General features: G+C 51.6%; 52 protein-coding genes, 1 tRNA gene and 1 riboswitch (1 of these 54 running past the window's edge). Of the genes, 40 read left to right on the top strand and 13 right to left on the bottom strand.

Annotation, left to right across the window (positions count from 1 at the left end; all coding sequences use genetic code 11):
• The 4 genes from metH to ABD949_RS22175 all read right to left on the bottom strand — a co-directional run.
• Nucleotides 1-1,840 carry the start of a methionine synthase gene (gene metH, locus ABD949_RS22190; protein ID WP_345247162.1) on the bottom strand. The gene continues 1,955 nt to the left of window position 1, outside the view, so only the first 1,840 of its 3,795 coding nucleotides appear in the window; the start codon lies at nt 1,838-1,840; its stop codon lies off the left edge, out of view.
• Between the two features lie 105 nt (nt 1,841-1,945).
• A riboswitch (SAM riboswitch) is annotated at nt 1,946-2,050 on the bottom strand.
• 69 nt (nt 2,051-2,119) lie between these two features.
• Nucleotides 2,120-2,506, bottom strand: a complete 387-nt coding sequence (locus tag ABD949_RS22185; RefSeq protein ID WP_345247160.1) for an SxtJ family membrane protein — start codon at nt 2,504-2,506, stop codon at nt 2,120-2,122.
• A 3-nt stretch (nt 2,507-2,509) separates the two neighbouring features.
• Entirely contained in the window at nt 2,510-2,659 is a 150-nt protein-coding gene (locus ABD949_RS22180) for a DUF5989 family protein (RefSeq protein ID WP_345247158.1), read from the bottom strand.
• A 44-nt stretch (nt 2,660-2,703) separates the two neighbouring features.
• On the bottom strand, nt 2,704-4,566 hold the full coding sequence (locus ABD949_RS22175; protein WP_345247156.1) for a carbamoyltransferase family protein: 1,863 nt from the start codon (nt 4,564-4,566) through the stop codon (nt 2,704-2,706).
• A gap of 202 nt (nt 4,567-4,768) precedes the next feature.
• Here ABD949_RS22175 and ABD949_RS22170 point away from each other — a divergent pair, with 202 nt between their 5' ends.
• The 3 genes from ABD949_RS22170 to ABD949_RS22160 all read left to right on the top strand — a co-directional run bounded on the left by ABD949_RS22170 (nt 4,769) and on the right by ABD949_RS22160 (nt 7,113).
• On the top strand, nt 4,769-5,656 hold the full coding sequence (locus ABD949_RS22170) for a Ppx/GppA phosphatase family protein (protein ID WP_345247154.1): 888 nt from the start codon (nt 4,769-4,771) through the stop codon (nt 5,654-5,656).
• A gap of 78 nt (nt 5,657-5,734) precedes the next feature.
• Complete coding sequence (locus ABD949_RS22165) at nt 5,735-6,133, top strand: sugar 3,4-ketoisomerase (RefSeq protein ID WP_345247152.1); 399 nt, start codon at nt 5,735-5,737, stop codon at nt 6,131-6,133.
• 5 nt (nt 6,134-6,138) lie between these two features.
• Nucleotides 6,139-7,113 (top strand): hypothetical protein, encoded by a 975-nt coding sequence (locus ABD949_RS22160; RefSeq protein ID WP_345247150.1) that lies wholly within the window; start codon nt 6,139-6,141, stop codon nt 7,111-7,113.
• 47 nt (nt 7,114-7,160) lie between these two features.
• Here the strand turns inward: ABD949_RS22160 and ABD949_RS22155 are convergent, their stop codons facing one another.
• Nucleotides 7,161-7,985, bottom strand: coding sequence for a hypothetical protein (locus tag ABD949_RS22155; RefSeq protein ID WP_345247148.1), 825 nt, complete (start codon nt 7,983-7,985; stop codon nt 7,161-7,163).
• Nucleotides 7,986-8,311: 326 nt separating this feature from the next.
• Here ABD949_RS22155 and ABD949_RS22150 point away from each other — a divergent pair, with 326 nt between their 5' ends.
• The 21 genes from ABD949_RS22150 (at nt 8,312) to ABD949_RS22050 (ending at nt 32,297) form a co-directional block, all read left to right on the top strand.
• Nucleotides 8,312-11,539 (top strand): SusC/RagA family TonB-linked outer membrane protein, encoded by a 3,228-nt coding sequence (locus ABD949_RS22150; RefSeq protein ID WP_345247146.1) that lies wholly within the window; start codon nt 8,312-8,314, stop codon nt 11,537-11,539.
• A gap of 14 nt (nt 11,540-11,553) precedes the next feature.
• Nucleotides 11,554-13,041: a RagB/SusD family nutrient uptake outer membrane protein gene (locus ABD949_RS22145; protein WP_345247144.1), complete on the top strand. Its 1,488-nt coding sequence runs from the start codon at nt 11,554-11,556 to the stop codon at nt 13,039-13,041.
• A gap of 17 nt (nt 13,042-13,058) precedes the next feature.
• Nucleotides 13,059-14,129 (top strand): hypothetical protein, encoded by a 1,071-nt coding sequence (locus tag ABD949_RS22140; RefSeq protein WP_345247142.1) that lies wholly within the window; start codon nt 13,059-13,061, stop codon nt 14,127-14,129.
• A 60-nt stretch (nt 14,130-14,189) separates the two neighbouring features.
• Nucleotides 14,190-15,392: a sialidase family protein gene (locus ABD949_RS22135; RefSeq protein WP_345247140.1), complete on the top strand. Its 1,203-nt coding sequence runs from the start codon at nt 14,190-14,192 to the stop codon at nt 15,390-15,392.
• A gap of 51 nt (nt 15,393-15,443) precedes the next feature.
• Nucleotides 15,444-16,205, top strand: coding sequence for a phytanoyl-CoA dioxygenase family protein (locus tag ABD949_RS22130; protein ID WP_345247138.1), 762 nt, complete (start codon nt 15,444-15,446; stop codon nt 16,203-16,205).
• A 36-nt stretch (nt 16,206-16,241) separates the two neighbouring features.
• On the top strand, nt 16,242-17,474 hold the full coding sequence (locus tag ABD949_RS22125) for a sialidase family protein (protein ID WP_345247136.1): 1,233 nt from the start codon (nt 16,242-16,244) through the stop codon (nt 17,472-17,474).
• A gap of 6 nt (nt 17,475-17,480) precedes the next feature.
• Nucleotides 17,481-18,413, top strand: a complete 933-nt coding sequence (locus ABD949_RS22120; protein ID WP_345247133.1) for a dihydrodipicolinate synthase family protein — start codon at nt 17,481-17,483, stop codon at nt 18,411-18,413.
• 73 nt (nt 18,414-18,486) lie between these two features.
• Nucleotides 18,487-19,188, top strand: coding sequence for a GDSL-type esterase/lipase family protein (locus tag ABD949_RS22115; protein ID WP_345247131.1), 702 nt, complete (start codon nt 18,487-18,489; stop codon nt 19,186-19,188).
• Nucleotides 19,189-19,200: 12 nt separating this feature from the next.
• Entirely contained in the window at nt 19,201-20,460 is a 1,260-nt protein-coding gene (locus ABD949_RS22110) for an MFS transporter (protein ID WP_345247129.1), read from the top strand.
• Nucleotides 20,461-20,474: 14 nt separating this feature from the next.
• Entirely contained in the window at nt 20,475-21,488 is a 1,014-nt protein-coding gene (locus ABD949_RS22105) for a hypothetical protein (RefSeq protein WP_345247127.1), read from the top strand.
• A gap of 140 nt (nt 21,489-21,628) precedes the next feature.
• On the top strand, nt 21,629-22,435 hold the full coding sequence (locus ABD949_RS22100) for an HpcH/HpaI aldolase family protein (protein ID WP_345247125.1): 807 nt from the start codon (nt 21,629-21,631) through the stop codon (nt 22,433-22,435).
• Between the two features lie 12 nt (nt 22,436-22,447).
• Complete coding sequence (locus ABD949_RS22095; protein WP_345247123.1) at nt 22,448-23,404, top strand: aldo/keto reductase; 957 nt, start codon at nt 22,448-22,450, stop codon at nt 23,402-23,404.
• A gap of 35 nt (nt 23,405-23,439) precedes the next feature.
• The gene (locus tag ABD949_RS22090; RefSeq protein ID WP_345247121.1) at nt 23,440-24,369 is read left to right on the top strand and encodes a Gfo/Idh/MocA family protein; all 930 of its coding nucleotides are present in this window, start codon (nt 23,440-23,442) and stop codon (nt 24,367-24,369) included.
• Nucleotides 24,366-25,142 (top strand): SDR family oxidoreductase, encoded by a 777-nt coding sequence (locus ABD949_RS22085; RefSeq protein WP_345247119.1) that lies wholly within the window; start codon nt 24,366-24,368, stop codon nt 25,140-25,142. The genes ABD949_RS22090 and ABD949_RS22085 overlap by 4 nt, the downstream gene beginning before the upstream one ends.
• 2 nt (nt 25,143-25,144) lie before the next feature.
• Entirely contained in the window at nt 25,145-25,936 is a 792-nt protein-coding gene (locus tag ABD949_RS22080) for an SDR family oxidoreductase (protein WP_345247117.1), read from the top strand.
• 119 nt (nt 25,937-26,055) lie between these two features.
• Nucleotides 26,056-26,439 carry a RidA family protein gene (locus ABD949_RS22075; protein WP_345247115.1) on the top strand — a complete coding sequence of 128 codons (384 nt, stop codon included), beginning with the start codon at nt 26,056-26,058 and terminating at the stop codon, nt 26,437-26,439.
• On the top strand, nt 26,432-27,436 hold the full coding sequence (locus ABD949_RS22070) for a 3-hydroxyacyl-CoA dehydrogenase family protein (protein WP_345247113.1): 1,005 nt from the start codon (nt 26,432-26,434) through the stop codon (nt 27,434-27,436). Before ABD949_RS22075 ends, ABD949_RS22070 begins: the two co-directional genes overlap by 8 nt.
• Nucleotides 27,433-28,737: an aspartate aminotransferase family protein gene (locus ABD949_RS22065; RefSeq protein ID WP_345247111.1), complete on the top strand. Its 1,305-nt coding sequence runs from the start codon at nt 27,433-27,435 to the stop codon at nt 28,735-28,737. The genes ABD949_RS22070 and ABD949_RS22065 overlap by 4 nt, the downstream gene beginning before the upstream one ends.
• 47 nt (nt 28,738-28,784) lie before the next feature.
• Complete coding sequence (locus ABD949_RS22060) at nt 28,785-29,756, top strand: 3-hydroxyacyl-CoA dehydrogenase NAD-binding domain-containing protein (RefSeq protein WP_345247109.1); 972 nt, start codon at nt 28,785-28,787, stop codon at nt 29,754-29,756.
• A gap of 7 nt (nt 29,757-29,763) precedes the next feature.
• Entirely contained in the window at nt 29,764-30,846 is a 1,083-nt protein-coding gene (locus ABD949_RS22055; protein WP_345247107.1) for a dipeptidase, read from the top strand.
• A 59-nt stretch (nt 30,847-30,905) separates the two neighbouring features.
• Nucleotides 30,906-32,297 (top strand): neutral/alkaline non-lysosomal ceramidase N-terminal domain-containing protein, encoded by a 1,392-nt coding sequence (locus ABD949_RS22050; RefSeq protein ID WP_345247105.1) that lies wholly within the window; start codon nt 30,906-30,908, stop codon nt 32,295-32,297.
• Here ABD949_RS22050 and ABD949_RS22045 read toward each other — a convergent pair whose 3' ends face one another.
• Entirely contained in the window at nt 32,298-33,164 is an 867-nt protein-coding gene (locus ABD949_RS22045; protein ID WP_345247103.1) for an AraC family transcriptional regulator, read from the bottom strand.
• A 377-nt stretch (nt 33,165-33,541) separates the two neighbouring features.
• Here ABD949_RS22045 and ABD949_RS22040 point away from each other — a divergent pair, with 377 nt between their 5' ends.
• The 12 genes from ABD949_RS22040 (at nt 33,542) to pfkA (ending at nt 45,738) form a co-directional block, all read left to right on the top strand.
• The gene (locus tag ABD949_RS22040; protein WP_345247101.1) at nt 33,542-34,528 is read left to right on the top strand and encodes an NAD-dependent 4,6-dehydratase LegB; all 987 of its coding nucleotides are present in this window, start codon (nt 33,542-33,544) and stop codon (nt 34,526-34,528) included.
• Nucleotides 34,521-35,666 carry a LegC family aminotransferase gene (locus ABD949_RS22035; RefSeq protein WP_345247099.1) on the top strand — a complete coding sequence of 382 codons (1,146 nt, stop codon included), beginning with the start codon at nt 34,521-34,523 and terminating at the stop codon, nt 35,664-35,666. The genes ABD949_RS22040 and ABD949_RS22035 overlap by 8 nt, the downstream gene beginning before the upstream one ends.
• Nucleotides 35,663-36,310, top strand: a complete 648-nt coding sequence (locus tag ABD949_RS22030; RefSeq protein ID WP_345247097.1) for an acetyltransferase — start codon at nt 35,663-35,665, stop codon at nt 36,308-36,310. The genes ABD949_RS22035 and ABD949_RS22030 overlap by 4 nt, the downstream gene beginning before the upstream one ends.
• A complete protein-coding gene (neuB, locus tag ABD949_RS22025; RefSeq protein WP_345247095.1) occupies nt 36,307-37,329 on the top strand; it encodes an N-acetylneuraminate synthase in 1,023 nt (340 codons plus the stop codon). The genes ABD949_RS22030 and neuB overlap by 4 nt, the downstream gene beginning before the upstream one ends.
• Entirely contained in the window at nt 37,326-38,438 is a 1,113-nt protein-coding gene (gene neuC, locus ABD949_RS22020) for a UDP-N-acetylglucosamine 2-epimerase (RefSeq protein ID WP_345247093.1), read from the top strand. Before neuB ends, neuC begins: the two co-directional genes overlap by 4 nt.
• A complete protein-coding gene (locus ABD949_RS22015; RefSeq protein ID WP_345247091.1) occupies nt 38,422-39,465 on the top strand; it encodes a nucleotidyltransferase family protein in 1,044 nt (347 codons plus the stop codon). Before neuC ends, ABD949_RS22015 begins: the two co-directional genes overlap by 17 nt.
• Nucleotides 39,462-40,157 (top strand): acylneuraminate cytidylyltransferase family protein, encoded by a 696-nt coding sequence (locus ABD949_RS22010; protein WP_345247090.1) that lies wholly within the window; start codon nt 39,462-39,464, stop codon nt 40,155-40,157. The genes ABD949_RS22015 and ABD949_RS22010 overlap by 4 nt, the downstream gene beginning before the upstream one ends.
• 1 nt (nt 40,158) lies before the next feature.
• Nucleotides 40,159-41,688, top strand: coding sequence for a lipopolysaccharide biosynthesis protein (locus tag ABD949_RS22005; RefSeq protein ID WP_345247088.1), 1,530 nt, complete (start codon nt 40,159-40,161; stop codon nt 41,686-41,688).
• Nucleotides 41,689-41,706: 18 nt separating this feature from the next.
• Nucleotides 41,707-42,513: an FkbM family methyltransferase gene (locus tag ABD949_RS22000; RefSeq protein ID WP_345247086.1), complete on the top strand. Its 807-nt coding sequence runs from the start codon at nt 41,707-41,709 to the stop codon at nt 42,511-42,513.
• Between the two features lie 21 nt (nt 42,514-42,534).
• The gene (locus ABD949_RS21995; RefSeq protein WP_345247084.1) at nt 42,535-43,806 is read left to right on the top strand and encodes a glycosyltransferase family 4 protein; all 1,272 of its coding nucleotides are present in this window, start codon (nt 42,535-42,537) and stop codon (nt 43,804-43,806) included.
• A 14-nt stretch (nt 43,807-43,820) separates the two neighbouring features.
• Nucleotides 43,821-44,567, top strand: a complete 747-nt coding sequence (locus ABD949_RS21990) for a glycosyltransferase family 2 protein (protein WP_345247082.1) — start codon at nt 43,821-43,823, stop codon at nt 44,565-44,567.
• Nucleotides 44,568-44,763: 196 nt separating this feature from the next.
• The gene (gene pfkA, locus ABD949_RS21985) at nt 44,764-45,738 is read left to right on the top strand and encodes a 6-phosphofructokinase (protein ID WP_345247080.1); all 975 of its coding nucleotides are present in this window, start codon (nt 44,764-44,766) and stop codon (nt 45,736-45,738) included.
• 2 nt (nt 45,739-45,740) lie between these two features.
• On the opposite strand, the gene ABD949_RS21980 is transcribed toward pfkA, so the two are convergent.
• The gene (locus ABD949_RS21980) at nt 45,741-46,631 is read right to left on the bottom strand and encodes a YdcF family protein (protein ID WP_345247078.1); all 891 of its coding nucleotides are present in this window, start codon (nt 46,629-46,631) and stop codon (nt 45,741-45,743) included.
• 7 nt (nt 46,632-46,638) lie between these two features.
• Here ABD949_RS21980 and ABD949_RS21975 point away from each other — a divergent pair, with 7 nt between their 5' ends.
• Nucleotides 46,639-48,081, top strand: a complete 1,443-nt coding sequence (locus tag ABD949_RS21975) for a thioredoxin-like domain-containing protein (protein WP_345247076.1) — start codon at nt 46,639-46,641, stop codon at nt 48,079-48,081.
• Nucleotide 48,082: 1 nt separating this feature from the next.
• Here the strand turns inward: ABD949_RS21975 and ABD949_RS21970 are convergent, their stop codons facing one another.
• Nucleotides 48,083-49,012 (bottom strand): DUF58 domain-containing protein, encoded by a 930-nt coding sequence (locus ABD949_RS21970; RefSeq protein WP_345247074.1) that lies wholly within the window; start codon nt 49,010-49,012, stop codon nt 48,083-48,085.
• A gap of 282 nt (nt 49,013-49,294) precedes the next feature.
• A complete protein-coding gene (locus ABD949_RS21965) occupies nt 49,295-49,693 on the bottom strand; it encodes a septal ring lytic transglycosylase RlpA family protein (protein WP_425576790.1) in 399 nt (132 codons plus the stop codon).
• A gap of 317 nt (nt 49,694-50,010) precedes the next feature.
• Between ABD949_RS21965 and ABD949_RS21960 the strand changes: the two genes are divergently transcribed.
• Nucleotides 50,011-50,331 carry a DUF3276 family protein gene (locus ABD949_RS21960; protein WP_345247071.1) on the top strand — a complete coding sequence of 107 codons (321 nt, stop codon included), beginning with the start codon at nt 50,011-50,013 and terminating at the stop codon, nt 50,329-50,331.
• Nucleotides 50,332-50,483: 152 nt separating this feature from the next.
• Nucleotides 50,484-51,587, top strand: a complete 1,104-nt coding sequence (gene ychF / locus ABD949_RS21955; RefSeq protein WP_345247069.1) for a redox-regulated ATPase YchF — start codon at nt 50,484-50,486, stop codon at nt 51,585-51,587.
• A gap of 63 nt (nt 51,588-51,650) precedes the next feature.
• Here the strand turns inward: ychF and ABD949_RS21950 are convergent, their stop codons facing one another.
• From ABD949_RS21950 to ABD949_RS21940, 3 genes are all read right to left on the bottom strand, one after another.
• The gene (locus tag ABD949_RS21950) at nt 51,651-52,145 is read right to left on the bottom strand and encodes a cysteine peptidase family C39 domain-containing protein (protein ID WP_345247067.1); all 495 of its coding nucleotides are present in this window, start codon (nt 52,143-52,145) and stop codon (nt 51,651-51,653) included.
• Between the two features lie 139 nt (nt 52,146-52,284).
• On the bottom strand, nt 52,285-53,088 hold the full coding sequence (locus ABD949_RS21945) for a (Fe-S)-binding protein (protein WP_345247065.1): 804 nt from the start codon (nt 53,086-53,088) through the stop codon (nt 52,285-52,287).
• A 93-nt stretch (nt 53,089-53,181) separates the two neighbouring features.
• Nucleotides 53,182-54,543, bottom strand: a complete 1,362-nt coding sequence (locus ABD949_RS21940; protein ID WP_345247063.1) for a 4Fe-4S dicluster domain-containing protein — start codon at nt 54,541-54,543, stop codon at nt 53,182-53,184.
• A gap of 134 nt (nt 54,544-54,677) precedes the next feature.
• On the opposite strand from ABD949_RS21940, the gene ABD949_RS21935 reads away from it, so the two are divergent.
• Nucleotides 54,678-54,750 (top strand) — tRNA-Phe (locus ABD949_RS21935).
• Between the two features lie 616 nt (nt 54,751-55,366).
• Here the strand turns inward: ABD949_RS21935 and ABD949_RS21930 are convergent.
• Nucleotides 55,367-57,671, bottom strand: a 2,305-nt coding sequence (locus ABD949_RS21930) for a T9SS type A sorting domain-containing protein (protein ID WP_345247061.1), incomplete at its 5' end; no start/stop codon positions are given.

Here is a 57,671-nt window from a genome sequence, read left to right as displayed (position 1 = left end):
CGACCCGTTCCAGAAAATCTTTGGGTATCTCGTCGTACACCCCTAACTGCCCTGCATTGACAATACCCATATCCAGCCCGGCCCGGATAGCATGGTACAGGAAGGCCGAGTGAATAGCCTCCCGAACAACATCGTTACCCCGGAAGCTGAACGAAACGTTCGATACCCCGCCACTTACCTTCGCCAGCGGGAGATTCTCTTTAATCCAGCGCGTGGCATTAATAAAGTCAACGGCGTAGTTGTTATGCTCCTCAATACCCGTAGCAACGGTCAGGATGTTCGGATCAAAAATGATGTCCTGGGGCGGAAACATAACCTTGTCCACCAGAATACGGTAGGCACGTTCGCAGATCTCAATGCGCCGTTCGTAGTTGTCGGCCTGCCCCTGTTCGTCAAAGGCCATCACCACCGCAGCTGCTCCGTAGCGTTTAATAAGCTGGGCCCGCTCAATGAATTTCTCCTCGCCGTCTTTCAGCGAAATGGAGTTGACGATAGCTTTCCCCTGCACACACTTCAGACCAGCTTCGATGACCTCCCACTTTGAGGAGTCGATCATAACGGGGACGCGGGCAATATCCGGTTCGGAAGCAATCAGGTTCAGGAAAGTGGTCATTACCTCCACGGAGTCGAGCATGCCCTCATCCATGTTTACGTCAATTACCTGCGCGCCGTTTTCCACCTGCTGCCGGGCTACCGACAGGGCGGCATCATAGTCACCCGCCTTGATCAGCCGCGCAAAGGCCTTCGATCCGGTGACGTTGGTCCGCTCGCCGATGTTGACAAAATTGGTCGTTTCTGTAATTTTCAGCGGTTCAAGCCCACTAAGTTTCTGGTAGGGTTCGGGCTGGGGAACCTGCCGGGGTGGGTATTTTGCGGCTGCAGCTGCAATAGCCCGGATATGGTCGGGCGTTGAGCCGCAGCAACCCCCAACGATGTTGACAAATCCATCGCGGATAAAGCCCTCTATTTGTGACGCCATGGTTTCCGGCGTCTCATCATATTCACCAAATTCATTTGGCAGACCTGCGTTAGGATATGCCGAAGTAAAGAAAGGTGCTTCTTTGGCCAGCGTCTGCACGTATGGACGCAGCAGTTCGGCACCCAGGGCGCAATTTAACCCAACGCTTAACAGCGGCAGATGGGATATCGAGTACAAAAAAGCTTCGGTTGTCTGTCCCGACAATGTTCGCCCTGAGGCATCGGTAATGGTACCGGAAATCATGATCGGTACCGGCTGTGTTCCCTTATCCGCAAAATATTTGTCGATAGCAAACAGGGCTGCCTTTGCATTGAGGGTATCGGTGATGGTTTCTACTAAAAGCAGATCCGCCCCTCCCTCAATTAAACCGGAGGCCTGGGTATAGAATGCGTCAACCAGCTGATCAAACGTAACAGACCGGTAGCCAGGATTATTTACATCTGGTGAAAGCGACGCCAGGCGGTTAGTTGGCCCCATAGCACCCGCCACAAAGCGGGGTTTCTCCGGGCTTTGGTGGTTAAACTCCTCGACTAATTCTTTGGCTATCCTGGCCGACTGGAAGTTCAGCTCATAGGCCAGTTCCTCCATATGGTAATCGGCCATCGCGATGGAGGTACTGCTGAAGGTATTGGTTTCGATGATGTCGGAGCCCGCTTCGAGGTACTGCCGGTGAATTTCTTTGATAATGTCGGGCTGCGTAATAGACAACAGGTCGTTGTTGCCTTTCAGGTCGTGCGGCCAATCCCGGAAGCGTTCGCCCCGGTAATCGGCTTCGGTTAACTTATAACGCTGAATCATCGTACCCATGGCGCCGTCGAGGACGAGGATACGCTGTTGAAGGAGGTTGGCAATCATTTTCAAGGGTACAAGCAGTTAACAGCTCGATTAATTATAATCGGTTCGTTAGTCCGAAAAGTCTACGTCAATCAGGTAATTTATCGAAGAAAGGGCAGGTGTTGACTGTCACACTTATCTTCCCCGGCTGGGGTGGAATGTGGCACCGTTTCTGCGGGGAGCAGCCGGTTGCCAAGACTTCGTCGGGTCCAATCCCTCTGTCTTTCTCGATAAGTATTACAAATATAAACAAAAAGAAGGCGCACCGCCAAACGGTGCGCCCCATAACCTCTTTAACGGTCTTTTTTACCATGTATGTTCCATATCTTCCTTTGTATAGGTATGGTTCCGCTCGGCATACATCGATTTTGCATCGCTTCGTTTCACCGCCATCGGATTCTTCGTCGTTAGCCGATAGAGAACGGCAATGGGGAACAAAAATACATAGAACAGGAGGGATAAGATAATCTTACCGTTAATGGCTCCCAGGATCTCGGCCAGTTTAAACCAGACCCTGACCAGGAAATCACCAAGAATAGGAATAGCCAGGCTTACCACACCGACGGCTACGGCAGCGTAGAGCAACCATACCGACTTGAATATAAAATACAATACCAGCAGTCCGGTAACAATGACCAATTGAGCCTTTACCTTCTCCGTGGTATTCATAGCCAGTTTTCCGATAGCATTCATGGATTAGAATAACGTATAAATGAATGGAGCTACCGCAGAACCACCGCCGATTACAATCAGAACACCGATAAGCAGCAGCAGGATAATCATGGGAGCCAGCCACCACTTTTTACGTTCCCTCAGAAATTGAAAGATGTCTTGTAAGAAATCCATAGTTGTGGATATTTTTTATTACTAATATAACACGTGAACAACAATTAATCCAATACAAATTCTTCTTTCCAGTTATCTTTCTCCTGCCACTCAGGCTGTTTCTTTTTGTCGAACAGGTAATTACCTACCACCAGATAATCCATTTCGGTTCGCATAAAACACCGATACGCATCGTCGGGCGTACAGACAATCGGCTCTCCCCGGACGTTGAAGCTCGTATTGACAATAACCCCGTACCCGGTTAGTTGCTTGAACGCGTCAATTAACTGGTAATAGCGTGGGTTAGTATCTTTATGCACTGTCTGAATTCGGGCCGAAAAGTCGATATGCGTAATCGACGGCAGGTCGGACCGCTGGTAGTATAACTTCTCCCGCAACGGGAACGAGTCGTAATTGGCTGGCAATTCGGTCCGCCGTTTTTCGACGACCGGATGCACCAGCAGCATATACGGCGACGGGCCATTGTAGTCAAAATACTCGGCGCAGTCTTCGGCCAGCACCGAGGGCGCAAACGGCCGGAACGACTCCCGATATTTGATCTTCAGGTTCAGCTTCTTCTGCATCTCAGCATTGCGCGGGTCACCCAGAATGCTACGCCCTCCCAGGGCACGAGGACCGAATTCCATACGGCCCTGCACCCAGCCAACTACATTACCGTCGGCCAGAATTTTTGCTACTTCTCTACTTAATATGTTGAAATCATCAAATGAGGTATAAGTCGCCTTATACTTACGGGCCATCAACTCCACATCAAGGTCCGAAAATGTAGGCCCCAGGTACGAGCCCCGCATGGCATCGCGTTCATAATCAATGATGCGTTCCTTGCCGTAATAGATATGGTACGCAGCCAAAGCCGCGCCTAAAGCGCCACCGGCATCACCGGCCGCCGGCTGGATAAATATTTCGTCGAATACCCCTGACTTCTGGAGCTTGCCATTGGCCACGCAATTAAGGGCAACCCCACCCGCCAGCACCAGGTTACTGGCGTTGGTCAGCCGGCGGGCTTCTTTAGCCATCTGGATTACAATATCCTCCGTCACCTGCTGAATAGCCAGCCCCAGGTTACAATGGTGCGCCTGCAGTTCATCCTCCGGATTACGCCTGGGAAAGCCAAAGAGATCGGCCCATTTCTGTTCCTGGACCATTCGCAGACCAGTAGCGTAATCAAAATAAGCCTGATTCAGCCAGATCGACCCATCTTCTTTAATATCGACCAGCTTCTCCTTGATGGTTTTCACATACCGGTCGATATCCGGCGAATGCGGGTCACCGTACGGAGCCAACCCCATCAGCTTATATTCACCCGAATTTACCTTGAAGCCTAAAAAATAGGTGAACGCCGAATAAAGAAGCCCGAGCGAATGCGGAAACCGCAACTCCTTCAGGATTGAGATATTTTTCCCTTCACCGAGGCAGATAGAAGCCGTAGCCCATTCGCCTACCCCATCAATGGTCATAATAGCCGCCCGCTCAAAAGCCGAGGGATAGAAGGCACTGGCTGCGTGAGACAAGTGGTGTTCCGGAAACAACAACTTTACTTTTTTCTTCGGATCGTAGCCCAGCTTTTCCAGCTCCTCCCGGATCAGCCGTTTCAAAAAGAGCTTTTCCTTCAGCCAGACGGGTATAGCCATCAGGAACGATGAAATTCCTTTCGGCGCAAACGTATAATATGTCTCCAGCAGCCGCTCAAACTTCAGCAGGGGTTTATCATAAAAAACAATGGCGTCCAGCTGATTCAGCGTAGTTCCACCATATTGAAGGCAATATTGAACAGCATTGGCCGGAAAGTTCGGGTCATGCTTTTTCCGGGTAAAGCGCTCTTCCTGAGCAGCCGCCACAATCCGTCCATCTTCTATCAGAGCCGCAGCCGAGTCATGATAGAACGCGGATATTCCTAAAATAGTCATGCAGGGTTGAACTGTACTAATCGGCCAAAAATAAAAGTTATTCTACCAAACAAAAATATATAGCAGGTTTTCACCTGTTTTTTCGCTTGATAGGTCTTCGTTTACCTTTGCGCTGCGTTTATTCTGATTTAGACAGGGCAAGGAGACCATCATAAAATTAGTATCTTTGACCGTTTTTGACAAGGTATCAAACGACAAGAAATTGAAAATCGCTGCTATTGATATCGGCTCCAACGCAGCCAGAATGCAGATTTCGACCGTACTTCATGATGAAGAAGTCGTTAGTTTTAAAAAGGTCGAATACGTCCGGTTCCCGCTCCGGCTCGGTCATGATGTATTTACCTTCGGTGCCCTGACGCCGGAGAGCATCGACCGTACGACCAAGCTGATGCAGGTATATAAGCTCCTGATTGAACTGCATGAGGTTGAAGCGTATATGGCCTGCGCCACTTCCGCCATGCGCGAATCCGGAAATGGCCACGAAGTCGCCGGCCACATTAAAGCGGTAACGGGCATACCCATTCATATTATCGACGGACAAAAAGAAGCCGAGCTCATTAATAATGTGGTTGTTCAGGCGCTCGACGACCGCCAGTTCCTTCATATCGACGTGGGTGGGGGTAGTACAGAACTTAACCTGTATATCAACCGGCAGAAGATTAATTCAAAGTCTTTCAAAATCGGTTCAGTACGGCTGCTGGAGGGCAAAGAGACGAAAGGGGCCTGGAAAAAAATGGAGTCCTGGATTGAGGAAAACGTAGATCAGTCCCGCGAAGTTATTGCGGTAGGAACCGGGGGTAACATCAGCAAATTGTTCAATCTGGTATCAAAATTGTCGGAGACGAGCACTACGCTGGCAGAGATCAAACGAATGAAGGAGTACATTGCCGGCTTTACGCTGGACGACCGGATCAACAAACTCCGGCTCAATGCCGACCGCGCCGATGTGATTGTACCAGCCGCAGAGATCTATATCTGCGCGATGGAATGGGCTGGAGCCCAGCAGATTGTGGTGCCTGATCTGGGACTGAAAGACGGCATTATTCAATTGGTATACGAACAACTGTGCAAACGAAAGAAGCGTAAATAGTTGATCTTAGCCTAAAAGAGTTTGTTGACGGAGTAAGTTTGCCGGCTTTTGGCATTGATTGTACCAGAATTTCCAGGGATGATTTCTTCGGAACCGCACCTTATACCTTTTCGTCTTATAGCGGATGCCACCGGTACACTGATCTCCACGCAGGATGAAAACGGATTACCGTTTGCCGTTAAACGGGTCTTCTGGGTCTTTGCCGCTGAGCCGGGAACTGAACGTGGCGGACACGCCCACCGCACCACGCAGGAATTGCTGGTCGTGTTACAGGGACGTGTGCGGGTAGAAACTGAAACCCGGCAGGGAGAACGAACCTTCCAACTGGCAGCGCCCAACCATGGACTTTTCATCCCCCCGCTCTGCTGGATTACCGTTCATCCATCATCAGATGCCATCCTGTGCTGCCTGACTTCCAATGTATTTGATGAAGCGGACTATATAAGAAACTATTCGGAGTTCAGGGAACTTAGTTAGCGGAGATGCCCGAAGGATTGGGAGATACATATGAAATCCGATGCCTGACCACGGCCACCGAGAGGAGGTCTATACCTGCCTTTTCGTTTGATGTATTCCTTTATCTGCAACCCGGGCACGTTGCCCTACAGGCCGGTCCCAATTGGCAGATGTTTGTGCTGGTGAACAGGCAAACCGGTCAGCTGGATGGCCTGGCGCATTTTTTCTTACATAATTCGTTGGCGCTTTCCCCCTGGCGGGCACCTTTTGGCGGGGTACAACTGCGTCAGAGTTTACCTGAGGCCACTGCATTGGTTTTTTTGAATCACTTCCAGTTTCATTTGCGGGCGCAGGGTATCACACAGGTACAGTGGCTGCAATGCCCGGATGCCTATACTCCTGACGTAAATACATGGTTAAGGAATGTGCTGCCTGGCTTTGGGTATTCATTAGTTTACAATCAACTAAACCACCATGTTCCCGTTACGGGGTCTCCTTTTACCGAACACCTGCACGCTTCCCATATACGAAGGCTACGAAAATGCCAGAAGGCCGGTTTTACAGTTCAGCAGGAACCGGTAACCGCCCTGCCGGAAGCGTATGCTTTTATTAAACGCTGCCGGCAGGAGAAACAAAAGCCGCTTTCTTTATCGCTGGACCAGCTGAACCGTTATTTTAACCTATTTCCGGAGCGCTACTTTCTCTTTACGGTGCGGATACAAGGGGAATTGGCTGCGGTGGGTGTGGCGGTATTGGTTACATATGGTATTCTCAATCATCTCTACCCTGCCAGTCCCCAAAGCTTCAATACCTATAGCCCCTCGGTGCTTCTGAATGCGGGCTTATACAGTTTTTGTCAGAGCCGGAATATCTCCATGCTGGACCTGGGTGTTTCGGCCCCCGTACAGGAGGAGGAAGAGAACTATAAGGGCTTATTCACGTTCAAGGAACGACTGGGCGGTCTTCAATCATGGAAGCCCACTTTTTTTATGCAGGAGTGAGTGCCCGGACCTGCCACAGGCTAGTGTTTGAAAAGACGCTGTAGGTATCAGGCTACGTCGGTTTTATAAACATCCAGCGAGTGTTGCTTGGGAAAGCAGTCGACTAACCCCTCCCGGTTCAGGTTAATGATGGGGTAGGATTTAAATTTTTCGAGGTGCTTGAACAGGTAATGATGGAAGTACAATAATTCGCCTACACTTCTGGCGTTGGTATCCCGTATTTTGGAGGGTGTGGATCCCGGCTTATCGTAAAAATGCCGGTCGATGTAATACATATCATTCTTTTCGTCCACCATCAAATTCAGAAAGTAATCATTATCGAAGCCACAGATGTAGATCTGGCTATAGCCCATGTAGCAGGCAGCCGCCAGGGCTTTGTAAGCGGTCATGGATACATAACTGCGCGGACCGGTGATGGTAATCCGGTTTAGAAACAGATTGCCCCGGTCATAATAGCCATATTTCCGACGAAAGGAGGCTGTGCGATAGTGCTCCAGCGGCACAAAACAGGTAACGTCCGTCTGACTCAGGAGGGATATGTCCCGTGTCAGCCGTTCTGTCAGGTGGGGGTATTTTTCCGGATTGAAGAAGGCCGGGTCACTCAGCAGATAATAATCAGGGGCGATTACCTGGGCCAGCGGGGAACTGATATATGAATTGACGGCAAAAACCTCAAAACCATTTTCCTGTTGTAACCGGGCAATCTTCTGAACGTCCAGCTTTCCTACAGAAGGACCATTAGCCAGCACAAGGGCCACCTTGCCTTTCTTGGTACCTTTCAGCCGGCGGGTATGTTGTAAATGCCCGAAATTCCGAATCACTACGGTTAAACGATAGTACCAGTTCCGGGCAACGGTATCTAACCAAAACAAAAGAATACGGGGTATATTCAGATCGAGGTACTTCATTACAGACTAGCAAAACAGCACACAAAGCTACTATTAATCCCAATGCGATACGCCGGACAGCAGCCGTGCGTGCTTTACACGGGGAGATCGACGGTGTGGCCGACCCAGGAAAAGCCCCTTACAGGAAACCGGAGCAGTTTAACAGTGTAAAGCCCTGACCGCCGATTACCAGATAATCTCTTCTGAAAAATAGTATTACAAAATCAAACAATAGTAGCAGACATCGGGAGCGCCCAAATCTAATTTTGGCAGTAGCTACATTCCTAAAATAGCAAAACCAAAATAATATTATGGTCAAGAGAGCTATACCCCGCCATTATCATCAGAAGGGCCTGATCCTGCTTTTACTCCTGCAGTGCTGCTGTATTGTGGCCTATGCTCAGGGCGTAAAACAGATACGAGGAAAGGTCACCGATCAGGATGCCGGTCCTTTGCCCGGCGTAAACGTTACCCTGAAAGGCACTACCACCGGGGCCATCACCAACGCAGAAGGGATTTATACGTTGAATGTGCCGATTGAGGGAGGCAGCCTGATCTTCTCCTTTATTGGCTATAAAAGCCAGGAAATACCAATTGGTAATGGCTCAGTCATTGACGTTAGCCTGAAAGCGGATGAGGCTATGTTAGACGAAGTAGTGATAGTAGGATACGGCGCTCAATCCAGAGAAACGGTAACTACTTCCATCACCAAGCTTGATAACAAGGTACTCGAGAATATTCCTTATGCCAACGCGGCTTCGGCTCTGCAAGGGGCTTTATCAGGAGTAAGGGTACAAAGTACCTCAGGGCAGCCTGGTGCCGCCCCCCGTATTATTGTTCGAGGGGGTACGTCTATTAATAACCCCAATGGCGCAAGTCCACTGTATATCATCGATGGGATTCTTCGCACCAATATGAATGATATCAGTCCGGATGATATCGAATCCCTGCAGGTACTGAAAGATGCCGCTTCTACGGCTATATACGGAGCCAGGGGATCAAATGGTGTGGTTATCATTACAACTAAAACCGGTAAGGCCGGAAAGACCCGGGTTAACTACTCGTATGACTTCACAATCTCTGAACCTGGTAAACTGTACGACCTGGCCTCTGCCCGTGACTATATTTATTTTGGCCGTCTGGGAACGGTAGCGGCAGCCCGAAAAAGTCCGGCTACCATAAACCGGCTGGGACTGCCGATAGGCTACGGAACCGGTAACAACCTGACCAACAATACTGCCTTTACAACCCAGTATCTTACGCCGGAAAATCAGCACAAACTAAACGAAGGTTGGGAAAGCATGCCTGACCCGACTGACCCTTCCAAGACCATTATCTTTAAAGACACTGACTTCCAGCGGGCAATATTCAGAACGGCCCATACACATAACCATCACGTTTCTTTGTCTGGCGGAACCGACAAAGGCAGTTTCAATGCCGGCATTGGCTACTTAAATAGCCAGGGAACAGCCATTACCACCCGCTTTGACCGGTTGACCTTTAACCTGAACGGCGATCTGAAGGTCAGGAACAACATGAGCGTTTTCGGACGTACGATGTACACCCGCTCGGGTAATAACGAGGTATTCGACCTGGCTCAGATATTCTACCGCTCGGCCAGTACCCCTCCTACCACAAAGTTTACCTTTGAAGATGGCTCACTGGCTCCTGGCCAGAGCCGGAGTATTGGTAATGCCGTTTACCACCTGAACAACGATAAGCGGAAGAACTCGCGCGAAAAACTTACTCTTTCCGTTGGAGGCCGGTGGGATATCCTGCCCGGACTATCGTTTGAGCCGCAGGTATCGTTGTATAAGGAAACCGATGACGCCTATGCCTTTATACCGGCATACTGGAATGGCACAGCCAGCAGAGTAGTTACCCGAAGTGCATCTTCTTCTTATTCAAGAATGATGCAGTGGCAGGGCGATGGGGTTTTCTCTTACTTCAAAACGGTTGGCCAAGCGCATAATTTCGACGTAAAAGCTGGTATTTCTTACTTCGGCAGACAACTGTACAGCCTGAGCGGCAGTGGACAGGGCGCAGCAACGGATCTTATTCCTACCTTGAATGCCTCACCAACGCCCGTTGCCGTAGGAGGGGCTATCAGCGATCAGGTCATACTGGGCTACTTTAGCCGGGTCAACTATGATTATAAGCAGAAATATCTGTTCTCGCTGAATGCCCGCTACGATGGAGCCTCCAACCTGGGTACGGATCATAAATGGGGCTTCTTCCCGGGGGTATCCGTAGGATGGAACCTGCACCAGGAAGAGTTCTGGAGCGCCATACCCGAAAACCTGCTGCGTATGAAGCTCAGAGCCAGCTACGGCGTGAACGGTAACATCAGTGGGCTCTCTGACTTCCAGGCTCAGGGTGAGTATGGGGTTGGCGACCGGTACATGGGCGTATCCGCTATCCAGAACACCATAATCCCAAACCCGGCGCTTAAGTGGGAGCAGTCCAAGACCTTTAATGTAGGTACAGATCTGGGATTCTTTAATGGTCGGCTGAACATCATGTTCGACTACTACCGTCGGGTTACCGAAAACCTCATCACCAGTCTTACCCTGCCTCCATCTACCGGTTTTACCAGTATTTTTACCAACCTGGGTAGCCTGGAGAACCGGGGAGCTGAGTTGGAGATAGGAGCTCAAATCCTGCCGGCAACGGCTGCGCTGCAATGGAATTTATCATTCAATGCCTCTAAAACCAACCATAAAATCCTGACACTTCCTGAGAACGGAGCGGTGAACAACCGGGTGGGAGGATACTTTTTATGGGACCCAGCTGTGGGTGATTACCGCTGGCAGGGAGGCCTTCAGGAAGGAGGTCGTATTGGTGATCTTTTTGCCTGGAAGCAAATTGGGGTGTATGCAACCGATGAAGAGGCTAAGTCAGCGCCAAAAGATATGCTGATGACCACCGCCACCGGTGACTATACCAAATACGGAGGTGACGCTATTTTCCAGGATTCGGACGGCAACAGCATCATAGACGAAAGAGATCGGGTATACATGGGGAATCCCTTCCCGGTCTGGACGGGCGGTGTTACGAATAACCTGAGTTACCGCAACATCAACCTGCTGGTCCGTCTGGATTATACCACCGGCCATACGATCTATAATTACGCCCGCATCTTCATGGATGGGAACTGGCAGGGAGATGGCAACCTGACCAGGGAGATGGTCGAGAAGTCCTGGAAGAAGCCGGGCGACAACGCTACCATGCCGGCTTATGCCTGGGGAACCGGAAATTATAGCCTGTGGAGGGGCTCTGCCAATCACCAGACTACGACCAACTCACTTTACTACGAGAAGGGCGACTTTCTTTGCGTACGTGAAGTAACCCTCAGCTTTACAATTCCCTCTACTATCTTACAGAAAGCGAAACTCAGCAACCTGAGGCTGAATGTAACAGGCAGTAACCTGTATTACCTGACCGGATACAAAGGTCTGAACCCGGAAGAGGGTGGTCTGGACACAGGTCGCTACCCCATTCCCCGGAATATCACATTCGGTGCTTCTGTTTCATTCTAACCCCATTCAGCATCATGAAATCAGCCTATAAACTACTTTCGATAACCCTGGTGACGGTAGTGCTGTCGACCTCCTCGTGTACGAACCCGCTTGACGTTGAACCAACCAGCATTATATCCAACGCGTCTTTCTGGAAAACGGAAGACGACGTAACCGGTGCCCTGGCGGGTATGTACGTAAAACTCCGAAACGAGGCCCAATTGAACCTATTTCAGCTCGGCGAAGGCCGGAGTGAGGTTATGGAGTGGGGCAAACTGGTAGGGACTCTGGACTACGACCGCCTATACCTGAATACCCTGGACGCTACGTTTGCCGGACCAAGCTGGATTGGCTTCTACTCGACGATAAATGCCGCTAACCTGGTTATCAAATATGCCCCTAACATACCGTTCCGTACCGAAGCCGCCAAAAACGCAGCCCTGGCGCAGGCGTATACCATGCGAGCCTTCGTTTACTTTGTACTGGTTAGATCGTGGGGAGATGTGCCACTCCGTACGGAGCCAACGGAAGGGTACAGCCCGGAGACCACAAATAAGGAACGGGCACCCAAGGCAGAGGTTTTCCGGCAAATTAAAGAAGATATCGATAAGGCCTTGCAGCTGTACCCCTCCAATGCGTTTTCCGCCGGCCGGAACACCTGGTCAAAAGCAGCCACCAATGCGCTGAAGGCAGACGTATATCTCTGGACGGCCAAGCAGTTGAACGGAGGACAGGCAGATTTTACGACGGCTCTGGAGGCCTGCAACGAAGTCCAGAAAGCAGATGTAGAATTGCTGCCCAACTACGCCAACGTATTCGCCTACACCAACAAAGGTAACCGGGAGATTTTGATGGCAGTGCGTTTCCAGCAGTTGGAATCTAACAACAACTATTTCGAGAATATGTATATCCCGACGTTTGTGGTACCTTCCAATACAGATCAGGCGACCAAAGATATCATCGGGATACCGGGCGGAAACATAGTGTGGACGCCATCGGCGCTGGTCCGCAGCCAATTTACGACCGATGATCAGCGTAGAAACGCTTCTTTCCTTGAGATTTATACAACAGATGCCAGCGGGAAGAAAAACTACTACGGCTCCATTGTCCTGAAAGGAAGAGGTATGGTAGAGGGTGGCGTCCGCAACTTTAAGGACGATGTAATCCTGTACCGGTACGCAGATGTACTTCTTATGAAGGCAGAGGCCAAAAATGCCCTGGGGCAGGATCCGTCCGACGAAATTAATCAGGTACGCAAAAGAGCCTACGGAACAGCTTTTGATAAGTACGCTTTCACAAAGGGGACCAAAGAACAAAATGATGAAGCCATTCTGAAAGAGCGACTTCTTGAGTTGGCCTTTGAAGGTAAGCGCTGGTGGGACCTGATCCGGTTTGGAAAGGCGTTTGACATAGTTCCCTCGCTGCAAAACCGTAAGGGCCAAGACCATCTGCTGCTGTTTCCCATATCCAGCTATATTCTGAGCCTCGAACCAAAAGTGCAGCAGAATCCGGGTTATAATTAACAGGTCTTTTCCACCAAATGATGATGTACAAGAATGTGTTTAAAATACTTTGGGTATTACTGGTTAGCGGTGCTTTTAGCCTGGCCATGGCGGGCAGTTTCCCGCCCGGCGATTCCATCGCCGTAAAAAAAATATGGGACCAGGGAAAGCATAATGCCTTTACGGATTTAATCCGATTCAACAATCAGTTTTACTGTGCATTCAGAGAAGGACTCAGCCACGTAGGCGGCAAAAACAGCGGAAAAATACGTATCCTGAAATCGAAAGAGGGCGAGCAATGGGAAAGCGTAGCGTTGCTGGAAATAGAGGATCTGGACCTGCGCGATGCAAAGCTTTCCATAACGCCCCGGAATCAGCTTATGGTAACCATGGCCGGAGCTGTATTCGAAGAAGGACTTGTCCAGCAGTTATTTCCCATGGTGTCATTTTCCGACAAGTCAGGTCAGCGTTTTTCGCAGCCCGAAAGAGCAGTGATCGACCCTGCCGTTAACCCTACCAAGGACTGGATCTGGCGTGTCACCTGGCATAAAGGTGTTGGGTATGGGATTGACTACCAACTGAAGGAAAACGGACGAGACCGCTCAAAGCTGAAAAAGGACGCCTGGCTGGTCTACCTGCTGAAAACAACAGATGGAAAGTACTTTGAGAAAGTATCCCAGCTGGAAGTTGACAGTCTGCCTAATGAAGCAACGATTCGGGTGGATGAGAAAGACAATATGTACGTATTGGTCCGTCGGGAAGCCGGAGACCGGATGGGCGTACTGGCCCACAGCAACTATCCTTACCAGCAGTGGAACTATAATAAGCTTAGCCTCAGGCTTGGCGGCCCTAACTTCCTGTTCCTGAACAAGAACGATATTGTTATGGGTACACGGCTATACGAGGATAAGACCACTACGGGTATACTGGTCACTGACCGGTCGGGCAAGGTTCGGAAAACGATCAGGCTCCCTAGTGATGGCGATACCAGCTACCCTGGCATGTTAATGTACAAGAACAAATTGTGGGTGTCGTACTATTCCAGCCACGAAGGCAAATCAAGTATTTACCTGGCTCAGATACCCATTCGGGAATTGGAGGTTAAGTAAAGTCTATAAAATCTATCCACCCATTTTTCACCCTAATCATTACTGGCTACTCCTGACTCTATGAGTGTGTTAAAAGCAAGCCATACCGCCTGGTTAATTATATTTCTGGCGGCAGTATTCGGTACCGCTCCGGCTGTAGCAGTGGGTATTACCCGGCCCGATAGTATACCCGGCGTACGCAAAGTCAAGGACCTCGTTATCTACGAGGATGCTGCGTTTCACTCGGCTTTTCCGTCTGTGGTCAAACGCAAAAACGGAGAGCTGCTGCTGGCTTTTCGGCGGGCACCGGAGCGCAAATCCTTCGGCGAAAAAAAGACCAGCCACGTAGACCCCAACAGCTACCTCGTAGCCGTACGCTCCCGTGACGGAGAAAAATGGACAAAGGAGCCCGACTTAATCTACGCCCATCCCTTTGGCGGCTCCCAGGACCCCTGTATGCTTCAGCTACGCGACGGCACGATCCTGTGTACCAGTTACGGCTGGGCTTTTCTGCGGCCCGATGGCCTTACTAACCTGAAAAAGCCTGCCTTTCAGAATGCCGAAGGGTCGGTTTTTCTGGGTGGCTATCTGGTACGCTCTACCGACGGCGGCAAATCCTGGCAGGGACCCGTTTACCCTCCGCACATCCAGCCGGAAATAAATTTTGATCCGTTCGGTCAACCGATACGCGCCTATAACCGGGGCGCTTTGTATGAAGGTAAAGACGGGCGGATATTCTGGGTAGTGGCCGCCAGCGATTTAAAAAATAGCCGTAAAACCTCTACCCACCTGCTGGTATCGCAGGATAAAGGCATGACGTGGCAGTATTCAAGTCCGGTAGCCGTGGATGATAAGGTCGCTTTTAACGAAACGTCGGTCTACGAAACGCCCAAAGGCGATGTGGTGGCTTTTCTCAGAAGTGCCTACTTGGACGATCAGGCCTGTATAGCCCGCTCTACAGATGGCGGTAAAACCTTTCAGGCCTGGCAGAAAATGGGCTTTCAGGGGCACCCGCTGCACGCCCTGCGGCTACCCGACAAACGGGTATTGCTGACGTACGGCTACCGGCATACTCCCCTGGGCATCCGGGCCCGAATTCTTAATCCCGAATGTACCGACTATGCCACGGCTCCCGAGATCATACTGCGTACCGATGGCGGCACCACCGATTTAGGATACCCCTGGGCCGTGCAACTGGACAAAAACCGGGTCCTGGTAACCTACTATTACAACCTGCCGAATGGTCCCCAGCATATAGCGGGTACTATATTGGAAATTAAGTAAGCAAAATACCCGAACTGTACTGTAGTATAATGTAACCTGACTGATAAAGTAATGGAAACGACAGAAGCCCAGACCCTGAAAGAAGCTTTTGACAAGGATGGCTACGTATACATACCCGGTTTTTTGTCGGCCGGGGCGTTCAGGGAGCTGGATCAAAAGCTGACGGATTTTATCCATGAGGTTGTTCCTGGAATGCCCGCCGAACACGCTTTTTACGAAGACCGTAACGATACTGGTTCGCTGAAACAATTATTCCATTTATCGGAATACGATCCGTTTTTTGAAAAACTCCTCCGTGGCAGCAAGTTTGAACAATTGGCCGAGTTACTGCTGGGCGAGAAAATGGCAAAAGGCGACGTGGAGTACTTTAACAAACCGGCGGGTATCGGTAAACCAACCCCACCCCACCAGGATTGCTTCTACTTTATGCTCACCCCGCCCCAGGCCATTACCTTCTGGATTCCACTGGAGGATGTTGATCACGAAAATGGCTGTCTGCGCTACGTAAAAGGCTCACATCGGTTAGGTATGCGCCCACACGGACGCAGCCAGACGCTGGGCTTTTCACAAGCCATCACGGACTTTGGTACCCCTCAGGACCAGGAAAATGAAGTGGCTGTGCCCGCCAGAACGGGTGATGTTCTGGGGCATCATGGCATGACTATTCACCGGGCAGGCGGCAACCAAAGTACAACGCGGTCAAGGAGAGTAATTGGGCTGGTGTATTTTGGCGAATCGGCCAGGGAAGATACTGTGGCCAAGGAAGCCTACCAGCAAAAGTTAAAGGAGGAACGTTCGCTGCAGGCTTCATAGAAACTGTTTTACATAATCTATTCCTACCCTTACCCTATGCATTATCATCGTCATTTGCTGCGCTGGAGTATCTGCCTGTTGGTGGGATATACCAGCGCTCTGGCAGCCGGCCCTGGAGAGCGTCCCGGTTACCTGCCCCGCACCGGGGCTCATGTTGACTCCCTACCCCATATAACGATTTCGAAAGGGGGAGATGCAGGCCATTATCAGGCCTTCTCTGATGCATGCCGTCTCAGGAACGGGGACATTCTGGTTGCCTTTTATGCAGGGGATGGCCATGTTACCTATCCCAGTGAGACGTACCCCAAAGCAGGCCGTATCTGTATGGTGCGTTCCAGGGATGAAGGCCGGACCTGGAGCAAACCCGTGACGATCTACGATGACGCATTGGACAACCGGGACTCTCATATCGCACAAATGAGTGACGGCACTGTGGTATGCACCTTTTTCTCACTTCGGTTTGAAGAGAAAATCGAGCAGGCATCCGGTCAGTCGCTGGTACATTATGGTTCGCCCCCACGTCGTTACGTAGGGGCGGGTATGCACATGATCCGGTCGTTTGACAACGGCAACACCTGGGAAAAAGAAGCGACTGTAGTTGCCACTACCAAGGCTGATTACTATTGCTCGGCCCAGGTCAGGGAGATGCCCGATAAGAGCTGGCTGTTACCCATATATCATCAGGCCCGGTCCAAAGATCAGGCCTGGGGCGGTGTCGTTATATCCAGAGACAAAGGAAAAACCTGGGCGGAAGAAATTCCGATTGGGAAAGAGTCGGGGCGCTACCTGCCGGCTGAAACCGATGTGATCCTCCTAAAAGATGGCTCTCTGTACGCAGCCCTGCGGGGCTCTATTCCGCATCAGGTAAATATGCATTATGCCACCAGCAAAGACCTGGGTAAGACCTGGTCTGCGGTTTCGGACATTGGTTTCCAGGGGCACGCACCGTCCTTTACCCGATTAAAATCTGGGGCTATACTTATGTCCTATCGGGCATTTACGGATAATAATGACTCTAAAAAAGGGTATACCGGACTCCGGATAAGCTATGACGATGCCAGAACCTGGCAAGGCCCCTACCTGGTAGACAAAACCTGGGGAGCTTATCCGGCTACCGTAGAGCTGAAAGATGGCTCGGTGCTGATCATCTATTACGAAGAAGGTAAAGATAGTGGTATCCGTGCCTTGCGGTTTACGGTTCCTCCGAAGAGTACTCAGCCAATCTCCCTGGACAGACCGGAATCTCTAAAGACGCTGTCCCTGAAATAATCCGGAATGGAGCCCCTGACCAGACATACCTTACGTGGAAGCTGGAGTACGCTGTTACTCCCAATCCAGTCAGATGACCGTATCGACTACAGTTGTCTGCAGGACGAACTTGATTATATAACCAGGGTGGGAGTAAGTGGCGTTTATACGAACGGGACCGCGGGTGAATTTTTTAACCAGACAGAAGATGAGTTTGACAAAATCAGCGCCTTAACGGCTGAGATTTGCCATAAAACGAGCATTCCCTTCCAGATCGGCGCCAGCCATATGAGTCCCATTATCTCGCTGGAACGGATAATACGTACAAAGTCATTAGGTCCGGGTGCCTATCAGATTATCCTGCCAGACTGGGTAGCCACTACCCGGCAGGAACAGTTGTCATTTCTCAACAGAATGGCCGAAGCAGCGGCACCGGTTCCCCTGGTCCTGTATAATCCGGGTCATGCCAAGGCGGTACTGAACCCGGAGGACTTCGCGCAGTTAGCGGACGCTGTACCAGCCCTTATCGGAATCAAGGTAGCTGCCGGAGGACCAGACTGGTACAGTACCATGCGTACATTGGAGATCCCCTTAGCTGTATTTGTGCCGGGACACCGTCTCGCTACTGGGATAAAAGAAGGTGTAGGCGTGGGCGCTTATTCCAATGTTGCATGCCTCAACCCGTTAGCCGCGCAGCAATGGTACCAGATGATGCGTGAGGACCTTGACGAAGCGTTGCGTCTGGAACGGAGGATCGGGGCTTTCTTTGAACAGTGCATCCTCCCCTACTACTCCGCCGGATATTCAGATATGGCGCTGGATAAGTACCTGGCTGCTGTGGGTGGCTGGACTGACATCGGAACCCGCCTGCGGTGGCCTTACCGATGGATTGACAGAAAAGATGTACAGAAAGCCAGAACTATGGGCCGTAACCTGATTCCTGAGTTTTTTGACGAGTAGTTGTGTAAATTTCACAAAAGGATGGCAGCGGTAGAATGTTAAGCGCATTGCCTGTATCCCTTATAGCCGTTCAATGAAGCATTTTTTGTTCATTTTGGGTAGTATTCTTCTGGCTCTTCTTGCGTCCGAACCTGACGCTATAGCACAGGTCAGCCAGTGGGATAGTACCTACCGTCCCGATATTTATAAACCCCGTGTAGAGTTGTTCAAATCACTCCCCCACTCAGAAAAGGATGTTGTTTTTCTGGGAAACAGCCTCACGTTCTGGGCCGACTGGAGCGAATTACTAGGCTCTTCCTATTACAAGAACCGGGGTATTCCCGGCGATATTACCTATGGGGTACTGGACCGGCTCGATGAAGTAATTCAGGGACGGCCGGCTAAGGTGTTCATTTTGATCGGCATCAATGATTTAGCGCGAGGTATACCCGATAGTGTAATTATCCGGAACTACCAGCGGATTATCCGGCAGCTTAAAGCCAGGACACCGTCTACCAGGGTATATTTCCAGACGCTGCTGCCCACCAATGCCAGCTTCGACAAACTCAGAAGCCATTACCACAAGGAGCCGCGCATCAGAGCGATCAACGATTCCCTCCGGGAGTTAGGCCGGGAGGAAAAAATAGAAATAATAGACCTTTACTCCCACTTTGTGGACGAGGAAGGTAACCTTAAAAAAGCATACACCTGGGATGGCGTCCATCTGACACTGACTGGCTATACCACCTGGGTAGAGGTGCTGCGGGCCGGTAACTACCTGCCACGTGTCAATTAACCCTTTTCGACAATGGAACCAACTGTGATACAAGATACCACTGCCCCTAAAGCTCACGTTCCAGCCCGTGCCTGGCTGGTGGTGGCGCTGCTGTGTGTAGTGGGCTGCCTCAACTACCTGGACCGCATGATGATCACCACCATGCGAACCTCCATCATGGAGGCCATGCCCATGACCAATGCTCAGTTCGGTCTGCTAACGTCTGTCTTTCTATGGGTATATGGGCTGTTAAGTCCTCTTGCCGGTTTTCTGGCCGATCGCTTCAGCCGAAGCCGGGTTATTATCGGGAGCCTGTTTGTCTGGTCGGCAGTAACCTGGCTGACGGCTTATGCTACCACGTTCGAGGAACTACTCATAACCAGAGCCCTGATGGGGATTAGCGAAGCCTGTTACATACCGGCTGCTCTGGCGCTTATTGTCGACTATCACCGCGGACCGACCCGCTCACTAGCAACCGGCATCCACATTGCGGGTGTTATGGCAGGTCAGAGTCTGGGGTTTATCGGGGGCCTACTGGCCGAACAGCACGACTGGAGTTTTCCATTCAGCATTCTCGGCATCATAGGCGTAGTGTATTCGGGCATCCTCATCTTCACCCTTAAAGATGCTCCGCACGTCCCCAAAATCGTAACCGAACCGACGGATGAAAAAAAGGTCAGCTTCTGGGACGGAATCAAAAATCTGTTCAGTCGTGGCTCATTTATCCTGGTTCTCCTTTGCTGGGGCGGTTTGGGGGTAGTTAGCTGGATGATTGTAGGATGGCTGCCTACGTATTATAAAGAGCACTTTAACCTGAGTCAGACCCTGGCCGGTGTCTACGCGACCGGCTACTTCCACACAGCCGCTTTGGTTGGCGTGCTGATTGGGGGCGCATTGGCCGACTACTGGAGCCGGACCAACCCGCGGGCCCGGATCCTGCTGCCGGCTGTCGGGCTCTGCATTGCCATCCCGGCTATTTTTCTGGCAAGTTCCACCATTATTCTGGCGGTTGCCATAGCCGGCTTTATGGTCTACGCCTTAACCCGAACCTTTACCGATGCCAACATGATGCCCATTTTATGCATGGTGGCAGACCCGCGGTATCGGGCCACGGGTTATGGTGTGCTTAACCTGTTCAGTTGCATCATTGGCGGCATAGGGTTATACGCCGGGGGGGTCTTGCGAGATGCCCAGGTTGACCTCAGCAGGATGTTTCAGGTTGCAGCTGCCCTGATGGTACTGTGCGCCCTGATATTATTTAACCTCAAGCCTACTACACGAGAGATTCAGTAACAGATTGGGAAGTTATGAACGGAAGGCAGCTCCTGCTAATTGCTGGTTTTATCTACCTTAGCTTTGTTGGGATAGCTACGGGCAACGACCACCCGGAGCGCGTTGAACCAGCGGATACCCTGCGGACCGCTGCTCTCAAAGAGCTACAGGAAATACTTTACACACAGGCAGAGTGGGTAAAGGTACACGCGGCAGAGTACCTGCTGTGGGCAGGATACCCCGAAGGCGTAAAGGAAGAATATCTCCGGGAAGAGAAACGTTTCGGAAACCAGCCCCCATACCGCATCGGCATTTGGCGGGTACTGGCCCAGGCTTCTTCCCAACCTGCGGAAAGACAGCAGTGGACAGAAAAGATTCGGGAAGCATTTGGCGATACAGCTGGAATGGATCGTATTCATGCCGCAGAGACACTGGCCAAACTACAGATGTCACCTCAGGCGCACTACCCTACTCTTACGCAAAAGGCTCTAAAAAGCGATAATAAACCGCTGGCTATGTATACCTTATGGGCGGCTTCTTATGCTGCCGATGAGTCCGTACAGGCTACCCGTCATAAATTGCTGGGCCTCCTGACCACGCCACAACCGGACGTAGCTGTCAAACGCATGGCGGCCTATATTCTCAGGCACCTGAAAGGACTTACCGCCCACCAATGGCAACAACTGGCGCAGGTAGCGCTTTCGGAACCGGAAAATTCAGCAGCCCATGTATACCTGCTGAGCGCGGCTTTTGTTGGGGCTCCAGCCAATGCCAATACCGGTCTCTTCAAACAAGTACACGAGACGTTGTTGAAAGCTGCGTTTTCTCCCCTGAAAGGAAACCGTACTGAAATGGCGGCCGCGCTGGCCGAACGGGGTACTCTCTCCAATCTGCCTGTGCTTGTAGCCTTACTGACAGATCAAAATCCGCTGCCGGGTACTGGTGCAGCGTCCGGGGAAGCAATAAGAAAAAACCCTGATCAGGCAGATGTGCGGGCGGCTGCCGCCTATGCTATCCTAAAAATCAGGCAACGGGAGCAGGGAAGGTAACCGCATACCGGTAAGTAACTTTGAAAAATAGTACCGGAAAAGAGAATAATAAGGTAGGAAGCGATTGACAGGGGGCGGTACTTTTGACGGCATAGCCATTTTATGATTTGCAGATGTGCTACCATCTTAACAAGACACGTATGAGAATGCGAGAGAGCCGGGTTTTAAAAAAGCTAAGAGCGGGCGAAACCGTCAGTTGCTTCAAAATAAATCTGGCCGATGCCCGGGTGGCCGAACTGGCTGCTATTTCCGGATTCGACTGCGTCTGGATTGATCAGGAGCATATCGGGCAGGACTGGTCGGTCGTAGCCGCCAATGTGTGGGCTACCAAAGCGCACGATACCGATATCCTGGTACGGGTTCCAAGAGGTGGATATAGTGATTACATTAAGCCCCTCGAGCTGGACGCTACGGGTATCCTTGTACCCCATCTGATGAGCCTGGAAGATGCCCGGAAGGTTGTCAAAACGACCCGCTTCCACCCGATAGGCCGCCGGCCTATCGATGGCGGCAATGCCGATGGAGGCTATACCACCATCGATTTCAATGACTACCTGCAGCAAGCCAATGAGCAGCGATTTGTGGTCCTTCAGATTGAAGATACCGAGCCTCTCGACGAACTGGAGGCAATTGCCGCCCTGGAAGGATACGATATGCTGTTTTTCGGGCCGGGCGATTTCAGCCAGAGCATCGGGGCTCCCGGGCGATGGACTCACCCAAAAATCACGGAGACACGCAAACGGGTAGCGGAGGCAGCTATCCGGCACGGAAAATATGCCGGTACGGTAGGAGGTCCGGGTAATGCCGATGAATTGATAGCGATGGGGTACCGATTTATCAGCATGGGAGCCGATGTAGTAGGTATCAAAAACTATTGTCAGGATCTGGTACGAGCCTTCACCAAATCGGCGGAGAACACCCAAAAAACCTCCTACCTGGAAAGCTGACCTGGATAGCTTATGAGAAGAAGGAAATTAGGCAATACAGGCATTGAGGTATCGGAGGTGGCCTTTGGCGGGGTAGAGATTGGTATGCCCTATGGCCTTGGTATCCACACTGCCGCCGATATGCTAAACGAAGAGGAGGCTATTGAACTCCTGCGCGCAGCCCTTGATGCCGGGATCAGCTTCTTTGACACCGCCCGTATGTACGGTTCGAGCGAACGTATCATGGGTAAGGCTTTCCGTGACCGCCGGGACGAAGTTGTACTTTGTACCAAGTGCCGGCATTTTCGGGATGCCACAGGTGCCTTACCCGCTCACGATGAGATAAAAGGTTTTATTGAGGCCTCCGTACAGGAAAGTCTGGCTGCGCTGCAAACCAGTTATATAGATGTTTATATGCTGCACCAAGCCGACCTGGAGATCCTGGAAAATACAGCCATAGCCTCTTCTATGCTGGATCTGAAAGAACGGGGCGTTATTCGGGCTACAGGGGTATCTGTTTATACACCGGAAGAAACTCAGAAGGCTATTGAAGGGCAGACCTGGGATGTTATACAACTCCCCTTCAACCTTCTGGATCAGCGGCAGGGGAGTCTATTTGATAAGGCCTACACCAAAGGTATTGGGCTGGTCATCCGTTCGGTACTTTTGAAAGGCCTTCTGAGCGACCGGGGTAAAAACCTGCATCCAGCCTTGCGTGCAGTCGAGACACATATTCAAGGCTATCAGGACTATCTGACGGAGGAATACCCAACCCTGCCCGCGCTGGCCACTAAATTTGCGCTGTCCCATAAAGAGGTCACTTCGGTGCTCGTAGGGATAGACCGGATGGAATACTTACACCAGGCCCTCGCCACAGCCGATGGCCGATACCTTTCTGATACGCAGTTAAAAAAGGTAAAGCAACAAGCCTTTCCAGAACCTGAGTTTCTGAATTTACCTCACTGGGACCGAATGGGGTGGTTACGATAAACGCATGTTACCACCCGACAACGTAGCAAGATAATATGATCAAGATAGGCATCCTCGGCATGAGTCCCGGCAATGCGCACCCGTATTCCTGGTCGGCCATCATCAACGGGCACTTCGATAGCGAAGAGATCAACAGAATTGGGTACCCCGCCGTTGCAACCTACCTGGAAGCCAACCAGGATACGTTGGGGCTACCCGGATCACAGGTTACGCATGTATGGGCACAAGAAAAAGAAATTGCCGAGAGTATAGCCCGTACAACCCGAATTGACTACGTGGTGGATCGGTTGGAAGACATGATTGGCGAAGTAGACGCGGTGATCCTGGCCAGAGATGATCCTGACCATCACGTCGCCATGGCCAGGCCTTTTCTGGATGCGGGTATTCCGCTGTTTGTCGATAAGCCTTTGGCTAGCACTACTGCGGACCTGGCTTATTTTGCTGAACAGCATCGCCAGGGTAGGTTTATCATGTCCTGTTCATCGATGCGGTACGCCAATGAGTGCCGTACGGCTAAAACCGAGCTCAAGGCTCTGGGGAAGCTGGAGTTGATAACCGCCGTAGGCAAAAAAGATTGGATCAAGTATGGGGTGCATCTGCTGGAAGCCATTTTCGCCATTCTCGACGATCCGGCTCCTGTATCTGTAAAGCATATCGGTACCTCAGGTAAAGATAGCGTGCACCTGGAGTTTGAGGGGGGACTGCAGGTGGTTTTGCACCTGTTTATGGACGTCACACCGACCTTTCAACTGTCGCTGTTCGGGCGGGAAGGGTGGAGGCTGGTGGAGATTAAAAACTCCTATTCGATGTTCCGCGACAACATCATCGAATTTATCAGATCCGTAGAGGAAGGCAACTCACGGCTGGATTTCGCCAAAACCTCGGCTATTATACGTACTGTCATCGGAGCGAAAGAAAGCCTCGAAAAAGGAGGCATTACCGTTGACTTATCCCAGCGATTATGAACGTAAAAGACTTATTGAGCTTAAAAAATAAAGTGATTCTGGTAACGGGCGGCTCGGGCAACTACGGCCGGTGTATTGTAGAAGGCCTGGCCGAAGCCGACGCGACGGTTATTACCACCTCCCGGAATCTGGAGTCTGCCCAAAGTACGGCCGCAGCCTTCAGGAACAACGGCTACGATGTTCATGCCATGCAGGTAGACCAGGGCGACCCGGCTTCTGTTCGGGCCCTCAAAGCTCAGGTCGCCCAATCGTTCGGGCGGCTTGACGGCTTTGTGAATAATGCCGTGTCCCGGCCCATGAAAGGTTATAACGCGCCCATCGAACAATTTGAGGAATCGATGAACGTTAACGCGACCGGCATGATGGATCTGCTTCGTGAACTGACCGATCTTATTGTGCAGAGTGGCGGTGGCAGCGTCATCAGCATTAGTTCTATGATGGGGATGTTCGGCCCCGACCTGACCAATTATGAAGGGACCACCATGGGCGATCTGCCCCCGGATTATTTCTTTCACAACGCAGGTCTCATTAACCTGACGCGCTACATGGCTCAAATGCTGGGTGGCAAAAACGTCCGGTTCAACTGCATCAGTCCCGGCGGGCTGTTCAACAACCAGCCTCAGGCTTTTCTGGACAACTATTGCAAAAAAGTACCCCTAAGGCGAATGGCCAATCGGGATGATATAAAGGGCCTAGTGGTCTTACTGGCTTCCGATGCCGGGGCTTACATTAATGGCGAAAATATACTCATGGATGGTGGTTTAAACGCCTGATAATGGATAATTTATTTAGGGATACGTTTGGGTTACACGATAAATCGGTTTGGGTAGTAGGGGGTGCCGGGTACCTAGGGCAGGCCACCGTAAGACTGCTTAGAGCGGCTGGTGCCCGGGTGCTTTGTGCTGATCTGGATAATCGGGCCGCTGACTTTGTCCATGCATCCGGGTTGGCACCACAGGTTACTGCGGCTACGCTGGACATACGGGATGGAGGAGCCATTAAAGAGTTTGTTGCCGGGCAGATACGCAACCAGGGAATCCCCTATGGACTGGTTAACCTGACCTATGCATCCACCACCAAGAAGCTGGAAGACCTGACCGAGCAGGATTTTGATGCGGTAAATCACGGCGGCATTACCGCCACTTTTTTGCTGGCACGGGAAGTCGGCCAGCAAATGGCTGCGCAGGGCCAGGGCAGTATTGTGCTGTTTTCCAGCATGTATGGCAATGTGTCACCCGATCCGGCGGTTTATGAGGCCCCCATGAATAAGAACCCTATTGAATATGGGGTGGGTAAAGCAGGGATCATTCAGATGACCCGCTATCTGGCCGTTCATTGGGGGCAACAGAACGTGCGCTGCAACTGTATTTCACCCGGCCCTTTTCCAAACCCATCAGTGCAAAGCAGCCATCCGGATTTTGTGGAACGGCTGGCCCGGAAAACGCCCCTGGGGCGCATTGGCCGGGCCGGAGAAATAGCTGGTTCGGTGGTATTTCTGCTCTCAGACGCGGCATCCTATATCACCGGACAAAACATTCACGTAGATGGAGGCTGGACAAGTTGGTAAGGCATTCTCTACCCGCCGGTGGCCGGGAAAAATAATATCATAATTGCAAACAATAGTAGCAGAAGCCTTCCTGTTTGCCGAATATTTTTGTCAGGTACATACGTGTTAACATCAGTTCTATGAATAAAGTAAATCACCCGGAACGTAATCCGGATTTCGTGACCGGAGCGTATTCAGACGGAGTCATCGTAGATGGGTTCCTTTTTGTAAGCGGACAGGCCTCGGTTGACTTCAAAACGTCGAAGTTCATTCTGGGAACGATTGAAGAAGAAACAGCCAGGACACTGGACAACATCAAAGCCATTGTCGAAGCCGCGGGGGCGTCTATGGACCGGGTGGTAAAATGTACGGTTCACCTGGCCGATATCGCTGAGTTTGACCGGTACAACCAGGTCTATGCCGGTTATTTTCCGGGCGTTAAACCCGCCCGCACTACGGTGCAGTCTGTACTGGCGGAGGGGTTGAAGGTAGAGATTGACTGCATCGTAAAACTTAATGCCTAACCGGAATCAGGGTATGGACGAAAAGGTAAATCCACACAATATAAAGGTGGGAGTTGTGGGCATTGGGCTGATGGGGAGCAGCATCATCGTAGCCCTCCTGATGGCAGGTCATCACGTCATTGCCATTGCCCCCCTGCCAGACGATAAGGTGCTGGGGCCGGCAAGGGTAAAGGACGATCTGACACGATGCGCTCAGTCCGGGCTGCTGGAAGGGGCCATCGACCATTACCTGGACCGGCTGACTATAGCGGGGGATTATGGCATGCTGGCCTCGTGTAGCCTGGTGCTGGAATGCGTTATTGAGCAGCTGGCAATAAAAGAAAGCGTCTTTAAGCAGATCAGCGCTCATGTTGATACAGCGGCCATCATCGGCAGTAACACCTCCGCCATACCGATCAGTACCCTCCAGCAGTTCGTACCCGACCCCGGCCGGTTTCTGGGAATACACTGGGCCGAGCCGGCCTACCTGACACGTTTCCTTGAAATTACCTGCGGACGCCAAACCGACATCACTACGGCCGAGTGGGTCATGTCGCTGGCTCACGGCTGGGGGAAAGAACCTACGTTGCTCCGCAAGGACATCCGGGGATTTATTACCAATCGGTTAATGTACGCCGTATACCGCGAGATTTTTAGTCTGCTGGAGAGCGGAAAAGCGTCGCTGGACGATGTAGACAAAGCTTTCCGGTACGATGCCGGCTCCTGGATGACTCTAATGGGCATTTTCAGGCGCATGGATTACCTTGGTCTCCAGGATTACGCCGACATTCTGCGCACAACCTTTCCTCAACTGAGTACTACCGACGAGGTACCTGCGGTCATGCAGGAGATGGTGGATAGCAACGCCCGGGGGGTACAAAATGCCCGGGGGCTGTATGCGTATACCGACGAGGAGGCCAGGCAGTGGGAAGAAGCCTTTGCCCATTTTAATCGGGAGATCTATCACCTGTCGTTACAATACCCTTCTCACCAGTTGCCATCTAAAAAACAGGGATGAACCAGTACAATTACACCCAATCAGCCGCCCTGCTCGAAAGGGCAAAAAAGGTATTAGCCGGAGGAGTTTCGTCCGAATTTCGAAAATATAACCACCCCCATGCTATATTCTATACCCATGGGCAGGGTAGTCGGCTCTATGATGTAGACGGTAACGAGTACCTGGATTTTACCCTGAGTCAGGGGCCGCTGATCCTGGGCCATTCGCATCCGCATGTACTGCAATCGGTAGACGCCTATTCGCGGGAAGGGCAACTGTTTGCCGGACAGCATCTCAAAGAGATTGAACTGGCCGAGAAAATGAATGAACTAATCCCCTCTGCCGAAATCATGCGATTTTGTCTGGATGGTTCGGAAGCGGTTCAAACTGCCCTGCGGGTAGCGCGGGCTAAGACCGGCCGGAAAAAGTTTCTGCGCTTTGAAGGGCATTACCACGGCTGGCTCGACAATGTCTGCTGGGGCATATCTACCCCATCGGCAGAGGCTCTGGGCGGTCGCGAAGAGCCCAATGTATACCCCTGGACCCAGGGGTTGCCGGAGCGTACCCGGGATGAGTTCCTGATTCTGCCCTGGAATGATCTGGCGTTGGTAAAGCAAACCGTCGAGAAGCATCACGAAGACCTCGCGGCTATCATTACCGAGCCAATTATGTGTAATAATGGCTGCATTTTACCCGCAGAGGGGTACCTGCAGGGGCTGAGGGATTTATGCGATCAGTACGGTATAGCGCTCATTTTTGATGAAGTCATTACCGGATTCAGGGTGTCGCTGGGAGGGGCTCAAACGTACTTTGGGGTTACGCCTGACCTGTCCATTTTTGCCAAAGCCTTTGCCAGTGGTTACCCGATTAGTGCCATCGTTGGCCGGAGATCGTGGATGCATGTCATTGAGGAGGCAAAGGTTATACACGCCGGCACCATGAATACCAGCAACGCAACCGTAGCAGCAGCGCTGGCTACCCTGGAGGTTCTGGAAAAAGAACAGCCCTACGAGCGAATGTACCGGTTGGGCAGGAAACTGATGGAAGGCCTGCAACAAGCTGCAGCGGAAACCAGTCAGAACATGACGGTAGAAGGATTGGGTCCAATGTTCAATACAGCCTTTACAGACCTGGAATCAATGCATGATTACCGGGATACGCTACTGGCTGATAAAGCTAAACTGGGCAGATTTATTGCGGGAATGCACAATCGAGGTATCCGTGTAATTGGCAGAGGATTGTGGTACATCAGTGCCGCTCATACAGAGGAAGATATAGAACAGGCTGCGGCCACGGCTCGGGAGGTTCTAAAAAGTCTGTAACCAACGGGAGCTTCGTCATGAATAATCTATAGCTGGCAAAAGGTATTATGAATAAACGAGCGTACGAAACAGCCCCTGTGCTGGTAGCAGGTGACGGCAAACTAGCCGGTAGCGTGTCTGTCTGTCTGCTTCAGGCAGGGCATGAGGTAACTTTACTGACCGGCCATGAACCTGAAGCCCAAAAGCTCCTGGCAGCACACCTGCGGGATCTTCGAGAGGAGCAGGCCATTGAGCCTGACCTATCCAGAATCCAGATCGTAGACGAAATTTCCGGTGCTTGTTCATGGCAACTGGCCATTGTATTAACTAACGAAAATCTGGCTGATAAGAAGAATACGATTCAGTTTCTGGAAAGTATACTGCCCACTACGGCCATCATTGCCATTAATACCGAAAGCATCGCCCTCGCTCACCTGCAGGAAGGCGCATGCTGGCCCCGGCGGATTATTGGGGCCAACTGGGTTGAGCCTGCCCATACAACCTGCTTTCTGGAATTGATCAGTAATGAAACTACCAACGAAGACCTTGTTGAAAGCCTATACCGGCTTGCCCGGGAGAGATGGAAGAAAGACCCCTATTGGCTAACGCATGGGACAGGTATCCGGCAGCGGATGATGAGTGCGCTGATACGGGAGGCCTTTTATCTCGTAGAAAACGGGTATGCTTCCATTGAGGATATCGATCGTGCCTGCCGAAACGACGCTGGATACTACCTTGCCTTTGCCGGAAACTGCCGATACATGGATCTGATGGGCACCTATGCGTACGGGATGGTTATGAAGGATCTGAACAAAGAACTCGCCAATGACCAGACCGTTGCGAACTTCTTTACCGAGATTATTGAAAATGGAGGGCTGGGTATGCAGAACAACACAGGCTTCTATCCCTATGAGGAGGGAGAAGCAGCCGTCTGGGCGGAAACGTTCCGGAAGTTTAGCTACCAGATCCAGCAAATCATTGAAAAGTACCCTTTTAACTACAAAGAGGAAGCCGTAGTTCTGGCGAACTCCAGCCATTAATGTTTACATGAAGCGGTTAATCGTAGACGCTCACCTGGATCTGGCCATGAATGCCCTGGAATGGAACCGGGATCTCAGACAGCCTTTGGGGGAAATACGGCAGCGCGAGATGCACATGACAGACAAACCTGACCGGGGTAAAGGTACGGTCTGTCTGCCCGAGCTACGCAAAGGGAAAGTAGGATTGGTGGTAGCTACCCAGTTGGCTCGATATACACCGCCAGGCAGCGCCTTACCGGGCTGGCATTCGCCCCAGCAGGCCTGGGCTATGACCCAGGCGCAACTGGTCTGGTACCGGGAAATGGAAATCGCGGGTGAAATGGTACAGATTACCAATGCTGCGCAGTTGGAAGCGCATCTGACGCTATGGAACGATGGCGGCACACCTGATGACAAAAAACCAGTTGGGTATATATTGAGCCTGGAGGGGGCTGACTCCCTGGTGGATGTATCCTACCTGCACCGCGCCTATGAGTATGGATTACGTGCGGTGGGGCTGTCGCATTTTGGTCCGGGCCGGTACGCGCCCGGTACTAAGCGGGAAGGCCCTGTTACGCCACTGGGGCTGGAACTGATGAAGGAGATGGAGAAGCTCAACCTGATTCTGGATGTTACTCACCTGACCGACCAGGGTATGCAGATGGTACTGGATAAGTACCAGGGCCCGATCTGGGCCAGTCACCATAATGTACGCCGGATTGTACCCACCCAGCGGCAGTTAACGGATGAACAGATTAAAGCCCTTATTGGGCGCGGAGCCGTTATTGGCGGTATGCTGGACTGCTGGGCCATGGATATCCGGTTTATTGACACCGTATCGGACCCCTGGCAGCTCAACATACGACTGGAGAATATGGTCGATCACTGGGACCATATATGTCAACTGGCGGGTAATAGCCTGCATGTGGCTATTGGTAGTGATCTGGATGGTATATTCGGTACTGAGCAATCTCCCTGGGATCTCGACTCGGTTGCTGATTTGCAGAAGTTCGAAGCCATACTGCACAACCGTGGGTATCGGGAAGAGGACATTGACAACATCTTTCATGCCAACTGGCTTAGGTTTATTCGCCGGGCCTGGTCCAATTGACCGCCCAGGGGCTATGGAGCACCAAGCGAAAGTACTCTATTGATTCTATTGACTCAGCAATGCATTCTTTATCACTTCTGGCCGGAGCGGCACGGGTAGACATCACACCTCCTCTGGGCACTATTATCAACGGTGATTTTGTGAGGCACTATGCCCGTTACATTCACGATCCCCTGTATGCCAAGGCCCTGGTGCTACAAAATCAGGAAATTACCCTCGCCATCGTGATAGTGGATATCTGCGTTATGCCCAAAGACTTCCTGGATGAAGTAAAGGCGGGCATAGCAGCTCGTACCGGTATTCCTTATACGCATATCCTGATCTCCAGTACCCACACCCATGCGGCCGGCTCCATCGCCGATGTGCATCTGGTGGGGGCAGACCTGGGGTACCGCAAAAAGCTTCCCGGCTTATTGGTTGAGTCGGTGGTGAAGGCCAAAGAAAAAGTTCGCCCAGCGCAGGTCGCCTTTGGTTCAGTTGCGGTACCTGAGCATGTTGTATGCCGCCGTTACATAATGAAAGACGGCTATAAACCGGTCAATCCGGTAACTGATAGTACCGATACGGTCAAGACTAACCCTATAGGGGCTGAATCGTGGATTGACCAAAGAGCTGCCCCTACCGACCCTGAGGTAAGCTTTCTGGCTGTTCAGGATACAGCGGGCAACTGGATCAGTCTTCTTGCCAACTACTCGCTACACTATGTTGGTGACTGGGAAAATGGGACCATATCGGCAGATTACTTCGGGGTATTTTCTGAGCAGATCCGGCAGCGGCTAGATGCCGGTGATGATTTTGTCGGTATCATGAGCAATGGTACCAGCGGTGATGTCAACATCTGGGACTTTCTGAAGCCAGACCGGTATCCAAACCGCTATTTTGAAAAGAGTAAGCTCATCGGCAGCGACATTGCGGCCAGAGTAGCCAACGCTACTGAAAACCTGGAATGGCATAGCGCACCGGTTCTGGAAGCCTTATACCAGGAGTTGCCGCTTGCTGTAAATAAGCCCGGACCAGCAGAGTTGGAACGGGCCATTGGTATTCTTGAACAGAGCGATTACGAAAATGTCTTTGCCGATGAAGCAGGGCTCCGAAGTATTTACGCCCGTGAGCAGATACTGCTGAATGAATTTCCGGACGAAGCGGCCTGTCCGGTTCAGGCCCTGCGTATTGGAAACGGCGTAGTAGGCGGCCTGCCCGGTGAGTTTTTTGCCGAAACGGGCCTGTGGCTGAAAGCCCAAAGCCCCGTTCAACATTATTTCACGATTAGCCTGGCGAATGGCAATGCCGGCTACGTGCCACCGCCCGACGAGATAAGCCGGGGAGGCTACGAAACCTGGCGTTGCCGCATCAGTTGTCTGGAAGCGGAAGCCGAGCGCAAAATCCGGGAAGCGCTCCTCAGGCAGATTCTTGCCTTGTCGGACGCTGCGGTTCAGACCAGCCGGTTATGACTATACAACCAGCGTCTTTCGGTAGCTGGTGGGTGTCATGTTCTTAACTTTTTTAAACTGACGATTGAAGTTCGCCAGGTTATTAAATCCACATTCATAGGCTACTTCTACTACATTACGGTCGTGCTCCGAAAGCAGTTTACAGGCATGGCCAATACGGACGGCATTGAGATACTCGACGAACGTAACCCGGTACTGCTCTTTGAAAAAACTACAGAAAGCCGTTACGCCCATGCTGGCGACAGAGGCAATTTCGGGCAGGCTGATATCCTGGTCAAAGTTCTTCATGATATACTCGGTTACCTTTCGGAATCGGTCCGATGCGTCGTATTGAAAATTCTGTACGAACTTCGGACTGGCCAGGAAGTCATACTCGGTTGTAGATGACATGATGTCAAATATGGAAAGAAGGGTCGATAGCCGCTGTATGCCATTCATCTGAGGCATTTGCTTCAGGAGCACGTTTATTTTTTTACGGGTTTTGCCTTTAATGGCCATACCCCGTTCCGAAAGCTGAAGAAATTTTCGAAACTCCTGCATTTCCGGAATGGAAAGGAAGCCATCTCCCAGAAAGTTTTCGGCAAAATGAATAACGATGGCGTCGGCCAGATGATCCGCCTGCCCACTGGTATACAAAGAATCGTTTACCCAAACATGCGGTAGCATTGAGCCCATAAAGACCAGATCCTCTTCGCCAAAATAGCCAATATGATCACCAACCATGCGCCGGCCCGTACTCCTGGTTATTAACACCAATTCATATTCGGGATGGTAGTGCCATGGACATGGAAAAGACTTACCGGTTTCCTGGAAAACCGTGAAAGATTTATCAAAATCCTTAGGCAGGCGGTATTCTACAGCTTTCATGAATTGCTCTTACGACTTACTAATAAATCATCAATAAAGAAGACTCTACCCATGTAGACTGCTATTAATTTATGGGGTGGCCAACCCTGATCCTAACCCAACCTGAGATGCTATGCTACCTGCCACTGCGGGGCCCGTTTCTGTAATAATACAATTTTATATCGTATCCTGCAACGTTTCATCTCCCGGTTACAAAGCCTGATAATATACCTGAATCTGCCTCGAAATCATTCCGGGGCACTCCAGTATAGGGGATGGCGAAGAAGTCTGCGCCCATAGTTGCTGAGAATATACGTTATACGCCACTAGTCGATTAGCCACGTTGCCGCCCGGTATTTATTTGCTAATTTTGTCCGGTTGCGAACACGCCACTGTGAATGAAAAAAGTACTGGTTACGGGAGCTGACGGTTTTATTGGCAGCCACCTGGTTGAGAAATTGCTGGACGACGGGTATGCCGTAAAGGCATTTACCTATTATAACTCCTTTAATAGCTGGGGCTGGCTGGATACCCTACCCGCCGAAAAGCTGCAGGCAATCGAGATTTTTGCCGGTGATGTGCGGGACCCGAACGGCGTACGCACGGCCATGATAGATGTCGACATCGTTTTTCACCTGGCCGCGCTTATTGCTATCCCCTATAGCTACCATTCGCCCGACAGTTACGTCGATACCAACATCAAAGGTACCCTTAATATCCTGCAGGCGGCCCGTGACCTGCAAGTCGAAAAAGTGCTGATCACCTCAACCTCGGAGGTGTATGGTACCGCTTTATCCGTACCCATTGACGAAACCCATCCACGGCAAGGGCAATCGCCATACTCAGCTACCAAAATCGGAGCCGATTTTATGGCCGAATCCTTCCACCGCAGTTTCAACCTGCCGGTGGTAACGGTACGTCCGTTTAATACCTATGGTCCACGCCAGTCGGCCAGAGCGGTGATTCCAACCATTATAACCCAACTGCTCAACGGCTACCGGCAGATTAAACTCGGTGCCCTCCACCCTACCCGTGACCTGGTATTCGTCAAGGATACCGTGAGTGGTTTTGCCGAAATCGCTAAACACGATGCGCTGATCGGTCAGGAGGTTAACATTGCAACCAACGCAGAAATCAGCATTGGCGACCTGGCCCATAAAATTATTGACCTGATGGGTGTGCAGGCCGAGATTGTCTCGGATGATGTGAGGCTGCGGCCCGAAAAGAGCGAAGTGGAGCGGCTGATGGGCTCCAACCAGAAAATTACCTCGGCAACATCCTGGCGGCCCCGGTATACACTGGACGAGGGCTTACAGGAAACCATAGCGTGGTTCCGCAATTCCGAAAATCTGAAACAGTATAAGGCGCACATCTATAATGTTTGAGCAGTTTGTCCAGTTTGTCCGCGACCAGTTCGGCGAAAACGAGCGCTTTATTCCCCTGCACGAACCCCGCTTCTGCGGCAACGAGAAGCAGTATGTCAATGATGCCATAGATTCAACGTTTGTCTCCTCCGTCGGCCGGTACGTTGATCGCTTTGAGGAGATGATCCGGGAGTATACCGGAGCCTCCTACGCCATTGCCACCGTAAATGGCACCGCAGCCCTGCACATTGCGCTGGTATTGGCCGGAGTCAAACGCGACGAACTGGTCATTACCCAGCCATTGTCGTTCATCGCGACTAGTAATGCCATTTCCTATACCGGCGCGGAGCCCTGTTTTATCGATATTGACCCAGCCACCCTCAGCCTCAGCCACGAGAAACTGGCCGCGTTTCTGGAAGAGCAGACCGACGTTCGGAAGGGAAATTGCTACCATAAAGCCAGCGGTAAACGCATCAGTGCCTGCGTACCGATGCATACCTTTGGGCATCCTGCTGTCATTGATGCCATTGTCCGGCTTTGTGGCGAGTATCATATCCCGGTGGTAGAAGATGCCGCTGAGTCGCTAGGCAGCACGTATAAAGGCCAGCAAACCGGCACCTTCGGGCTACTGGGCACGTATAGCTTCAACGGCAATAAAACCATCACCTGCGGTGGCGGAGGAATGGTGGTGACCAACGATGAGGCACTAGGCAAACTGGCCAAACACCTGACCACTCAGGCTAAAGTGCCGCATAAGTGGGAATTCAACCATGACTACATCGGCTACAATTACCGGCTAACCAACCTGAACGCAGCCCTCGCCTGTGCTCAGATGGAGCAACTGGATCGATTTATCGCTAACAAACGGGAACTGGCCGGCTTATACCAGGAGTTCTTCGGCGCTACTCCATACAAGTTTATTGAAGATCCCGCCGACAGCCAATCAAATTATTGGCTGAACGCCATTCTGCTGAATGACCGTCGGGAGCGCGACGAGTTTCTGGAATATACCAACAATCGGGGTGTAATGACCCGCCCGGCCTGGACCCTGCTGACCAAACTGCCTATGTTCAGCCACTGCCTGTGGGGAGACATCTCTAATGCCGAATACATTGAGGACCGGCTGGTGAACATACCCAGCAGCGTACGACTGATATGACTCAGGAGCCATTAATACTGGTAGGCGGTGGCGGCCACTGCAAATCGGTGATTGAGGTAGTTGAATCCTCGGTCCGGTTCAGCATTGCGGGCATTGTAGATGTTAAAGAGAAAATTGGCACAGAAGTAAGTGGTTACCCGGTAATCGCCGGCGACGATGATCTGGATTCGCTGGTGCGCCACTATCAGTATTTTCTGGTGACGGTCGGGCAGGTCCGGAGCAGTGCCATCCGGAGCCGGCTTTTCAATCTGATTAAAAGCCGGGGTGGTATACTGCCGGTCGTTATAGCCCCAACGGCTTACGTTTCCAGACGGGCAACGATAGGCGAAGGCACCTTGATACACCATAACGCTTTTGTGAATGCCGGCGCGGCTATTGGCGTAAATTGTATCATCAACACCTCCGCTCTGGTTGAACACGATGCCCGTATCGGTGACCACAGCCATGTCTCAACGGCAGCCATTCTTAACGGCGACTGCAGGGTGGGCAATAACTGCTTTGTTGGCAGCAACGCCGTGGTTTCGCACGGCGTTCAGGTGGCCCCAAACTGCCTGATCGGTGCGGGAGCCGTTGTGCTGAACCATACGGAAGCCGGTACCCTGTATGCAGGCAATCCGGCGGTTCCGAAAAAGAGAGTATTATGAGTAAAACACTGATCATTGCCGAAGCGGGCGTTAATCATAACGGTGACATTAACCTCGCCAAACAACTCATCGATATAGCCGCCGGAGCCGGGGCCGATATCGTCAAGTTTCAGACGTTCAAAACCGAGAAGCTGGTCAGTTCTTCGGCGCGCAAGGCAGAATACCAGGTGAACAATATGCCGGGTGACGATGACAATTCGCAGTTCAGTATGCTGAAAAAGCTGGAGCTTTCGCCGGAGCAGCACCGGGAGTTGATGGCTCATTGCCGCGAGCGTGATATCCGGTTTCTATCCACCGCGTTTGACCTGGAGAGTCTTGACTTTCTGGCCGTGTTGGGACTGGAGATTTTCAAAATTCCGTCCGGTGAGATTACCAACCTGCCGTACCTGCGGATGATTGGCCGTTTTGGTAAGCAGGTAATTGCCTCTACAGGCATGGCTACGATGGAGGATATTGCGGCCATGCTGGAGGTTCTGGTCAGCGCCGGTACCCCGAAAGAAAACATTACCATCCTGCACTGCAATACCGATTATCCGTCGCCCTTCCGGGACGTAAACCTGCGGGCCATGCAGACCATCGGCGATACGTTTGGGGTAGCCATCGGTTATTCCGACCATACGCCCGGTGTTGAAGTACCGATTGCGGCTGTGGCACTGGGCGCTACCGTTATCGAAAAGCATTTTACCCTCGATCGCAGCCTGGAAGGTCCCGACCACCTGGCTTCGCTTGAACCCGATGAATTGCAGCACATGGTCCGGGCGATCCGGCATATCGAGGTAGCCCTGGGAGACGGCATCAAGCAGCCGACCCCCTCCGAACAAAAAAACATCACCGTTGCCCGCAAGAGCATCCACCTGGCGCAGGCCCTGCCGGCTGGTCACGTGCTCACGGAGGCTGATCTGGTTATGAAACGACCTGGCAGCGGGATCTCACCCATGCAACTGGATGCCGTGATCGGGCGTACCCTGGCTGTTCATGCAGCCGTTGAGCATTTGTTGGCGTGGGAGGATCTGCAATGAAAATCGGCGTTTTGACCAGTTCCCGGGCCGATTACAGCATTTATTACCCGCTGCTGGTGGCCCTGGCCCAGGATTCGTTCTTCGACCTGGAAGTTATCGCCTTTGGTACGCACCTGTCGCAGCGCCATGGCCACACCGTTGATCAGATTATTGCCGACGGTTTCTCAGTAAAACACCGGGTCGAAACCATTCCGGCGGGTGATACGCCAACTGACATTAGCCAGTCAATGGGCACTACCATGCAGGCTTTTTCGGCGGTATGGCCCCAGGAGACGTATGATCTGGTTTTCTGCCTCGGTGACCGCTACGAAATGTTTGCGGCCGTGGCCAGTGCGCTGCCCTTCAACATTCCGCTCGCGCACATACATGGAGGAGAAACAACGCTGGGGGCTATCGATAACGCGTTCCGGCATGCCATCACGGTCATGGCTGCGTATCATTTTACCACTACCGACGTTTACAAAAAACGGGTTGTCGAACTGACTGCGTCGCCGGAGCACGTGTATAATGTCGGAGCGCTGAGCATTGACAACCTCCGTCAGCTAAAGCTGCTCACCAAAGAGGAATTTAACCGGAAATTCGCCATTGACCTTGGCATTCCGACCACCCTGATTACGTTTCATCCGGAGACGGTCTCGTTCGAAAAGAATAAAGAACATATAGCCGAGCTAATTGACGCCTTGGAGCAATTAACAGGTTATCAACTGGTTATTACCATGCCCAATGCCGACACGATGGGCAATTATGTGCGTGAACAACTCGTTCGGTTTATAGACCGACACGCGCAGGCCATCGGTATCGAGTCATTCGGCACCATCGGTTATCTTACGTGCATGAAATATTGCTACTTTATGCTGGGAAACACGTCGAGCGGCTTTGTTGAAGCCAGCTTTTTCCCAAAGTACGTCGTTAACCTGGGGACCCGACAGGCAGGACGAATCATAACGCCCAACATTATCAACTGCGACATAAACTCAGCAAAGATCCTGGAAGCGGTACATTCCATTGAGAAATCACCTGCCCTGGCACCTATCTCGGTTTACGGCAACGGCAACACCGCGCAGCAAATTGTTTCTATTCTAAAACAGGTTCGTGGAAGACTACACTAAACACATCATCCCGCAGGATGCACCTGTCACCACCGCTCTGGGACAACTGAGCAGCCTCGGTCAGTACCTCACGCTATTCGTTACTGACCAGTCGGGCCGGCTACAGGGTACGCTCACCGACGGCGACATTCGCCGGGGCCTACTGAACGGCAAACCACTTACCGACCCGGTAAGCCGGTTTATGAACACCAGCTATCGCTTTCTGCGGCAGAACGAGTACGATACAGAAACCATCCGGCGCTTCCGGACGCAGTTGCTGCAACTTATTCCGGAGATTGACGCGGAAGGGAGAATCCTTCGCATCATCAATCTGGCGAAGACCAAAGCCTTGCTACCGGTTGATGCCGTCATTATGGCCGGCGGCCGGGGCGAACGGCTGTTGCCCCTTACCCGCAACACACCCAAACCACTGCTGAGAGTAGGCGACAAGCCCATTATTGAACATAACGTAGACCGGCTCATCCGCTTCGGCATTAACCATATTCATATCACGACCAGATACCTCGGTGAGCAACTGGAAGCGTATTTTGGCGACGGCTCGGCCAAAGGGGTAACCATCGATTACACCAGGGAAGCAGAGCCACTGGGGACGATAGGTTCGCTCCGGCTGACGAACGACTACCATTACGATGCCGTTCTGCTGATGAATTCCGACCTCCTCACCAACATTGATTTTGAGGACTTTTACGAAGAGTTCCGGCGGCAGAACGCTGACATGTCGGTGGCCACGGTGCCTTATCCGGTCAGTATTCCTTACGCAGTGCTGGAAACGGCGGATGGGGGCATTTTGTCACTAAAAGAAAAGCCGACGTACACGTATTACATCAACGCAGGTATATATCTGATGAAGCGGAGTGTGGTAGACCTGATTCCGGAAGGCGTATATAACGCGACCGACCTGCTCGAAAAGCTCATAGACGAGGGGTACAAGGTAACCTACTTTCCGCTGCTGGGCTATTGGCTCGACATCGGCCGGCCCGAGGATTATCAGAAAGCGTGTATGGATATAAACCACATTACCTTATGAACTGGCTGTTTCTCATCACGGCGAGAGGTGGATCAAAAGGTATTCCCGGCAAAAACATAAAGCCTTTTGCGGGTAAGCCCTTATTATATTACACGATTGATACGGCCCGGCAACTGGCACCCGACGAGGCTATTTGCCTGTCGACGGACGCCGATGAGATCATCCGTGCAGCCGAACAGTACAGATTACGGGTGCCATTCAGGAGACCAGACGCTCTGGCTACCGATCAGGCTGGCAACTACGAGGTAATTCGCCATGCCGTGGATTTTTATAAGCAACAGGGTAAACGTCCGGACGCCGTGGTGCTGCTTCAGCCCACATCGCCTTTTCGTACTGCCCAGCATGTGCGGGAAGCCATTAACTTGTATTCCGACCAGCTTGACATGGTGGTATCGGTAACCGAGTCGAAGGGGAACCCCTATTTCACCCTCTTTGAAGAGAATGCAGAAGGCTACCTGGAGCACTCAAAAAAGGGGAACTTTGACCGCCGGCAAGACTGCCCTACGGTTTATGAATATAACGGAGCTGTGTACGTGATCAATACGGCATCGCTGGAACAAATGGCTCTCAGCCGGTTTACCAAAATAAGGAAATATGTCATGAGCGCCGAAGATTCCGTTGATTTGGATACGCCACTCGATTGGGAGTTTGCCGAATTTCTGGCCGGCCGGCGTTCCCTGACAACCGACTAAAATGGGTATTATTAAAAAACAGGCAATTCAGGGTACTATCTTTTCCTACGCCGGTGTCGTGCTGGGTTTTATTACTACGGGTGTTCTGATGCCTCATATGCTCAGCAAAGACCAGATAGGTCTGCTGGGGTTGCATATCTCCGGTGCCATCATGCTGGCTCAGTTTGCCAGCCTCGGTGTCAGCAACGCCGGTGTTCGGTACTTTACTTACTTCCGGGATTATGAGCGGCAGCATAACGGCTTTCTGCTGATTACCATAACTTTTTCCCTGATTGGCTTTTTCCTGAGTACTGGCGTACTACTGGCGCTACGCCCGCTGATTGTAGAGTGGTATGGCAAAAACTCGCAGTTATTTGTCTATTATTATTATCTGCTGATACCGGTTACGTTTTTTACCCTGTTTTTCGGCCTTTTTGATAACTACGCAAAGTTGCTTTATGATTCCGTAACGGGAACCTTCCTGCAGCAATTTGTGCAGCGGCTGCTGATTATGGGCGCGGTGGTGGTGTATGGATTGGGCCTGGTCTCCTTTCCGGCATTTCTGGGTTTATGGCTGCTGTCGCTGGCCCTGCCGCTATTCCTGTTTATTGCCAAAATAGCCAGAGATAAAGCACTGGCGCTGAACAGACAGTACATCCGCGTCGACCAGACTATGCGCCGGCAACTGAGCCGCTATGCCTCCCTGACACTGCTGACCGGCTTGTCGTCGCAGGTTATTCTGCACATCGACAAATACATGGTCAGCCATTATCTGGGCCTGACGGCGGCTGGTATCTACACCATCTGCTCGTATTTCGGTACGGTTATCCAGATGCCGGCAATGGCGCTGTATAAGGTTTCGGGAGTGATCATTGCCGACTCCTGGAAAACCAATGATCTGGCTAACATCCAGAACATCTATCGCAAGAGCTGTTTGATCCAGCTGGTTGCCGGGTGCCTGGTATTTGTGGGCGTAGCGGCCAACCTGCCCAGCATCTTCAAAATTCTGCCGGCCGGTTACGAAGCCGGGTATTACGTAATCCTGTGGATAGGGCTGGGCAAGCTGTTTGATATGGCTACGGGCGTAAACGGCATGATTCTGGCTACATCCCGCTACTACGCCTACGATTCGGCTTTTTTTATTTTTCTGGTAGTCGTCACGTTCCTGACCACCCAATACATGCTGCCCAGGTACGGACAGGAGGGTGCCGCTATTGCAGCCGCCTTTGCTACAGCGCTGTTCAACAGCATGCGTACGTGGTTTGTCTGGTATAAATTTGGGCTGCAACCCTTTTCGTGGCGCAACGCGCTTGTCCTGGTCATTGCTGCCGGCATCTGGGCGCTGGCGGCTGCAGTGCCCAACACAGCGGATACCTGGCTGACGATAGGCATCGATGTGCTTGTGCGCTCACTGGCCATATCGGTCGTTTTTATAGGAATCATGTTTACCTTCCGGATTGTGCCTGACCTGAATCAACTGATCCTGACTCTGGTGAACCGGTTCTGGCCGGCAATTACTCCAGTGGATAAGAAGCAGCAGGAATCGCGGTAAACTCACTACTTTTGCCCAATGTTTTTAGCCCGGTTTTTATTTAAGGATGCTTATCGGTCGGTGACTAACCCGAACGGTCGTGAGTTTCTACGGCTGCTGCTGCGCTACGCCGACCGGAAGCGCTACGTTCCCACCGAGGTCGCTTTCGATACCTACCAGTTCAACGTACCGGATGCCCTTTCCTTCGTCTGGCAGTACAAGGAGATCTTTGTGGATGAGTTCTACCGATTCAACACCCAGCAACCGGCACCGGTCATTTTCGACTGCGGGGCCAATATCGGCATGAGCGTCGCTTATTTCCGGAAACAGTACCCAAATGCCCGCGTCGTCGCCTTTGAAGCCGACCCTAAGATTAGCGCGATTCTCCAACAGAACCTTAGCCGGAACCAGATTGCTAATTTAGAAGTCGTTAACAAAGCTGTTTGGGTCAACAACGACGGTATTCTGTTTGGCAGCGAAGCCGCCGACTCCTCGTCCATCTATTCGCAAAGCCCCAAAAGCTTTATTCCCTCCGTGCGTTTGCATGACTATCTGGTGAGGGAGTCGCGCATTGATATGCTGAAAATAGACATTGAGGGTGCTGAAACCGATGTACTCGACGACTGCCGCCATGCACTGAGCCACGTACAGAACCTGTTTGTTGAGTTTCATTCCTACATTGGGCAACCACAATCGCTGGGCAGGGTCGTGCAGATCATCGAGGAGAATGGATTTCGGTACTACGTCAATACCTATCAGGATCGCAAGCGGCCGTTTATCAACCACCAGTATGCCAATAATCCAGTAATGGATTTGCAGTTAAATATTTTCGCCTGGCGTCCATAAAACCGGCCATTGGGCCCCCGCATGAAAGTCGTTCAACTCAGCACGTATCATACCGCCGGCGGAGCCGCCGTGGCCGCTACCCGGCTCCACCGGGCGTTGCAGCGCTACGGCATCGACAGCAGCATGCTCATTGGTACCTCGAAGCGCCAGGAAACTCCGCACCCGGAGGATGGCGTCATGTTACTGGCCAATAATTTTCTGGCTGAACAGATGGCCTTTGGGCGTTTTGTGCTGGAACGATTGTTTTTTCTGCCGTACGAACGGGATAAATCCGTCCGGTTTCAGTTTTCACCCGCCGTCACCGGCACCGACCTGACCTTTCATCCGGTTATTCAGCAGGCCGATATTATTCATCTGCACTGGGTCCATTTTGGTTTCTTGTCACTCAACGGTCTCGGCAGACTGTTCCGGCTGGGTAAACCCATCGTCTGGACCATGCACGATATGTGGGCGTTTACCGGCGGTTGCCACTACAGCCGGGGCTGCGATCATTTTCATACGCACTGCCGGCAATGCCCGTATCTGCGCTGGCCGGGGGAGCGGGATCTCTCCTACAGAATCTTTGAAGATAAGCTACGGCTGTACCAGAACGCTCCGCTTACACTGATCTCGCCCAGTCGCTGGCTCCGCGATCTGGCCGGTACCAGTCCGCTCGGCCGGGCCTTCCGGACGCTGGCCATTCCCAATCCGATTGATACCGATCTGTTTTACCCAACCGACCGCAACGAAGTACGTCAGCGACTGGGCCTACCAACCGACCGGCCGCTGATTCTGTTCGGCAGTTTCAACACGGCTGACCCGCGCAAGGGATTTCAGTCGTTTACTGAAGCCCTCCGGTTGCTAAAGGTACGGCTGAACGATAACCATCCGGAAATCATGATATTCGGCAAAGGACAAGCCGGTGATTTTGCTCACCTGCCCTTCCCGGTTCGCCATTTGGGTATACTGACCACCGAAGAACAAACCGCAGCCGCATACAACGCGGCCGATGTAATGGTTGTGCCTTCGCTGGAGGATAATCTGCCCAACACGGTTGTGGAGTCGCTGGCCTGCGGAACACCCGTTATTGGTTTCCGGACGGGCGGCATCCCTGAGATGATCGAACACCGGCAAAACGGTTACCTGGCCGCGGTAGGCTCTGCGGAAGAATTAGCCGACGGGATGCACTGGCTGCTCACGTCCGCCGACTCCGCTCAGTTGCGGGAGCAGGCCCGGCAAACGGCAGAAAAACGGTTTTCGGAAGCGGTTGTTGCCCAGCAATTCACCGAGTTGTATACTTCATTAGGCCAATAAATTAATTCCGTCCGATGCCGTTGCTGTCCATCATTACCGTTACCTACAATGCAGGACGCTTTCTGGAGCGCACCATTCAGAGCATCGGCAAGCCTACCGGTGAGGTTGAATACATTATAGTGGATGGCGGCTCTAAGGACAATACTCTTAACCTGGTCCGGCAATACGAAGATCATGTCACCAAATGGGTATCAGAACCCGATCGAGGGTTGTACGATGCTATGAACAAAGGCCTGAAACTGGCGCAGGGGGATTATGTATGGTTTATGAACGCTGGCGACGAAATTCACGACGCTACGGTGTTACCTCGTTTGAAAGAGCGCCTGACCAGTAATGCTGATGTATATTACAGCGACGCCCTATTCGTACGTGACGATGGCTCTCCCGTTGGCCTGCGCAGCGAAATAACGCCCCACACGCTACCAAAGCAGCTTGCGTGGCAGGATATGGCGCTGGGCATGAAAGTATGCCATCAGGCCTTTATTGTCCGGCGAACCATTGCACCCACGTACCTGGTTGATAACCTGAGTGCCGATCTGGATTGGGAGATTAACAGCCTCAAAGCCGCCCACACCGCTGAGTACCTGGATTTTGTCCTGTGCAAATACCTCATTGGTGGCTTGTCGGTTCAGCAGCACCGGCGGTCTCTGACCGACCGGTTTAAGGTTCTGGTTCATCATTTCGGCTGGGTGGCTACGGTTAAGAACCATTGGCAGATAAGCCTGAGGGCGCTCCGGTTCAAACTGTCCGCCAATAACTAAGGCATAGTCATCAGGCATTTACTTATAGCTATAAAAGTTAGGACTTTTTGGCAAAAAGGCCGTTTAGCTTTGAAAATATTGCGTTAACCCAGGGGTACAATTAAAATAATTTGCCCGATTCTTATAAATGCCGGTAAATTTGCAGGCTGATTTCCGAACCCACTGACATACTACTACAAAAATAATTGACCTACCTATGAAACGAGTCGCTGTGTTTACCTCTGGTGGCGACGCCCCGGGGATGAACGCCTGCATCCGGGCCGTAGTCCGGGGGGCTGTTTACCACGGAGTTGAGGTGTTTGGCATCCGCCGGGGGTATAACGGCATGATAAACGGCGATATATTTCAGATGACCTCCCATTCCGTCAGCAACATTGTGCAGCGGGGGGGTACCATTCTGAAATCAGCCCGCAGCCGGGAGTTTATGACGCCCGAAGGCCGCAAAAAAGCGTATGAGCAGCTTCAGAAATTTGGGATAGAAGGCCTGATAGCCATCGGCGGGAACGGTACCTTTACCGGAGCCACCATTTTCTTCGATGAGTTTGGCATCCCAACCGTGGGCGCACCGGGCACTATTGACAACGACCTCTACGGCACCGACCATACCATCGGTTTCGATACGGCGGTGAATACCGCTCTGGAAGCAATTGACAAAATCCGGGACACCGCCGACTCACACGACCGCATCTTTTTTATCGAAGTGATGGGCCGCGACTCCGGCTACATCGCCATCCAGTCGGGTATTGCCGGTGGCGCAGAACTCGTCATGGTACCGGAGGTGCTGACCCCCATTTCCGAAGTGGTTGAAACCCTGAAGCAGGGCTGGGACCGGCAGAAATCGTCCTCCATCATCGTCGTAGCCGAAGGGGACGAAGAAGGTAACGCCACCGAAGTAGCCGAGAAAATCAGCCGCCAGGTTGGTACCGAGGTCGATATGCGGGTAACTACACTGGGGCATATTCAGCGGGGTGGTATCCCAACCGCCTACGACCGGATTCTAGCCAGCCGCCTGGGCCTTGGCGCATTGGAGGGACTCCTCAACGGCCAGAAAAATGTCATGGCCGGTGTGGTGAATAACGAGTTGGTTTATACTCCCTTCCGCGACACCATCCGCCTGCCCAAGCCTATCAACGAAGACCTGCTCCGGATGGTGAAGATATTGAGCGTGTAACGTTAGCAGTATCCTGCCAGTTTATAGGTAATCATGCCGACAAATTCCCGGATCAGGCCGTGGGCGCTATTAAAAGCCTCCTCGCTGGGAAAAAGCCAACTGAACGGCGACCAGGTACGGGTATGCCCCCTGAAGTTACCCGGATATGGCACCACCTGGATACCCTGTTTCCGAAAACAGGCTTCGGCCCGGCGCATGTGATTGGCCGACGTTACCAGAATACACCGGTCGGTTTGGAGTTGCTCACGCAGGATAGGTGCCGAGAACAAAGCATTTTCGTAGGTATTACGGGCCTTGGTTTCATACAGAATGTCCTCGGGCCGCACACCGGCCAGGCGGAGAAACTCCCCTGCCGACTGGCCTTCGTCGACCACGATGTCGGGCCGGATCATAACCACGCCCAGGCCCCCACTAATCAGAATCTTGCGGACCAGCCCCTGTTTGTACAGGTACAGCGCCTGTCCGGCCCGGTCGGCTTCACCGGCCAGCAACGGATGTTGCGGTACAATCCGCTTCCCGCCGTTGACGATACCACCGGTCAGCACCACCGCGACCTGGTTATGCGCCCGTGTATCGGTGGGGAGCACAGCCGGCTCCGGCTCCCACCATAAGGCCAGTTCGTTCGTCAGAAAACCATTGCCCAGCACCCAGAACAGAACCAGGGCCACGCCCACCCCCCACCGGCGACGCGTGTGATTCCGGGTAAAGAGCGCAAGCAGAAGCGTACCCAGCAGCCACCCCGCCGGAGTGAGCAGATAGGAGACAGTTTTTGACAGGAAATAGAACATGAATGTATGCGAAGAAGCTGAGTTGCTTCGTTTTACCAGGGTGGCGCTTCGCACCAAATCGATATAAACCGTAAATTTGTAGCTAACGGCCGATATTGTCTGCATTTATTTCATGAAAAAATATCTTTTCGCCTTTTTGCTGCTTACCGGATGGGCAACTACCGGATGGGCACAAACCACCGAAGGCTTTCGCATTGAAGGCCGGATCAGGGGCATCCAGGATAAACCCTGCGTACTGGCTCACTTTTACGGCGCTACCCAATACATCCCGAAAGATACAGCCCGCGCCGACGCCGAAGGGCGCATGGTTTTTGAAGGCAAAAAGTCCCTGCCTGGAGGCCTGTACCTGGTGGTGCTGCCTTCCGGTAAATACGTTGAAATGATTATCGGTGACCAGAACTTTTCGTTTGAAACAGATACCACGAATCTCATCGGAGCCATGCGGGTGAAAGGCTCCCGCGAGAATGAGCTGTTTTTCACCTATCAGCAATACCTAAGCCAGATCTTTGATGAGGTTCAGACGCTGAACGAACAAAAGAAGGCATGGGCCGATAATACTGTCATCGCCAAATTTGACGCCCAGATTGATGCGCGGCAAAAAGAGATGCAGGCTTTCCGGGACTCTTTTCTGCTGGCAAATAAAGAAACCTTTACCGCTCGTTTATTGAAAGCCACCGCCGAACCGAAGGTACCCACTGCCCCTAAAGCTAAAAACGGCCGCCCGGATTCCGTCTGGGTATTTAATTATTACAAATCCCACTTCTGGGATGATTTCTACTTCTCCGACGAGCGGTTTGTCCGGACTCCCATCCTTCAGAAAAAGCTTGACCGCTACATGAAGGAGCTGACCGTCCAATCTACCGACTCACTGATTAAAGCCGCCGATTTTGTTGTTACCAAGGCAAAGGCTAATAAAGATATTTTAGCATACACGATCTGGTATATCACCAACCAGTATGAGCAACCCAAAGTAATGGGCACCGACGGTTTGTTTGTCTACATGGCGGAGAAATACTACCTGGGCGGAGTGATGCCAATTGCCGATCCATCGACGCTGGATAAAGTCCGGGAGCGGGTTAGTACCATGAAGCCGCTGCTGGTCGGGAAAGTCCTGCCGACGCCGGCGGTCAGTGACGCCCTCCGCCGGCCAATTAACCTGATGAACATTAAGGCCGACTATACTGTCGTGTTCTTTTACTCGCCTACCTGCGGGCATTGCAAAGAGGCAACACCAAAGCTGAAGAAGTTTGCTGACGCTAACAAAGCCAAAGGAGTAGAGGTATTCGCCATTGCCATTGACGAGAGCCCCGAAGCCTGGAAGAAATTCGTTCGGGAGTACAAAATCGGCAGTTGGATAAACGGCTTCGACTACAACACCCGCGTCGATTACCGGCGGCAGTTCGACGTTTTCTCCACCCCGACCGTTTACATCCTCGACAAAGAAAAAAAGATCATCGCCCGCCGGCTCCCCGTTGAGCAGGTTGAAGATTTTTTAAGCTTCTATAAGAAACAGCAGGCCGAGAAGATGGCAGCGGCTAAAGCGAGTCGGCAGTAGTTTACCGCATCTTCGTCCGCTTTACCAGGTACGAGGTCAGAATCTGGTCAAAGCCACGGGCAATATCGGCTTCAATAAAATCGATCTTATACTGCCCGCAGCGCATTTTCAATTCGTGGAAATACTGCCTGACAGCTTCCTGGTAAGAGGTTCGGATCTGTCCCGGCTGGAGTTTTACCCGCTCGCCCGTCTCCAGGTCAATAAACTCGTACGGCCGTTCCTCAAAGGCAAAATCCTCTTCAGTTTGCTTGTCGGTGACGTGAAACAACAGGACCTCGTGGAGGTTGTGCCGCAGGTGTTGCAGGGACGAAAACAAGGCATCGAACCGGCTGCTATCCGGCGCTCCGGCATTCTCAAACATATCGCTGAAGATGATGACCAGCGACCGCTTGTTGATCTTTTCGGCTATCTCGTGAATGACATCGGCCGCCGATGTCTTACGGAGGGGCTTCGGTTGCTGAAGCAGATTGTCCAGGGTACTAAACAGCTTATGCACATGCGACGGCGTTGACCGGACCTGGGTCTGCACGTCCACGGCATCCGAAAATGTAAACAGCCCGACGGCATCTTTCTGGCGCTGGAGCATATAAGCCAGACTGGCTGCGGCCATGACGCTGAAGGTGATTTTGCCGTAGTTCTGCTCCGGATAATACATGGACGAGGAGGTATCGATCAGGATGACGCAGCGCAGGTTCGTTTCTTCTTCGTACCGCTTCACAAACAGCTTTTCGGTTTTGCCATACACTTTCCAGTCGATGTGGCGGGTGCTTTCGCCGGTATTGTAGAGCCGGTGTTCGGCAAACTCCACCGAAAAACCGTGAAAAGGAGATTTATGAAGACCGGTAATAAAGCCCTCGACAAGCTGACGGGCCAGAAACTCTACATTACCAAACTCGCGCACCTGCGCCAGATTAAGCTGCTGTTTTTTCATGGGTTAAGGGGGAGCGGGATGCCTGGTTTAGATAGTAGATAGTAGACGTTGGACATTAGACTAAAGAAATATAAAGAATGTTTATCCTCAATCCTTATCTAATTCCCTAATGCTATCCTATGTCTAACGCCTAACGTCCGGCATCTAATGTCTTTCTGAAAACAAAAAACCTGATTGGCCGTACGCCCTGCCAGGAATTGCACTTAAAACATTCGGCAGAAATCGTACGACAAATCAGGATGGTCCGGCATTCCGGTGGTCCGTGCCTAAGGCCGGATAAAATTACTGTTGGTTAACCGGTCCTGCCAGCGAGAGCAGGTGAGCGGTGTTTCCATACGTGATAACGTTTGGTGCTGCGGTCAGAAAATCGCGGGCACCAACAACGCGAAGTTTCACATTGGCAATTCCTCTGCTTACGATGCCAAGTGATTTTGCGGCCGCCCTGGAGAGGTCAATAATACGGCCTTTGATAAATGGCCCCCGGTCATTGATTCGTACAATTACGGACCGGTTGTTGTGGAGATTGGTGACTTCCACTAAGGTGTTGAACGGAAGCGTTTTGTGAGCGGCAGAGAATACATTCGGGTTTACACGCTCACCGCTTGTCGTTTTGCGGCCATTAAATTTTCGAGAGTAGAACGAAGCCTTACCCTTCTGTATGAGACCCTTTGGGGTCTCCATTGGTTTCATGCCGCCAGTCAGCAGCATTAGACACATGATTACACTCATACAGCGTTTGGTTAAGTGAAACAATGAGGACGTATACCGTTTCTGACAACGCTACACCATCCCAACGCGAAAAAGTGCAATTCCTATTTTACAAACATACACAAAAGGCCCTAGAAAGCAAAGTGTAATACATATGAATGCGCCGGAAGGGCACGGATTAAGCCAAATGATGCTTCCTTCGTATCAAAAATTAATTTCCGTTGATTCTTTTGGAAGTGATACTAAACCGCTTATTTTAGCGTTTGCGAAACCTATAAACCTCACTGATTGTGGAAGAAAAAGAGAAGGAAAAAATTTACTCGAAACGAGTCAGGGCGGGCAAGCGCACCTACTTTTTTGATGTAAAATCAACGCGGGCGAACGACTACTATCTAACCATTACCGAGAGCCGTCGGCATCCGCAGGGGGATGGCTTTGTCTATGAAAAACATAAGATGTTTCTGTACAAAGAAGATTTCGCAAAATTTATTGATGCCCTGCAGGACTCTGTTGATTACATTAAAACTGAACTGATGCCCGACTTTGACTTCTCCCAGTACACGGCCCGCGAAGAGATTGACGAGTTCGGCAGCGACCTGAAGTGGGACTAACTCCGTCATACTAACTGTATTCCTTCAGCCTCGGCCCCGGTCGGAGGCTTTTTTGTTGTACTTTTGCAGAAGAAAATGACTGAATTGTTGAATGATTGAGTGATTGAATAAAAACTCATTCAACAATTCAATTACTCAATCATTCAATATTCATGGGTTTACAATGTGGTATTGTGGGCTTGCCAAATGTGGGCAAGTCTACCTTGTTTAATGCAATTTCGAGCGGGAAGGCCGAAGCGGCCAACTATCCGTTCTGTACAATAGACCCCAACGTGGGCGTAGTGACCGTGCCCGATGAGCGGCTCGATACCCTGGAAACGCTGGTGAAACCACAGAAGGTAGTCCCAACCATCGTTGAGTTTGTCGACATTGCCGGTCTGGTGAAAGGGGCCAGTCAGGGCCAGGGTTTAGGCAACAAGTTTCTGGCGAATATCCGGGAAGTAGACGCTATCGTCCATGTCATCCGGTGTTTCCAGGACGAGAATGTGGTTCACGTCGAAGGCCGGGTCGACCCGATTTTTGACAAGGAGATTATTGATACCGAGCTTCAGCTGAAAGACCTGGAGTCTGTCGATAAGAAGTTGCAGCGTATTGAGAAAGCCGCCCGCGTCAGCGGAGACTCCCGGGCGAAAGCAGAACTGGAAACGCTGCTGAAGTACAAAAAGGCGCTGGAGTCGGGTAAGAGCGCCCGCACGGTCGACGTCTCGGAGGAAGAGAAACAGGCCGCTATCGGCGACATTCACCTGCTGACGGTAAAGCCGGTTATTTATGTCGCCAACGTAGATGAGGCCTCCCTGCCCAATGGCAACGAATATTCGGAGCGCCTGAAAGCCGCCGTTAAAGACGAAGGAGCGGAGGTAGTTATCATCAGCGCGGCCATTGAGTCGCAGATTTCCGAAATGGAAGACCCCGACGAGCGGCAACTTTTTCTGGAGGAGTATGGCCTGACCGAGTCGGGTCTGAGCAAGCTGATAAAAGCCTGCTACAGCCTGCTGGGTCTGATTACCTATTTCACCGCCGGGGTAAAAGAAGTACGCGCCTGGACGATCCGGAGAGGCTGGAAAGCACCCCAGGCAGCGGGTGTCATTCATACCGATTTTGAAAAGAAATTTATCCGGGCGCAGGTTATTAAGCTGCCCGACTACGTCCAATACAAGACGGAAGCCGGTGTGCGCGAAGCCGGCAAGCTATCCGTTGAAGGAAAGGAATACGTAGTACAGGACGGCGACATCATGGAGTTTCTCCACGGAGCATAAAACAGAAAGGCGGGCCAAACGGTCCGCCTTTTTTATATCGAGCCATCCAAACTTGCCGGCCTATCAGGCCACAACATGCTTAAAATAGCGCTTCAACCAAGTGTCTCCGGCTTTTACTTTCCAGTTGATCAGTTCTGCTTTTTGGGCGATCAGGTTATTGAAAACTGTCGTTTCCGGCGTTAAAATGCCTTCGGCAACGGCGGTTTTTATCTGCGGTAGCGTCAGCGTCTGCACGGAGCCGTCGGCTGCGACATAAGCCACGGAGCGGTCAAAAAAATCGACCGATAGCTGCTTGCCAATCGCCTGCAGAAAATGCACCGATGCATCAATGGAGCAACCGCTGGGCAGCGCGTGATTCTCATCGACGGCCACCAGCACAAACCGGTTCTCCACCACCCGCGCCGACGACAGCAGCGGATGCCCGTGGGCCGCCCAGCCGTTCAGCGCCGATTGCAACGCCTGTTCTACGCTCGTCACCTCGTCCGGCGCCAGCGGCCGGCTCGCCTGATACACCCACAGCCGGGCATTGTCTGTGATTTGGTTGAAGTTAATCCACATTTTTAGTCAGCAGTTTGCAGTTCTCAGCAGACAGGTTTCAGTGTGCGGTAAGCAGACTAAAGAGTAGCATGGTGGCTTAATATTCTGCCTACTGCTATCTCTACCCACTGAGAACGGCCCATTGAAAGCTGTCTACTTTTCACAACCCCTCCCCCCTGGCGATAAGTTCCGCCAGGTCGTAGACTTTGACGCTGTCTTCTTTCTCTTTGTTTTTAACGCCGTCGGTCATCATGGTCATGCAAAAAGGACAGGCCACCGCAATCGTATCGGCTCCGGTTCCGAGGGCTTCCTCGGTGCGTTCAACATTTACGTCTTTTTTACCCGGCTCGGGTTCTTTAAAGTACTGAGCGCCCCCGGCTCCGCAGCAAAGCCCCTGTGACCGGGACCGCTTCATCTCCACCAGATCGGCATCCAGCGCCTGCAACACCTCGCGCGGGGCTTCGTAAATCTTGTTGGCCCGACCCAGGTAACAGGAGTCGTGGAAGGTGATGCGCCGGCCTTTGAACGACTCACCGTCTTTGACCCGCACCCGGCCTTCGTTGATGAGTTGCTGCAAAAACTGCGAATGGTGAATAACCTCGTAATTACCGCCCAGCTTCGGGTACTCGTTTTTAATCGTGTTGAAACAGTGCGGACAGGCCGTCACAATCTTTTTGATGTTATAGCCGTCCAGCACCTGGATGTTGGCCATGGCCTGCATCTGGAACAAAAACTCATTACCCGCCCGGCGTGCCGGATCACCCGTACAGCCCTCTTCGGTACCCAATACGGCAAACTTAATACCAACGTGGTTGAGGATGCGGACAAAGGCGACGGTCACCCGCTTGTACCGGTCATCGAACGAGCCGGCACAGCCGACCCAGAACAAGACCTCCGGTTCCTCACCATTTGCCATCATCTCCGCCATCAGCGGCACTTTATATGTTTTTTCGGTTGTGTCCATTTGTATTTAATTTATTTTGTGATCCCGAGGAACGAGGGAGCTTACTGGTTGCTAACGCTAGAGATCCCTCGTTCCTCGGGATCACAAAAACTGTCATTTATTTACCTGCTCTGCCCAGTTGAACCGGTCACTCGGTGAGAATTTCCAGGGGGCCATGTTGTTCTCAACGTTGCTGAACATGGCGTTCCAGGAAGCCGGGGCCTGGGCTTCTTCCATGATCCGGTACCGGCGCAGTTGCATGATAATATCCAGCGGGTCAATGTTGACGGGGCACTCCTGCACACAGGCCTGGCAGGTGGTACAAGCGTTGATCTCCTCGACGGTGATGTAATCGCCCAGCAGCGATTTATCGTCTTTGTGGTCGTAGCCATGCTGTTTCCAGCCGCGCTGGATGTCTTCCATGCGGTCGCGGGTATCCATCATGATCTTACGGGGCGATAGCGCTTTGCCGGTAATGTTGGCCGGACAGGCTGCCGTACAGCGGCCACACTCGGTGCAACTGTAGGCGTTCATCAGGTTGATCCACCGCAAATCGGTCACATCTTTTGCCCCGAAGCGGCCTGGCTCTGCCTGGGGCTGTTCGCCGTTATCGTCTACGCTGGCGGCATCGGTGGGCGTGATACCCAGTGCCAGTTGCACCTCTTTGGTAATGTCCGGCATGTTCTTGATCTCACCCTTAGGTTTAAGGTCAGAGTAGTAGACATTGGGAAAGCCAATGATGATGTGCAGGTGCTTGGAGTACGTCACATAGACAGCAAAGAACAGAATACCCAGGATGTGGAACCACCAGGAAAATCGCTCATAGGCAACCAGCGCGGTATTGCTGAACCCAGCAAATAAGGGTTTCAGACCCTGGCTGATGAGAAAATCACCGACGGGCACTTCACCATAATGACCAACGCCCCGCTCGCGCAGCACGCTGTCGGAGGCATTCCAGGTCAGGAAAGCCAGCATCAGCAGGATCTCGAACATCAGAATAAGGGTAGCATCCAGCCGGGGCCAGCGCCAGCTCATCTCCCGGTGCCGCTCCGGCTGAAACCGCCCTACCCGCATTACATAGCGACGGGCCAGAAACGCGACGCAGACGGCGATCACACCCATCGCCAATACCTCAAACACGCCGATCAGGAACGGATAAATCCCGGTAATATACGGAGCAAAAACGCGGTGTGTGCCCAAAATACCGTCGATGATAATCTCCAGTATCTCGATATTGATAATAATAAAACCAGCGTAGATGATGAAGTGCATAAAGCCGACCAGCGGTTTGGCAAACATCTTCCGCTGCCCAAAGGCCACCCGCAGCATAATGCGCATACGTTCGCCGGGGTTGTCGGTACGATCCTCCGGCCGGCCGAGTTGAATTGCCCGCTTAATGAGGTTGTAGCGCTGCCAGATGAAATAGCCGGTAACGCCGAGGGCCACGATAAATAGGATTTGTTCGATGAAAACCATATGTTTTGTTTAGACTGGCATTCAGCTATTTACCCGCTGTACCAAAATTTTGTTAAAATTTATTTGAAAAAGGGTTTGCGCGGAGGTCGTTAACCGCTTACCTTTGCACCCACATTTAACGGTTAACCGTTAGCGGTGATGTAGCTCAGTTGGTAGAGCAAAGGACTGAAAATCCTTGTGTCGGCGGTTCGATTCCGTCCATCACCACCCTCCGACCCCGCACCCCTGCGGGGTTTTTTGTTTTATCTCCTTCTCTTTTCATAACGATTTCCACGGCGTTTAGTATGCATGCATACCATTTTTTGACGAGCAAATATAATTGTTCTCAGGTAATGTACCTATGAGCTTCAGCCCGTTTTTTAGTTTGAGGAGAATGAAATTACCCCTACCTGAAGCAAGATTGTCACATACCCTGCTACTGGCCACAAACTGTTTGTCCACTTCTCGCTGCTCGTCCGCGACTGTGTCGCGAGATGGGCGAGGTCCGCGATTGTATCGCGCGTAATCCTGTCCAGTACCTCCCCGATGTTATGGTTAGCCGATAGTCATACTCCGTCTGTCCGACTCCTCCTTCACCAGAAGGCTCCCTCAGGTGCTGGGATAACGGTGCCTCGAAGTTCTAGGTAGCGGCCAGCATCATCTCAACCACACCGTCTACATGCCGGTCTGCCGCTACCAAGCCAACTGTGTCAATACCCAAACGTAGGGCTATGGAGGATCGAATTTATATACTTTAACGTCCGCAGGCTATAAAAAAGCAACGCTCCCCCGGAGGAGAGCGTTGCCGTATCGTGCAGGTCTGATAGACCTTAGGCGCTTCTTATCAGTTGCCTGACTTCATGATTCGCATGGTAGCGCGGCCTTTGTCACCTTCGGCCGACAGGATGTACAGACCAGCGCCATTCTCGCGAATATCAATGGTTGCGTTACCCTCACCGTTGCTCAGGTTTACCGGCCACTCACCGCGTACGCGGTTGGTCAGATCGTACAGCTTCAGTTTCACCGTCTTCAGGTCAGAGGCAGCGCCTTTCACCGTTACGTTCAGCACATCGCTTGTTGGGTTCGGGTAAGCCTGAACCTCCAGCTTCATCGGCGTTTCAGCAGAGACAGCTTCAACAGCAGCTTCGCGGGCGTTGGTAGTTGAAACATTGCCACCGCGAATAACTAGGTTACCACCCCCTAACGTTTTCTCAACTGTTTTAACGCCGTTCCACTCACTAGCGAACCATAAGCCGCCATCTTTATCCCATGCTGTAATGGCGATTCCATCAGCCGTACCAGGCTCTCCTCTATCAGTCATATTGACTTGGAGACTCAGATTTCCTGATAGAGAAATGACATTCAACGGATCAGTAATATCCTGAATATTGGCTTTACCATTGAACACTGCCGTTGCTACAGTAGCGCTAACATTTTGCACAGCTAAAGAAGTCATTACATTACCCTTTATCTGATATACACGCAACACACCATCCTCTACACGACGAATAATCGTGTTAATGTTACCCTGTAAACTCTTACCGCTCTTGTTGTACTTGATATTGAAGCCAAAGTTATTCTTAGTACCGGCAGTAGCAGCTTTTGTACCTGCAGAATTGGTTACAACAACATAGCCTCCACCAGTAACAAAGTCATTCAGAGGTTTTGAGATAGTAACAACTGTTTGGTCATTGCCGATATAATATCCGTTAACCAACACCTGAACAGTAAATTGTTTAGATTCTGCAGTCCCAATATCTATTGACCAGTTTACAGTAGCCGTACCAGTTTTGGTATCACCGGGATTAACATATCCAATTGTTGCCGGAATCGTTTGGCCTGTCTCAAGAATTCTGAATGTAACAGTTGCATTCTTAATATCCCCTAAATATGGATCATAAGCAGGATCGGAAGGCACCGCTGTTATATCCTGAATCGTGGCGCTAAGCGTTACAATAGCTGCACTTGAGTTAGAGCCGGAAGTCGACGCAAACAAGGCACCCGTGTAGGTAGCAATCGCATTCTCTTTGGTAACCGTCAGAGAATTTGTACTTGACGTTATAGCATCGTACGGACACGCACCAGCATAAGTAGCCACTACAGGGTAAGTACCAGGAGCCTGAGTAATGGCTAGCGTTGTACTGGCGACGCCTGAACCATTAGTTACTGCAGTTACGGATTGTGTTCCGGCAGTAAAGCTTACAGTTTGGCTGCTAATACCAGATCCATTAGCCTGCAACGTTGCCGTTAGGGTAACTACATCCGAGTATTGAACAGACGGTGTGCTAATCAGAGACAACGTAGTTGGCTGTTTGACAATAGTTACATTCTGCGTAGCAGTCTGGCTGTTACCTGATGCATCCGTTACCGTCCAGGTCACCACTGTAGTACCTAGGCTGAAACTGCTCGGTGCATTGTTGGTCACTGCCGTTACACTACAGTTATCAGACGTTACGGGTGTGCCCAATTGAGCACCAACAAGTGTCCAAGTACATCCAACAGCATTAGCATTAATAGTTACCGCAGCCGGTGCACTTATAGATGGTGCAGTCAAATCCACAACTGTCACCTGAGCGATCGCTGTCGTAGAGTTCCCACTAGCATCAGTTACTGTCACCGTCACTGTAGTCGGAGCGCTTACGTTTGAGCAGTCGAAGCTGGTCTTGCTTAACTGTACTGTTGGAATACCACAGTTATCGGCCTTGGTAGCTATCACATTAGACTCAGCTAAAGTTGCAACACCAGAAGCATTTAGCGTCAACGTAGCCGGTTTGGTTGTCACAGTTGGCGCAGTCAGATCCACAACTGTCACTTGAGCGGTTGCTGTGGTTGAGTTGCCGCTGGCATCAGTCACTGTTACCGTTACTGCAGTAGGAGCGCTTACGTTTGAGCAGTCGAAGCTGGTCTTGCTCAACGTCACTACCGGATTCGGGTCACAGTTGTCTGCTTTGCTAGCTACCACATCTGTTACTGTCAAGGTTGCTGTTGTACCATTCAGAGTCAACGTTACTGGTTTTGTCGTTACCGTTGGAGCCGTGTTGTCGATCACCGTCACGTTCACACTAGAGACGGTCTGGTTACCGCTGGCATCCGTGGCCGTTACACTCACCGGAGCAGTGCCCAGATCAGCACAGCTGAAGGCCGTCTTG

The organism is Nibrella saemangeumensis (genome assembly GCF_039541915.1).
GTDB lineage: Bacteria > Bacteroidota > Bacteroidia > Cytophagales > Spirosomataceae > Nibrella > Nibrella saemangeumensis.
Note: the sequence above shows the minus strand (reverse complement) of the source record. Positions and strands in the feature narration are given on the sequence as shown.

Coding starts and splice junctions, on each gene's coding strand:
- ABD949_RS21950 (WP_345247067.1), bottom strand. CDS start 52,145: ATGTGGATTAACTTCAACCAAATCACAGACAATGCCCGGCTGTGGGTG.
- ABD949_RS21945 (WP_345247065.1), bottom strand. CDS start 53,088: ATGGACACAACCGAAAAAACATATAAAGTGCCGCTGATGGCGGAGATG.
- ABD949_RS22085 (WP_345247119.1), top strand. CDS start 24,366: ATGAACGTAAAAGACTTATTGAGCTTAAAAAATAAAGTGATTCTGGTA.
- ABD949_RS22050 (WP_345247105.1), top strand. CDS start 30,906: ATGCATTCTTTATCACTTCTGGCCGGAGCGGCACGGGTAGACATCACA.
- ABD949_RS22060 (WP_345247109.1), top strand. CDS start 28,785: ATGAATAAACGAGCGTACGAAACAGCCCCTGTGCTGGTAGCAGGTGAC.
- ABD949_RS22000 (WP_345247086.1), top strand. CDS start 41,707: ATGTTTTTAGCCCGGTTTTTATTTAAGGATGCTTATCGGTCGGTGACT.
- pfkA (WP_345247080.1), top strand. CDS start 44,764: ATGAAACGAGTCGCTGTGTTTACCTCTGGTGGCGACGCCCCGGGGATG.
- ABD949_RS21980 (WP_345247078.1), bottom strand. CDS start 46,631: ATGCAGACAATATCGGCCGTTAGCTACAAATTTACGGTTTATATCGAT.
- ABD949_RS22115 (WP_345247131.1), top strand. CDS start 18,487: ATGAAGCATTTTTTGTTCATTTTGGGTAGTATTCTTCTGGCTCTTCTT.
- ABD949_RS22005 (WP_345247088.1), top strand. CDS start 40,159: ATGGGTATTATTAAAAAACAGGCAATTCAGGGTACTATCTTTTCCTAC.
- ABD949_RS22130 (WP_345247138.1), top strand. CDS start 15,444: ATGGAAACGACAGAAGCCCAGACCCTGAAAGAAGCTTTTGACAAGGAT.
- ABD949_RS22055 (WP_345247107.1), top strand. CDS start 29,764: ATGAAGCGGTTAATCGTAGACGCTCACCTGGATCTGGCCATGAATGCC.
- ABD949_RS22095 (WP_345247123.1), top strand. CDS start 22,448: ATGAGAAGAAGGAAATTAGGCAATACAGGCATTGAGGTATCGGAGGTG.
- ABD949_RS22150 (WP_345247146.1), top strand. CDS start 8,312: ATGGTCAAGAGAGCTATACCCCGCCATTATCATCAGAAGGGCCTGATC.
- ABD949_RS22035 (WP_345247099.1), top strand. CDS start 34,521: ATGTTTGAGCAGTTTGTCCAGTTTGTCCGCGACCAGTTCGGCGAAAAC.
- neuB (WP_345247095.1), top strand. CDS start 36,307: ATGAGTAAAACACTGATCATTGCCGAAGCGGGCGTTAATCATAACGGT.
- ABD949_RS22125 (WP_345247136.1), top strand. CDS start 16,242: ATGCATTATCATCGTCATTTGCTGCGCTGGAGTATCTGCCTGTTGGTG.
- ABD949_RS22110 (WP_345247129.1), top strand. CDS start 19,201: ATGGAACCAACTGTGATACAAGATACCACTGCCCCTAAAGCTCACGTT.
- ABD949_RS21940 (WP_345247063.1), bottom strand. CDS start 54,543: ATGGTTTTCATCGAACAAATCCTATTTATCGTGGCCCTCGGCGTTACC.
- ABD949_RS22180 (WP_345247158.1), bottom strand. CDS start 2,659: ATGGATTTCTTACAAGACATCTTTCAATTTCTGAGGGAACGTAAAAAG.
- ABD949_RS22145 (WP_345247144.1), top strand. CDS start 11,554: ATGAAATCAGCCTATAAACTACTTTCGATAACCCTGGTGACGGTAGTG.
- ABD949_RS22175 (WP_345247156.1), bottom strand. CDS start 4,566: ATGACTATTTTAGGAATATCCGCGTTCTATCATGACTCGGCTGCGGCT.
- ABD949_RS21975 (WP_345247076.1), top strand. CDS start 46,639: ATGAAAAAATATCTTTTCGCCTTTTTGCTGCTTACCGGATGGGCAACT.
- ABD949_RS22010 (WP_345247090.1), top strand. CDS start 39,462: ATGAACTGGCTGTTTCTCATCACGGCGAGAGGTGGATCAAAAGGTATT.
- ABD949_RS22165 (WP_345247152.1), top strand. CDS start 5,735: ATGATTTCTTCGGAACCGCACCTTATACCTTTTCGTCTTATAGCGGAT.
- ABD949_RS22090 (WP_345247121.1), top strand. CDS start 23,440: ATGATCAAGATAGGCATCCTCGGCATGAGTCCCGGCAATGCGCACCCG.
- ABD949_RS21965 (WP_425576790.1), bottom strand. CDS start 49,693: ATGGAGACCCCAAAGGGTCTCATACAGAAGGGTAAGGCTTCGTTCTAC.
- ABD949_RS22135 (WP_345247140.1), top strand. CDS start 14,190: ATGAGTGTGTTAAAAGCAAGCCATACCGCCTGGTTAATTATATTTCTG.
- ABD949_RS22080 (WP_345247117.1), top strand. CDS start 25,145: ATGGATAATTTATTTAGGGATACGTTTGGGTTACACGATAAATCGGTT.
- ABD949_RS22100 (WP_345247125.1), top strand. CDS start 21,629: ATGAGAATGCGAGAGAGCCGGGTTTTAAAAAAGCTAAGAGCGGGCGAA.
- ABD949_RS22105 (WP_345247127.1), top strand. CDS start 20,475: ATGAACGGAAGGCAGCTCCTGCTAATTGCTGGTTTTATCTACCTTAGC.
- ABD949_RS21995 (WP_345247084.1), top strand. CDS start 42,535: ATGAAAGTCGTTCAACTCAGCACGTATCATACCGCCGGCGGAGCCGCC.
- ABD949_RS22040 (WP_345247101.1), top strand. CDS start 33,542: ATGAAAAAAGTACTGGTTACGGGAGCTGACGGTTTTATTGGCAGCCAC.
- neuC (WP_345247093.1), top strand. CDS start 37,326: ATGAAAATCGGCGTTTTGACCAGTTCCCGGGCCGATTACAGCATTTAT.
- ABD949_RS22070 (WP_345247113.1), top strand. CDS start 26,432: ATGCCTAACCGGAATCAGGGTATGGACGAAAAGGTAAATCCACACAAT.
- ABD949_RS21970 (WP_345247074.1), bottom strand. CDS start 49,012: ATGAAAAAACAGCAGCTTAATCTGGCGCAGGTGCGCGAGTTTGGTAAT.
- ABD949_RS22120 (WP_345247133.1), top strand. CDS start 17,481: ATGGAGCCCCTGACCAGACATACCTTACGTGGAAGCTGGAGTACGCTG.
- ABD949_RS22030 (WP_345247097.1), top strand. CDS start 35,663: ATGACTCAGGAGCCATTAATACTGGTAGGCGGTGGCGGCCACTGCAAA.
- ABD949_RS22075 (WP_345247115.1), top strand. CDS start 26,056: ATGAATAAAGTAAATCACCCGGAACGTAATCCGGATTTCGTGACCGGA.
- ABD949_RS21990 (WP_345247082.1), top strand. CDS start 43,821: ATGCCGTTGCTGTCCATCATTACCGTTACCTACAATGCAGGACGCTTT.
- ABD949_RS22185 (WP_345247160.1), bottom strand. CDS start 2,506: ATGAATGCTATCGGAAAACTGGCTATGAATACCACGGAGAAGGTAAAG.
- ABD949_RS22065 (WP_345247111.1), top strand. CDS start 27,433: ATGAACCAGTACAATTACACCCAATCAGCCGCCCTGCTCGAAAGGGCA.
- ychF (WP_345247069.1), top strand. CDS start 50,484: ATGGGTTTACAATGTGGTATTGTGGGCTTGCCAAATGTGGGCAAGTCT.
- ABD949_RS22140 (WP_345247142.1), top strand. CDS start 13,059: ATGATGATGTACAAGAATGTGTTTAAAATACTTTGGGTATTACTGGTT.
- ABD949_RS22160 (WP_345247150.1), top strand. CDS start 6,139: ATGCCCGAAGGATTGGGAGATACATATGAAATCCGATGCCTGACCACG.
- ABD949_RS22045 (WP_345247103.1), bottom strand. CDS start 33,164: ATGAAAGCTGTAGAATACCGCCTGCCTAAGGATTTTGATAAATCTTTC.